This is a genomic window from Mesotoga sp. BH458_6_3_2_1 (assembly GCF_003664995.1).
Lineage (GTDB): Bacteria > Thermotogota > Thermotogae > Petrotogales > Kosmotogaceae > Mesotoga.
This window is the reverse complement of record NZ_JFHL01000018.1, coordinates 1-57,671: the sequence shown is the minus strand read 5'-3', so window position 1 is coordinate 57,671 and position 57,671 is coordinate 1. Positions and strand designations below refer to the sequence as shown.

Below are 57,671 nucleotides of genomic sequence, written 5' to 3'. Positions count from 1 at the left end.
GATTACTGCTGAGACGAAGAATTGAACCGAGAGGATGAAAAAGTGCTATGTCGATATTCTTCTTCTATGAAGGGTGAACGACATCGTCCATAGCTACTGAGTCTCCCTTCTTTTGTCAAATGAATTCATAGCCTCCTCAACTTGTGTTATCGGCTTTTTAAGCTCAGAATCAATAGGTTATGGGTTAACGTAACGTAAAAAACCGAGTCTGTCACGAAAGACAGATAGAAAGATTGCAACAAAGAGGAAAAGGAACGCAGAGGTTGCGTTCCTTTTCAATTCCTTTCGCACATTCAGTAATTTTAGTTGTGAGGCTCCTGAATCAGATGCCTGAAAGACTCATCATTCTTACCGGATCAATCTCCAATTATCGGGGCGAACTGGAAGTCAATCCAGTTGTCGCCGCCGGAGAGGGTTATTGTCTGTGCGTTGGCAAGATTAGGAACGCCTCCGGAATAGTTGTAGTATCCGAGGAGATCTCCGGTATTGATCGTTCCGCTCTCATCCATGTCTCTCCAGGCATATACCTTCACTTGAGAAAGGCTCACATTGCTGAAGTGATACGATCCTGAATCAGAGAGGCTGGTGCTAGCAATGTTGGAGCTTGTAGAGGGATTTCTCAAGTAGACTTTGAACTCCTGCGGCGAGGTTATGGCGTCAAGTGCTGCTTCTGCATCTACAAGCCCCCATCCGTAGTAGTCGTCTCTGCCCGGTGTTCCCAGATCGACCGCGGTGTTGCGCAACACGCTTCTAATATCGTCTGGATCAGTTAAGCCGGATCCCATGAGAAGAGCCACAAGGCCTGTAACATGCGGAGTGGCCATCGAGGTCCCCTGCATGTACATATATGTGTTTTCTGCAGGAGTCCAGCCGGTGCTGTAGATTCCATTTGGGTCAGTACCCGATTGCATGTACCCTCCGGGCGCAACTACATCGAGTTCAGGACCAAAACAGGAGTAACTCGACCTTGTTATCGTGCCTTCATCTTCCCAAACAGCCCCGACCGCTATAGTCTCTGAATAGCGCGCAGGATAAAGTATATCTCCATTTCCGTTGTTTCCCGCCGCAGCAACTATCACTACTCCATTTCTTTCTGCGTATCCCACCGCATCATATACTGCAGGGCTGTCCGAAGCTCCTCCGAGGCTCATGTTTATAATCTTCGCTCCATGATCGACTGCGTAGATAATGCTGTTCATAAGTGCCGCTGCGTCTTTGATTCCCCTGATTGGAATCAAGGTAATTCCGAATCCTCCCCATGTAACTCCCGATACTCCGATACCGTTGTTTGTGAGTGCAGCGATTGTTCCAACGACGTGAGTACCGTGGCTGTCTTCGGAAGTGTTTGGTTCCGAGACATTCGTGTTGTTGTCTATGAAGTTATAACCGGACTCAAAAATCCCCGCGAGATCTGGATGATTGGTGCTGAATCCCGAATCGATCACCGCAACAACTACGCTTCTTGAACCGACAGTGTAATCCCAGGCCTGAGGCATATTCATCAGGGGATAGTTCCATTGAATCGGGTAGAAGGTGTCGTTAGGGGTCGTTTCAAGCGCGTAGAAAGTGCTGTTTCTAGACACCCGGACGACTCCAGGCAATCCTTTCAACTCTTTTTCACTGGCGGTTGTTTTAACATGTAAGTACTTGAGTTCACCGTAGTAGTCTTCTATCCTGCCAATTATCTGGATCTCGGGAAGAGAGGCGGTGGAGAATGATCTCTCTGTTTCCTCGAATGATTCTACCTTCATCAGATATTCATTCTCGATGAATTCCGGTTTGTCATACGTGGTCCTTATTTCTGTATTGGAGAGTATCTCTGTTTCATCAAGACTCGAGGTCTTTATGTTACCGGTATAAGGGGTAACGGTACCGTAGATGTTCTTCGTTGTAGATTCTGCTGTATAGTTTGCAACAATGTTTTTCGGCGAGTTGATATTCACCGATATGGGATTATCATCGCCCAGGTTTGTTCCGTTGATTACCCAGTGAGAGAATGTGTACCCCGTTCTCACCGGCGCAGTGAAATTCTTCACTGTACCTGCCATGTACCAGCCGGCTCCTTCAACGGTTCCTCCTGCAGGATTTGTAGATGTGGTCACCTTGTACTCTACCTTCATCTCTGCTGTGTAAGTCATATCGGAATTGAGGGTTATAGTTCTCGGGTTGCTGGTGACCGTGTCGCTCCAGTGAATAAAAGTGAAACGAGCGTCCGTTCCTGCTACCTGAGCCGACTTCTCCTTTTCTTGAGGAGAGGTGACTCCAATATCACTTGTAGTTCCGCTGTTTAGAGTCACTGTTTTCGGTGAATTGTAGTTAGTACCACCTATACTGATGTTCAATCCGCTTTCCGGAGATGTAGTCACCGTAAGAGTGTATTGTGCCTGCTGCTGTGCAAAGACTGCAGTAACATGATATGGTTTGTCCACATATAACTCTAGTGGACGTGCACTTCCAACATCTTGACCATTCACATACCAATGGCTGAAGTTGTAAGGACCAGTATCACCGCTGAAGTCGAACAGCCATTCAGTGCCCTCTTCTGTCCAAAAATCCGCAACTCCAGAGACTTCTGATGGTGAGGAATCAACAGTGATGCGATACTCAGTATCCATGTTTGCAGTGTATGTGATGTCAGAGTTGACTGTCACATTTCTGGGATTCAGAGTATTGGCATCATTCCAATTACTGAACTCGTATCTCGAATCTATTCCTGTCAGCCATGGAGATATATCCTTTTGCTGAGGAGTTACAACAGAGATCTGCTTTGTGGCACCACTGTTCACTATCATTCCTTTAGGAGACGTGAACAATGTTCCATCAATTCTAATATCCAGCGCAAGATCGGGAGCAGTGGTAACAGTTAAATTGCAGGGAACCTGATTAGCAGTGTAAACGGCGACAATATTCTTGGGCTCGTTAATTGTAACGCCAAGAGTGATCGAGGAACCCGAATCTGTACCGTTTACAAGCCAGTGACTGAAGGTATAACCGGCTCTTACAGGCGCGGTGAAACTCTTAACTGCTCCAGCAGTGTACCAACCGGCCCCAGCAACGGCTCCCCCTGCAGGACTGGTCGATGTGGTCACTTTGTATTCGAGCTTCATATCTGCCGTGTATGTCATATTGGTGGTGAGAGTTATCGTTCTAGGGTTGTTTGTGATTGTGTCGTTCCACTGAATGAAAGTGAAACGAGTATCCGGTCCTGTTACCTGGCCAGATCTATCTTTCTCTTGAAGAGCGGTGACACCAATATCCGTTGAAGTACCTCCATTGAGAGTAACCGTTTTAGGCGAATCATAACTTACGCCGGCTATACTAATGCTCAATCCACTTTCAGGCGTAGTTCTGACTGTCAATGTGAATTTGGTAGGGGTTGGACACCCCGTAAGCATAATTATCAGTGCTGCAAATAAGAGTATAAGAACAAACAGTTTGGTCTTCATAAATACCTCCTCGCGATGAAAGAAAGACATTTCGCATGATCCAGTGAACATGAGGGCTTCGAGTTAAGAAGAACTTTGCCATGTGTTAGCTCTGACAAACAATCGTAGCATGAATCAGGCAATAAGTAGCAGCTAATTCCACTCTTGTTATGAAAGTTAACTATCACTAACTGAAGATCTACAGTGAAAGCGATTAAGAGCTGCGTTTCACTGCTGAGCATCTGACTCACGGTACTTCAAACTATCGTTGCCTTCTTCAGTTTCTTCGAAAGAATCTCTTTATTCTCGTACATCTTTTCATCGGCAACAATCAGCAATTCTCTTATTGATTTACCGTTTTCTGGATAAACTGCTAAACCTACACTGGCAGTCAATTTCACGCGTCTTCCTTTGACAGAGAAGGGTTCACCGAAGGCTTCGTGCACCTTTGCTTCTGCCTCTATTGCCCCTTCTCTTCCAGTAGAAGGCAAAATGAAAACGAATTCATCGCCACCCATTCTTGCAGTCAAATCGCTTCTGCGACAGATCGTAGTTAGACGTTTTGCAATGCTCTTGAGAAGCGCGTCTCCAAAGTCATGGCCTAGAGTGTCATTGACTCCTTTAAAATCATTGAGATCGAGATACAGGATAGCCATTTCTTCCCCGTTCCGTTTTGAGAGCTCAATTTGCCTCATTGCGGAATCGAAGAAGGCCCTGCGATTCGGAAGACCTGTCAGATGATCTTCCATCGACAGTCTTTCCATTAACTCCCTTTGTCTTCTAAGCTCGTTTACCGTGTTAATTCTCCAGAGAAGAACCGATATTGCCTTCCCAAATCCCATAGCGGTATTCATAATTTCCTCATCATCGAAGGCATTTGCAGAACTAAGGCTGTCGAGATTGAAGTACATCTTGACCTCGCCATCTATCTTTATTGGAATAGAGAGTGTGCTCTTGATCTCCAATAACCTTCCTCCCTTGATGATCCTCTTCAATCGCTCACTGTCCATTTTATAGTCGACGCTGTAATCCTTTATGATCACCACCTCATCGCTGCTCTTCTGAATGAGCTCCTCTGGAGCAAAAGAGATCGGCTTAAGTTCTTCAAAATCATAGTTGTAGGTGGCTACGAAGTGGAAGCGGTTGTCATCTTCTCTAAGCAAGAAGGCTGCTGCATCGGCTCTGGGAAAAGAACGAACGCACTTCATTAGGAAGTACTTGTAGGACTCCTCATCGAAATCACTTTCTAGCACTTCCGTAATTAACTCGTTGAGAACTTTCTGGAATCTGTTCTGCTCAACAAGAGCCGATTCGATTCTTCTAATATGCGTTACGTCTTTGAAGGTCAGTATTATCGAATCAGGATCTTCATTTGCATTCCTTCCAATCACCAGACTAATCTCGGCAACGATCGGTGATTCGCCGGACGTAATCAGCTCGACTTCAAATGCTGATAGATTCTGGCCCGCGAATAGAGCAGATCTTGCTTCTCTGAATTTTTTCGCGCCTTCTTCAGAAAGAAAGTCCGAAATCTTCTTCATCTTCAGTTGGCCTTCGTTGAATCCCAGTAGATCACAAGCGGTTTTGTTCGGATAAAGAATATTTTCAGATAGATCCAGCAGAAGAATACCGTCCAACGAGTTACTCAATACTGCGCTGAATTCGGAGATTCTTCTCTTTCGCTCCCTAATATGATAAATTGAACTTGCCAGAAGAATTGGAAAACCCACGACTAAGAGAGCCACGGAAATGAACTCGTAGTAATTCATTCCGGTAAGCGCTTCAAGTAGATCGAAGTATGTCGAAAGTGACAGCAGAATCAGTCCAAGAGGTATTCCCCTATGAAGCTCCCTGTTCCCGAGAAGGTAAGCCGCAACGAGCGAAACCCCAATAATGACCATTTCGCTCAGTACTGCCAGCAGCCTGACTGGCTGAAAAGAGTGCATTGAAAATACTACTGCCGAAACAACTATTATCAAAACTGATGTCAGATATACTTGCAGCTTACCTCCCATAATAGTCAACCAAGGATCACCTCAGTTATATTATACAGCCGCAGAAAAATACCAGGGTTCATTGCACACAGACATTGTAGGCTTTATAATCTACCGCTGATTTCTCACCTTCCCACGATCTAAAATATCTAAAAACAATTGCCGAATTCCCATCATCTGCCGCCTGGAAAGTCCAGGTGACTTTTGAAGGGGCTCCGACTTTTCCACTCTCGTCGGCCAGGACTCTCTTATCGATTTCAATGACAGCCTCTCCAAGAATCTGATACTGCCATGAGTATCCTGTGCTAGCATTCTCTTCCAGAGTAACAGTGAAGGTTGAGCCGGGAGAAACCTCGTTCATCAGAATATTGAAATCAACCTGGCCTTTTTCCTCACCAGCTACATTAACAGTCAATGCCCTGAAGTCTATCGAGTGCTTATCTCCTTCCCACTCCCTGAAGAGTCTTAAGGTGATCAACGCCTTCCCCTCTTTTGCTGCAGTCATTATCCAGCCTTTGACGGAGGGAGCTCCTGGCATCATACTGGGTGTGTTGTGCTCTTCAAGGAAATTTCTCAGCACACCTGTAGGCTCTGCGAAAATATGCCAGAGATAACCCGTGGAAGGATTTTCTTGAACCTCGAGTATGGCAAGATCAGTTACACTCATTGAGTTGGCTGACTCTTTCAGCTCAAATGCAAACCCAGAAGTAATTATCAATGCGATATAACAAATTGCTACTAGTGATTTCTTCATGATACCCACCTCCTATATTAGAAAAAGTTCTTTCTGTCTTCCATCTAAATAGTCAATCTCGCCGTCTCTGAAAGCGACAGTCTCCTCCAAGAATCCATAAACCGACTGGCCACTCCAAGAAGCCACCGGAGTTCTGTTGTTCAACTCCATGGCAAAGCAAGTCGAATCCCTGATTTTAAGATCTCCCGTACCCTTAATCCCTTTCTGATTATTCCACAGTCCTATGATTGGCCCCGCGCCGTGTCCATGATAACCAACAGGATGCGAATAGATCGTCGCATCGAGACCTTTTTCTGCTGCGTCCTTCAATGACATTCTTAACAGCTCGTTACCGCTGATACCCTCTATGAAATTTCGTGCCAGAATGTCCTGAACCTCGTTCGTCCTGAAAATGACATCTTGCAGCTCTTCCAAAACGCTACTTTGACCTTCCCTTTTCAGGTAAAACATTTGCTGTGTATCTGTCGCCAGGCCATTGAAGACAAAACCAAAATCACAGTGTAGAAGATCTCCCTCCTCTATTACTCCTGTACTTCTAGGGTCCTCCACACCGCGCCTTTGAAAGTCAACATCCGGCCCAAACCATGTTTTCAATCCAATATCTACTGCAAGTCGCTTTAGCAGAAACTCAACATCTCGAGTTGTCGTCATACCGGACGATATATTCTCTCTAGAAAAAGCATTCCAGATTATTATGTGCGCAATTCTGTCGAGATGCCTGTATATCTCAATCTCCCTGTCTGTTCTGGTTTGCAGCCAATTGATTGCGATGTTCTCGGCACTCACCAGATTCACTTTACCGCTTAGCTGATTTCTTAGCGACTCGAACAGAGAATGAGTTATTCCGTCGGCCACTGCGAAATCTTCCGAGAAGTCTATTCCAAGACTCTCAATTCTCAGATCTTCAAGCAGCGTTGCAATAGACTTGAGAATATCTCCGTCTTCGACTCTCCATGCGCTTTCGTAGAAGTCTTCCATCTTGCTTCCATAAGGAGATAGCACGAATCTCTTGTCTTCTGTCAAGAGAAACGCTGTTATCCTGCTGGCCCCGTAGAACGAGCCGGGAAGAAGCGTGCTTATTATGGGATCTTCGTTATTTTCCCTTCCGATAACCAACCAGGCGTCGAAATTCTCTTCTTGAAGAAGACCTGGCATGATATTATCCAGTCTATCAAGCAGAACTTCGTTATGTTCACTTATTCTCTCTTCCTCAGAGGGCATATTGGCACCTATCTCTCCGTACTGATCCGCAAATCTATTCATCGGCTCCTCCGTTATCCTTTCCAATGGGGATATCGACTTCCGAGCTTTCGAGAAGCTTCTTCAGATAATCCGCATTCTTCTCCAAAAAGCTCTCTTCAGTCCCCAGATGAACACCTACCGGACCTTTGCTTCTAATTCGCAGTCTCTTGCATGAGCTCTTCTGACGACTAATAAGCCTGTAGGTAATCCCGTCAATCTCAATAAATCCTTTGATTTCCAATTTATCACCTCCTGAGATAATCTATCACGTATATTGTGCAAAACAAAGAACAGTGCAACTCTCTTGCTTTGCCAATGAGATGCAGAGTAAAATTGAGGAACCAAAATCGGAGGAGATAGCGCTGTTGCATAATATGGAACCGAAAAAACTCCAGGGAATTGAGACTATCGCTGAGGAACTCGGCCAGAATCTCATGTCCTTGTCTGTAACAGAACTTTATACAAAGGGAATCGTGTACGTCGATAATCCCGAAGAGCCAAAGATCTATGTAATCTGGAACTGCTGTGATTCGGTTCTGGTTGGAGGCAGGATTGAAGATAATTTGCTCATTCCCTTGCGCGATCTCTTTTCTAAAACTCTTATGATGCTGGCAAGAGGTTTTGGAATTCCTCATCTGAATTTTTATTCAGCTCCAATCATGTATGAAAGACTTGGAAACATCCTAATCGGTTTGGGTCCCAGGCAGGTAAGAAGATCTCTATTTCAGATGCGTTCATCGAAGGACATGAAAAGTGGAAATCGCAACAATGATAATGCTCCTCGAAGAATAACCAGAGAATTGCTTGAGATGGGACTGACTAATACCAAGGCGCTTGAGGGCTGGATATACTCTTTTTGGAAAGACGAGGAGTCCTTCCTAGGTAATAGCGGTGGTTACGCAGTAGTCAAGAAAGGTACGATACTAAGTTGGTGCATCGGCGTGTACAGATCTGCCGATAGAATTGAGGTAGGTCTGGAGACAGTCGAAGAATCCAGAAATCAGGGGTTCGGTATGGCTGTTTCAAAAGAATGTATAAATGAATTCTTATCGAACGGGCTGACAGTTGACTGGCATTGCGACTCGGCGAATAGCCCTTCGCTCTCGATTGCCAGGAAACTCGGGTTCAAAGAAATACTTGAATACAGTATCTATCAGATAGACACTTGAAAGGAGCGAAACAATGAAATCATCAAGACTAATATGCACCGCTTGTGGAAAGGAGTATTCAGACGAGTGTTTTCGCTGCGAATGTGGAGAACCTCTTGAAGTAGTCATTGAGATGAAAAGGACTGTGAAAATACAGTTCCATCGATCAGGTATTTTGGAGAGTTTCTCAGATCTCCTTCCTGGATTGGAAGACAAAAACTTCCTCTCTTTGGGCGAGGGATTCACCCCCCTGACCAGACTCGATGACAAGGACTCTTCAGGGATGGAGCTGTACGCCAAAAACGAATCTATCAATCCAACATGGTCATTCAAGGATAGGGGAAGCTATCTGGCAGTCCTCGATGCGATTCGCAGAGGCTACAACCATATTGGAACTGTATCCACCGGAAACATGGCAGCTTCAGTTGCTGCCTACGGAAAGAGAGCGGGATTGAAAACCACGATCCTTGTTTCCGATTCGATTCCAGATGAGAAGGTCTCTCCAATTTCGATATATGGTTCCAGAATAATCAAGGTTACAGGTGATTATGGCCAGCTCTACTATGATTCTCTAGAAGCCGGAAAGAATAGCGGAATCTACTTTGCAAATTCCGACGTTCCGATGAGGGTTGAAGGATCGAAAACGATTGCTTTCGAGATTTTTATTCAGTTAGGAGAAAGGGTTCCGGACTTTGTAATTGTTCCCACTAGCTCTGGAGGCAATGTAAGGGGAATTGAAAAGGGCTTCCGAGAGTTGAGGGATTCGAAATTGTCAGTCAGTATACCGCGAATGATAGTTGCGCAGGCAGCAGGTTGCTCACCGATTGATCTCGCTTTTTCATCTCGCGCATCCACAATAACCAGATTTCATAATCCAAAAACCATAGCTCATGCAATTGAGAACCCCTTCCCTCCGAGCGGAAATGCGGTCTTGAGAATGCTCAAAAGAAATGGTGGAGCAACTGTAGCAATTGATGAATCAAGTATCTTGAAAGCCCAAAAAAGCCTTGCAAACAACGGGCTCTTCGTGCAGCCTGCAAGCGCCGTTGCTTATGCAGCCATTTCCAAGCTGCGGGAAGAGATCGATGTGAGAAAAGCTTTAGTTGTCGTTGTTCTGACGGGCTCAGGTCTCAAATACCCCGCCATACTTAAGGAACATCCTTCCTTTATTGAATCAACATCTCTTGAATTTCTTGAAGAGATTCTGAAAGGAAACCAAAACTTCATTGACTAAGAATTCCCTTTGAAGTGAAGTTCTTCAATAGAAGGCGCAGTTGAAACAAGCTGCTGGAAAACCCCTGATGGCATCTGGCCAAAAAAGTAATTCCTTTATCAGTCGCGGACTAAGAACGCTATACGATTTATTTGCAGTATTATTTATTTTTTTTAAGGTGGCTATGGTAATGAATTATGCATGTATCAAATTACAAACTCTTCTTGTTGACAGCTCAATTTCTCTTGCCTATAATAGTACTGTAGATGGATAGTTGGTGGTCAAGGAGGGAATTAAATGGCTAGCAAAGAATACACAGTTGGTATCGACCTTGGAACTACAAATTCGGTTATTTCATGGGTTAAGCCTGACGGCAACGTCGAGGTTATTCCAAATGCAGAAGGTAACAGGACTACCCCTTCGATAGTTTCATTCAGCAAGACAGGCGAGATCATTGTTGGCGAACCTGCGAAGAGGCAAACAATATTGAACGCTGATAGAACGGTACGATCAATTAAGAGGAAGATTGGATCTGATTTCACAGTCAAGATTGATGACAAGGAGTACTCTCCTCAGGAAATCAGTGCCTATATTCTGAAGAAGATGAAGACCGACGCTGAGGCCTACCTTGGAGGAAAGATAACGCAGGCAGTTATTACTTGTCCCGCATACTTTAACGATGCTCAGAGACAGGCCACGAAAGAGGCAGGTATTATTGCCGGGCTAGAAGTCCAGAGGATTATCAACGAACCGACGGCAGCTGCCGTAGCTTACGGGATCGACATGAAACGCGGAGATAAGAAGATCATTGTGTACGATTTGGGCGGAGGAACTTTCGATGTTTCCGTTCTAGATATAGGAGACGGTGTGGTCGAGGTTTTGTCAACCTCGGGCAACAACCACCTCGGTGGAGATGACTTCGATCAGAGGTTGATAGATCATATAGCGGAAGACTTCAGAAAGAAGAACAACGTCGATCTTAGAAAAGACAAGCAGGCTTTCCAGAGACTGAAGGATGCCGCAGAAAGAGCTAAGATAGAGCTTTCTTCAAAGTTTGAAACGGAGATTTCTCTGCCTTTCATAACTGCAACTGCTGATGGGCCATTGCATCTCGAGATGAAGATAACCAGATCGACATTGGAGTCTCTTATAAAGGATCTTGTTGAAGGTACCAGAGAACAGATAGAAAGAGCGATGAGCGATGCAAAGCTTACTCCAAAGGAGATTGATGAAGTGCTTCTCGTTGGAGGTTCAACGAGAATACCGATGGTTCAGACTTTCATCAAGTCGATCTTCGGTAAAGATGCAAACAAGAATATAAATCCCGACGAAGCCGTAGCGATTGGGGCGGCATTGCAAAGCGGAATTCTCTCCGGTAGTGTCGAAAGTGATCTGGTACTCGTTGACGTCACACCTTTGACCCTTGGAGTTGAGGTCATGGGCGGTTTGATGGAACCGATAATTGAAAGGAACTCTACCGTACCCGTGAAGAGATCCAAAGTCTTCACAACTGCTGCAGACGGCCAGACAGAAGTCGAAGTGGCGGTCTATCAGGGAGAAAGAACTATGGCGCGAGACAATATGTCACTCGGAAGTTTCAAGTTGACAGGAATAGCGCCCGCTCCAAGGGGAATTCCTCAGATCGAAGTAACCTTCGATATAGACAGCGACGGCATAGTTCATGTTTCCGCAAAAGACCTGGGCACCAATAGAGAACAATCAATGGTTGTCAGTGGAAGACAGAAGATGTCGGAAGACGATATAAAGAGAGTAGTAGAGGAAGCAAAGAAATACGAAGAGCAGGACAAACAAAGGAAACAGGAAATTGAGCTGAAAAATCAGGCTGACCAACTCGCATATAGCATCGACAAACTCCTAAGTGAAAGCGGCGACAAGATTTCATCAGAAGACAGGGGTAAACTTGAAGGCCTCGTGAAAGACCTAAGGGACGCACTAAACGAAGACAACATGCAGAGGGTTAAGCTCCTGTTTGATCAGCTTCAGAAGGAAAGCATGAGAGTTGGACAGAGTGTTTACCAGAAAGCACAGGCTCAAACTCCTGCAGACGGAGTTTCACAGGAAGGTGATAATAATGACAGTGACAGTGGTACCGAGTATATACCGCCGGAAGACAGTAAATAATAGAAATCATAGAGATCCAAAGAATGGAGGTGTTAATATGTTGGCAATCAGAAGAGGGAGCGATCTTTTCAGACCTTTTGAGGAGATTCAAAGAGAGATGGACAGACTCTTTAACGATGCCTTCAAAGGGCTGAACAGCCAGTCGAGAGAATCATCGATGTTTAGTCCTGAAGTTGACATCTACGAAAGGGACAACTCAGTTTTTATCGAAATGGACATCCCTGGAATCAAGAAGGATGAACTCGAAATCAAGGTAGAAGAAGATGTTCTCTCAATCAAAGGCGAGAAGAAGCTTGAAAGAGAGGAAAAGGAAAGAGACTACCACCGCTACGAGAGATATAGCGGAGCATTCCAGAGAATATTTAGGCTTCCTGAGTACGTTAATAGTGATGATGTCAAGGCGAAATACGAAGACGGTGTCCTAAAACTCGAGCTTCCTAAAAAAGAAGAAGTTAAGAAAGAAGCTATTCAAGTGAAGATCGATTAACGTTTGGAGAGAAACTAAGAGGGCGCTTTCGGGCGCCCTTTTTTTGGAGGTGTAATGATGATCAACTATGAAGAGTACACCGAGAAGGCAAAGAAAATCCTCATGGATGTTCAAGACATCCTGATGAGATACAGGCAGAATCAACTTGCATCGGAGCACATTCTTCTTTCCATGCTCGAGGACGGGGATAATATCGCCATCGAAATACTGAACGAGAAGAATATCAGCATAGACTCTCTGAAGAAAGATGTTGAAGAAGTCATCGGTCGTTACGGAAGTAGCCGCGAGTCGACAAACCAGATATATATTACCCCGGAGGCCAGGCACATCCTTGAGAATGCCCGAAGTGAAGCGAGAAGAATGCATGATTCGAAAACTGGAACCGAGCACATACTTCTGGCTATGGTACGGGAGACCTCTGCTGTTGCGAGCAGACTCCTGGCTAAATACGGCATCAATCTGGATAACATATATACGTTGATTCTCAAAGGCCGAACAAAAAGCGGCGCAGAAGAGGATGAGAATCTTTCTTCCTTGAAGAAGTTCACAATCGACCTTACTCAGCTTGCAAAGGAAGGCAAGCTTATGCCCGTTATAGGTAGAGAGGATGAAGTCAGAAGGGTAATACAGATTGTTGGGAGAAAAACCAAGAACAATCCCGCTCTCGTTGGAGAACCAGGAGTTGGGAAAACTGCAATTGTAGAAGGTTTGGCTCAACGTATTGTGAGTGGCGACATCCCCGAATACTTGAATGACAAGAGCGTTCTGGCTCTGGATATGGGTAGATTGGTCGCCGGAACGAAATTCAGAGGAGAATTTGAAGAGAGAATGAAGGACATCATCGATTCAGTGAGAAGGCTCTCTGGTGAAGTGATCCTGTTCATCGATGAGATCCATAGCGTTGTAGGAGCCGGCTCAGCCGAAGGATCAATGGATGCAGCTAATCTCTTGAAGCCGGCTCTTGCCAGAGGCGAACTGCAATGTATCGGTGCAACCACTCTTGATGAATACAGAAAGTATATAGAGAAGGACAGAGCTCTTGAAAGACGTTTCCAGCCAGTAATGGTCGATCAACCGACCCCTGAGGAAACCTATGAAATTCTGGAAGGACTGAAATCCACTTACGAGAAGCATCACGAAATAAAAATCGAAGATGATGCTCTAAGGACAGCCGTCGACCTTAGCGTAAAGTACATAACAGACCGTTATCTTCCAGACAAAGCAATAGATCTTGTTGACGAAGCGGCTTCATTTGTGAGACTTCGAACGGGTTACATGCCTGAAAAGCTAAGACTTCTTGATCGCCAGATCAAGGATCTAGACTCTCAGATAACCTCACTTGCTGAAAAGGGAGAGTATCAGGCTGCTGCAGAGCTGAAGATGGAGGCTGAGAGAAAGAATGAAGACTTTCAGGAAGAGAAAAGGAAATGGGAATCTGATGAGTCGTTTGGAAAGGCCGTGACGCCTGCTGTGGTAGCTTCTATAGTTGAACAGTGGACGGGAATTCCAGCCGGAAAGATGCTTCAATCCGAGCGTGAAAAGCTTCGCGATCTTGAGTCAATAATCCATGAGAGATTCATGGACCAGGAAGAGGCAGTAAAAACTGTCTCTCAAACAATAAGACGCGCTAGAGCTGGATTAAATGCTCCTCACCGACCGTGGGGTTCCTTCTTGTTTGTGGGACCGACCGGAGTCGGAAAAACTGAGCTTGCTAAGAGCCTCGCCTTCATCCTTTTCGGCAGCGAAGATGCGATGATCAGGATCGATATGTCAGAATACATGGAGAAACACGCCGTCTCCAGGCTTATCGGTGCACCTCCCGGCTATGTTGGATACGAAGAAGGAGGTCAACTAACCGAAGCAGTTAGGAGGAGGCCTTACTCAGTCATACTTCTCGATGAGGTTGAAAAGGCACATAAAGAAGTACATAATGTGCTGCTCCAAATAATGGATGATGGACGCCTCACTGATGGAAAGGGAAAGACAGTATCATTTTCAAACACAATTGTAATCATGACCAGCAATGTAGCCTCGGAACAAATAGCTACAATAGCGGATAAGGAGCAAGTTCATGCAGTTGTGGAAGAAGGTCTGCGTAGCGCTTTTAGACCTGAATTCATTAACAGATTGGATTCCGTTGTGCTTTTCCGACCTCTAGATGGCAGAGCTATGGAAGGTATCGTCAAAATGAGGATATCGGAAATGGAGAGAAGGCTTTCAGAACAGAGAATCTCTGTCGAAATCAGCCAGGAAGCACTTGGGTATCTAGCAAAAGAAGGTTATGACAGGGAATACGGTGCCAGACCGGTTCGAAGGTTGATTGAGAAATCCGTAGAGGGTCCGATTGCCGATATGATAATCGACGGATCTCTGGAGGAAGGAATGAAAGTGATAATTGATTCAGATAACTCGGAAATTTTAATAAGAGCCGAAAAAGGATCAGAGAGGTAGCTTCTTCCGATCCTCGTTGTCGGCAATGATGTTATCATTTTCGTAGGAGGTGCTTAATGGACAAAATCTTCTTCACTTACAAGATCCCTGATGAAGGTATGCTTCTACTAAAGAGGTTCGATGTTGAAGTGAACACGGAGGATAGGTTCCTTCAAAAAGAGGAGATTATTCAGAAAGCTAAAGATGCGGCAGGACTTGTGACGTTGCTATCAGATAAGATTGACGCTGAGGTTTTCGAATCACTTCCAAAACTTAAGGTAATAGCAAATTACGCTGTCGGATACAACAACATCGACATCGACGAAGCCCGTAAGAGAGGAATACGAGTAACGAACACACCTGAAGTACTCACCGATGCCACGGCGGACTTGACGTTGTCATTAATGCTGGCCGTCAGCAGAAGAATTGTGGAAGCTGACAGGTTTGTCAGAGAACACAGATTTGTTGGGTGGAAACCGGATTTGTTCACCGGTCCCTCTCTTTCTGGAAAGACTTTGGGAATAATTGGCCTCGGAAGAATCGGAAAGGCGGTTGCAGAAAGAGCAAAGGCATTTGGAATGAATATTGCATATTGCAACAGGAAACCACTGCTGCCGAGTGAGGAAGAGAAGTTTAACGTAAGGTACTTAAGCCTTGAAGAGTTGCTAAGAAGCTCTGATTTCATATCTCTTCATGTCCCACTGACAAGAGAGACATATCACTTGTTAAACGAAAAGAGACTCTCTATGATAAAAACCGGAGCTGTTCTGATAAATACGGCAAGGGGACCTATTGTAAATGAGGCTGCTCTGATAGAGTCTCTCAGGAGTGGCAGATTAGCCGCTGCAGGTCTTGATGTTTACGAAGAGGAACCTGAAGTACCTCAGGAGTTGATTGATCTCGGCAACGTAGTTCTTCTTCCGCATATTGGATCTGCCACGAAGGAAGCAAGAACTGAGATGGCAATAATGGTAGGACGAAATGTGGCCGCTGTTCTCGAAGGAAAGGAACCTCCAAACCCAGTGGTATGATCATCTCGTTTCAAAATACCATATAGGACCATGATATTTATTTCCTGTGCTGTCAATTGCCACGATCTGCCAGTAATAGACTGTGTCAGGTGAGAGCCTATCAATGAAGAAGCTATTTGAACTCGTTGTCCCGTAAAGTTGAGGAGTCGGAGATGTCCCAAGGTAGAGATTGTAGCTGACAGGTTCAATGAACGGAGATGATTTTAGACCGACTCTTGCCCCAGAATCTTTGTTAGAAATCCATATATCAATGTTGCTCAGTGCAACATTGTTATTCCTGACAACGATGTCCCAGCTTAGCATTGCACTATCACCATAGACAAGGGTTCCGTTTTGCATGTTGTTAGTGAAAGTGGCTTGAGGCTGCTGATAAAGCGCGTTTGCAGCGGCTACAATAAACAAGGTGAAAAGAACTGCGAAAAATACTCTTTCCATTGTCTGCACCTCCAAGTGATTTGACTGTGGATTAGACAACAAGGTTTTCATTTCAAAAAAGGAGAGTGGAATCATGAAGGTTAAGAACATTGGTGAGGTTTACAGATGTGAGATATGTGGAAATGTGGTTGAAGTTAAGGAAGCAGGCGGCGGAGAGTTGGTCTGCTGTGGTGAGCCTATGAAGCTCGTACAAAAATAAGAAAAGCCCCCTTAACGGGGCTTTTCCTTTAGAAATACATATCGAATCCAAGAAGTACTGGAATTGGCCAGAAGAACAAGGAAAACTTAAACCTATCTGTCATCCTGGTTACATCAATGAAGCTAATCTCCGGAGAGAGCCTCGTCTTGAATTTCTCGGTTGGCTTGAAGAAAGAGTACATGGCCTGCCCTCTCAACCCAAGCGCAAGCATGAATCTTCTGCCAAACAGGTTAAAGGAGAGATTCTCAACCCCTGTAAGGATTCGAGCATCAAGTCCCGCTTCTAGACCGGAGATCTGTCCGAGCGCACCGGAATATGAGAGAGTAGGACCAACGTATAGCATAGTAGGAGTGAAACTCAAATTCCCGGTTCGAGAAGCATTGAAGACTTCGAAACCCATTCTGTAGTACCCATTCACTGAGAACATTCCGAAAAGGAATGGAAAATAGATTACTGAGCCTCCAACGTTGTTGGCATTGAAGTAACTTCCAAAAGAAGCTGTGGCAACGATCAAGAACGAAATCAGTATTACCGCTATCTTCCTCTTCACTAGACCACCTCCTACATTAATTCTGCACGCTCTATTATACATTTCATTGTACGGCTGTGAAAACCTTAACAAACAAATGTCTCACCGCCACTGTTTCCTGAAGTATCGGAAATGAGATCCCATGTTTTCTTCAGTTTCCAGAACCTTCCAACGTTGGCCACTCTTTTCTGATTGTCAACTGAATATATCTTACACAAAAGGAATTTCATCTTCAAGAAACGGATATAGAAATAGTTGATCATAGTACCATATAGTTGCTGGAGGTTGATCAATGGGTGAACTAATTCTTTCCAGAAAAGAGATTCTCTCCTCCCTCGAAGAAGCCGTTAAGAACAGAGGTACAGTTATGGATAACGGTATACTAAAGGTGGATTCCTTTTTGAATCATCAGATTGACCCTCTGCTTATGAAGAGCGCAGGTGAATTGATTGCCGACTATTTCGGAAGCTGCGGAGTGACAAAGGTTTTGACTGCTGAGAGTTCGGGAATTGCTCCCGCCTTAATGGCTGCCATCAGCCTGGGAGCTCAGCTGGTATTCGCGAGAAAAAGGAGACCGATAACAATGCAAAGATATTTGAGCGAATCCGCCCCTTCACACACTAAAGGCGGGATCGTCGAACTGAACATCTCTCTGGATTATCTGGGAAGTGAGGACAGAGTAATCATTGTTGATGACTTTCTTGCAAGCGGTAAAACAATAGAGGCTCTGGCAAGACTTTCGAACAAGACAGGAGCTTCTCTTGTAGGCTTTGCAGCACTAATTGAAAAGACCTTTGAAGAGGGTCGGTCATTACTTGAAAAGTTCGGCGTTCCGATTCTTGGAATAGTCAAGATCTCTTCACTCGACCCGCTTTCCTTTGTGGAAAATGAAATCTAAAAGCTGGAGCTAAACTGAGCACCAAAATTTACAAAAGAAAGAGACAGTCGATTTTTGTCGAAAGAATTCGTGACAGACCAGTATCTGGAACCAACTCTAATGTAGTAGAACGGACCTACGAAGTGAAGTCCTGCGAAAATATCAACGAATCCATTCCCTTTTCCAAGTCCCGTCGATATCTCCAGACCGACGAAGACCCGATCGTTCATCTTAAGGTTAATATCGGCCGCGGGCCCAAAAGAGAAATCCGTCAGCTTGTGATCGTATTCTCTTGAACCCGAAAGAGTGATCCGCTTAAATGATAGCCTTCCCTGAACACCCAGTTGAAGAGAGAAACGATCCAGGTCAGGCAGAATGTAACGGTAAGTAAGTGAAATAGCATCCTGCCTGAACGCAGATTCATATCTAAAGGGAACTTCCGTGCCTGTTGCTTCAAACGAGCTGTTTACAGTGAAGTGAGATAGGCTGAACTCAATCAAATGTTCTTGAGAAAACCTATATCCCACAGTCGGCACAAAGTATGCACGGAAGCTATTTCTCTCAAGAAGCTCTGTGCTTTCCGAACCTCCTATTTCAAGAGAGCCGTTCCATGGCATTGAAACACCGCTTTCAACCTTGAGCTCAAATTTCGCGGAAGAAAACGCTGTAATTGACAAAAGGAGGAGTATTAGGCATATTCGCCTCAAGCTCATGATCTCAATAACCCTCTCTCTATCATCCAGCCAGTAAGCACTCTCACTTTCTCTATTTCGACTCTATAATGTATACTGGCGAGGAGCTCAACTGCCTCTCTTCCTCCAATTACAGCAGCACCCCCTACAGTGAAGTCTGCGATACTTGCGAAATCTATCCCAAGTTCATCTTTGAGATTCTGAGGAAACGTCTTGATCCATTCAAGACCTAGAGAACTTTCAAAAGCAGGCTCCAGCGGACTCAACGAAGGCAAATTGCCTGAATCGTTGAAGCTCCTTCTCAGTACCTCCCCCTCGTAATTCGAGATTAGAAGATCGAATAAATCGTCACTTCCCTCTCTGCCGGCTACCATTTTCAGAATACGATAAAGCTCACCAATCATCTTTCCCTTAACTTCTAGAAGCAAATCAGGATCCGGCTTGACTAACTGATCCAGAGTATTGAGAGCCGATAGTCCTACCCATTCAAGTTCTGCTTCATCCATCATCTGGGGTGTATCAAAATCGGAGTGATAAAATCTATCAGGAAGATGACCCATGAACGGAGAAGGTATTCCAAGAGTAGTGAAGGCACAGTGATCGGATCCTGCCATGAAGGGGATCTCTCCGAATCTCTTCAGTGGATATCCTGAGTTTGAAGGTAATAGTTTTTTGATATTGAGTTCAAGGATTCGCCCCCATCTCTGCGGAAGATAGGGCGGTACTTCAGAAAGGATAAAAGTCGAACCGGTCTTATCCTGATCGGCACCAACCATGTCGAGATTTATTGTATACATTGGAAGCCTGTTCTCTTCCTTAAGCTGAAGCGCGTAGGGAACACTACCCAGATACTCGGGAACAAGAGCAATCTTCACAGAAAAAGGGAATTTCTCATCATTAAGAATTCTTGCTATTTCCGTGGCAAGAGCCGCGCCACTTGCATTATCATCAGCCCCAGGCGAAGGATGACACAAATGAGCGGTTATCAGCACGTCCGGACCTTCTTTGAAACCGGTAGCATCTATCTGGAGTACCTCAAAATTACCTTCAGTCATCTTAGTTTCGACTCTACATCCTACAGCCGCATTCCCGTTTTTCGCGTGATTAAGGAGTATGTCGAACTTTTCCTTGGTGACGGAAAAGGCTACAGCATTTAGATCGGCAGACTTCCTGTCATAAGGAATTGTCAAGTAATTGGTCATTTGAGGCAAATCGTTCAAACTGCGGCCAATTTCCTCAAAGGCCTTTCTCATATGGCACAACACAAGACATCTCGCTCCGCCCTCGACCACCGCATTTTGAAAGACCTTCACTGGATCATCGTTGGCAAGAACTGCTTTCCCCGAGTAGTTACCCTTGCCATTATATATTGCAAGAGGTAACGTTTCCCAACCATCACTGCTTCCACTTCCAGAAACAAGGGAGACTTTCGTCACCGCCGTGGAAGTTACGAAAACCCTTTCGGGCGCTTCCAGCCAGAGTTCTCCATATACTGGTTCCCAAGCTAGTGTAGAAAGAATGTTTCCCGTTTTGGTAACTCCGTCGGCAGGATACTCGAATACATGAAATCTCTCCTTCGGAAATCCGGCGCGAAGAAGGTAGCCCTTCAGGGAATACATTGATTCGCTGTAGTCCTTACTTCCCCTCATCCTATGATACCCTGAGAGCATTTCAATGAGAGACTTGACCTTTCTTCCATCCAGTCTTTTGCTCAAGCCAATCCACTCCTATTCAGCATAAGTCATCTTTCTGGTCCAGCCATGGCAAAATTCTCACCTGCGACAAAAGAGGCTTAATCACCATTTTGAATGAGATCGATTTCTGCCGCATCTTCCTATCTTGAGCATGCTGATTGTGCACGTTATCCCTTAACCCGGAAAATCTTAATACTGACCTATTGTCATGAAATGAGACATCAATCCAGCAAGGACTCACGGCATCTGACCTTATCCTTGGTCACAAACTAACTGACGATGAATGCTTTAAGACTAAAAGGCCACCCTTTGAAGCCCAATTTGGTTTCGTAAATCATTCTTCGGCTAACACTCTTGTCGGGGCACTGTAAAATATGCTAGAGCGTTCAGAAGCCAAAAGATAAGGAACACAACATCTAATAATCAACTATGAGCGGTAAGATTGACGTCAATTACTTTTTCCCAGTCATCGATACCCTTTCAAGAAGCGTTCGGTCCAACCGATGGCGGCATTGTTAATCAAAATGATGATTGACCTGACTTCCTCACAAAAAGTGCGCAACTTCCCTCACATCAGCCTCAGAAGAAACAGCTCCTCGAATGAGAGTTGCTGGTTCCCATTTGCGCTTATCTACTGCTGTATTGCACCTCACTTTCTTCATACATGTCCATTATAACGACCGGAGCATCCTATGCAGTGAAGACAAAAGATTTGATTCTTCCCATTCCCTTTCTTAACCGTTGAGCACAACTACTCTTTCGGAGAATCTAAAGTCGCCCCCCGAAACATGACGACCGGTAGAGTTACTATTAACCTAAACGCCGGTCAATCTTTCCGCATGTATCATCGCACATTTCTCAATAGCGGTAAGCTTCACCTCTTGCTCTTCGAAAGTCTCTGCAATTGTATGATAGTGATCATATGCCTTTTTCCAGAAGATCGACGCTTTATCGGGATCACTCTCGTTTCTTGCAATCTTCTCCAGAGTCATTCCCTTCACAAGCCAAAGAGATATGTCATCGCTCTTCAACTTCAACCCTTCTTCAAAGACATCAAGCGCTCTGTAGTACTCTTCGAGACGGTCCCTGAACAGAGTTCCCAATTTCCTTATGTAAACGAGCTTCTCTTCGGGTGATTGAAGGGCTTCGATAAGTCTTTCGTAATCTCCTACTAGGATTTGAAGATCCGCCTTGTTTGCATCCTTTGTCTTAGCCTTCAATTCGGACGAGGTACAGTTCTTCTTCAACGCCTCAATATCATTGGCCTCGTCGGAACTATCTGCGTACTTCTCATATCTCTTGTCGGAAACCAGCCGGGCGATATCCCTCATTTTCTTAAGCAGAAGTCTTCTTCCTTCAACCTCTTGAATCTTCGGCAAGATGGCATCCAGTTTGTCCAGCAACAACTCCTCTTTTCCTACAAAAAGAACGATATATCTGTCAATTCTCTCAACCAGATCGCTGACAACTTCGGCTGAATCTCTCTCCACTGAAGAAAGGATTATATACTTGATTGCAAAATCCAGGTACATCATCTCGTCACCGATCGTCGAGCGGGTAAAGTGAATAGCTCTTAGAAGAAGATCCAATTGATCTTCCCTTGAGATCTCACCTGCCTCAGTAATTACCGTCACATAGATCTCTTTCATTTTAGAGAGCGCTTCTCCACTTTCACCTATAAGGGCTTCTTCAATCTTCTCGAGGGCTGCTCGCGCGAAGATCAATCTATGAGACGCTCTGTAGCAGTCTAGAACCAAATCTATAGCCGGGTTAGAATCCTCGCTTGAATACTCCAAAACCATTCTTTTCCAATGGTAATCATCGAATTCTCCTGCAAATCGAGCAATTTCCTTTGAAAAAGCACGCCTTATTGAGTCATCTGCCTTTCCACAAATATCGATTAGTTCTTCAAACGTCTCGTTACTCGTGGAAATCTTGAGTCTCTCTATTATTGCCCTTATGGCACCACCGAAATCCCCGTTTTCTTCTTTTAGGTGACCCAGTTCTTTCAGAAGTCTTTCCTTTTCTTTGTCATTCTGAGATTTCGAAATTCTTCCTTCTGTCTTTGATATCTTCTTTTCCCTTCTTCTTTCACTCACTCTTTTCAATAACATCATTTCCTCCGGCAACAACTGAATGAAATACTTTCAATAAAAGGATACCAGAAAACTCCACATAAAAAACGAGAACTCCTGTTTGAAAAGTGCTCAGAGCGATGACTATCGTCATCAAAGAGATTATATAGCTACAAACGGTTACTCATATCAAAACATCTTCTATGCAGTCAAAAGTCTAACTTGAAAGACTACTACATTTCACACTGATACAGATGAAATATCCATACCGAGAATCAAATCTATCAAAGATCTGCCCCATTCGATCTTGTAACCCCATATTGTTCTCTGTAGAAAGTATATTCGTGCTCCTCTGAACTCGCTAAAAACGCTTTGATCAGACGATTTTGGAATGAATATCACACAGTAACTCTCAGGGTCATCCTGTAGCTCGTACTGTTCAAGATATTCACTGTACTCCGGATCATCTTGAGTATATATCGAACCAGACAGCCCATTTTCAAACCAGTTATTGGAAAGGCGCGCATACTGGATGTAATGGCGCTGCATTACCGACCAATCTCTCCGAAAATCTAGAATTAGGTTCTTCATATCTCCCTCAAGCTCGACAATTGCCATCTCTCTGAGAAGAGCGATTTCGTGACCGCTAAGACCGACCCGTGAACCGGCCTGTTGTTGAAGACGAATCTGAGTAGCATAATCCAGCATCGCCTTCTCATATTGCAGAAAGACTTGATCTGGGCTTCTGAAGAAATTGAATCCCCAAATGTATGATATCGCCAGAAATGCTGTAAGAACAATAAGAAAAGGAAGCCAGAGCTTCAAACTAATGCACCACCCGATTATTTCACATAATCAAAGATAGCACATGTCCACCAAGCGTGATCTCTATCAGAAAGTCCCTTCTTCAAAATAGTCTCAGATGATGTATCATTGTGACTGAATGAGAATGAGAAAGGGAGCTCTATGCTGATAACTTTGAGTAAGGTAGGACATGATTATGGCCAGGACTTTCTGTTCGACGAAGTCTCAACCTCGATCGACAAGAAAGACAAGATAATCCTTCTTGGTAAGAACGGCAGCGGAAAATCAACTCTCATGAGAATAATTTCTGGTGATCTCCTGCCGACTGAAGGAGAGACCTTTCACTCCACAAGTGTGCGGATTGGATATCAGATTCAAAGCAGAATCCCAGATGGACAATTGAGTCTTATGGACTATTATATGCAGGATAAATCCAGCATTCTTCCCGACACGGAGGAATACTATTCCTATGAAAGAAGAGTTAGAAGCATCCTGGTGGGACTTGAATTCTCTGAACAAGACTGGGATAGGCGTCTCGAAACCTTTAGTGGAGGAGAACTAACAAGAATTTCTCTTGGAAAGCTCTTCCTTGTCGACTACGATCTTCTGTTACTGGATGAACCCACAAATCATCTCGATCTTGAATCGACAGAGTGGCTTGTGAATTTCTTGAAAAACTATAAAGGCGCTTTGCTTGTAGTAACTCATGACAGATATCTTATCAGAAACATCGGGAACAGATTCTGGGAGTTGAATGGTGGCTCACTATGGGATTTCACCGGAACCTATGACAAGTACCAGTCAGATAGAGAGATTATGGTCAAAAGTGGCTTAAGAACAAGAGAGAATCTCCTGAAGGAAATCGAAAGACTGGACGCCGTTGCAAAACGCTACAGACTCTGGGGCCAGGAAAAATTCATAAAGCAGGCAATCAACAAAGAAAAGCAAAGAGACAGGCTTAAAGAGCAGTTAGAATCAGTAGATATTCCAGATGAAGAGATGAGACCGACCAAGTTCAGGCTTCCTCAGCCAGATAGGACAGGTTATTCGGTCTTGAAGATCGAAGGACTGTCATTCGGCTTTGGAAATAGGAAACTCTTCAGTAGTTCTTCTGCAGAAATTCACAGACGAACCAAGATCGGCCTTCTGGGTCCTAACGGTAGCGGGAAGACAACCCTGCTGAAGATAATAACAGAGAATCTTGAGGGGTACGTAGGAGAGGTTACATGGGGGCACAACGTTCGTTGGGGTTATCTTTCGCAGCTGACCGAGGATCTTAATTCTTCGAATGATGTGATCACCGAGATTTGGCAAATGATGCGTGGTCAACCCGATTACGAAGTAAGAAAGTATATAGGAAGGTTCGGATTCCCTGGTGATGATGTATTCAAACCGATTTCATCATTAAGCGGGGGAGAAAGAACTAAGCTGGCCCTGGCTAAACTAATTCTCTCTCGACCAAACGTTCTGGTCATGGATGAGCCGACAAACAATCTCGATATCTGGTCGATTGAGAGTCTCGAAGAAGTATTGAAGGAATACGAAGGCTGCATAATCCTTGTTTCCCACGACAGAGAGTTTGTTCAAAACGTGTGTGATCGCTTTTTAATGATAGACAGACAGAAGTTAAGATTTGTATCCTCAGTGGGAGAGTATCTTAGGAGGAACCAAAGAGACGTCGACTCATCGGGCAATGAAGAGGCTAGGCTCAGTTTTCAGGAGAAGCGGAAACTCTCCAACAAAAAGAAAACAATCGTCGAAAAGCTTCAACAACTGATTGACGAGGAGCAGAATTTGTCAAAGGATGTAGAAAGTGCCCAACTTAAGATGGGCCTGTATGCGACTGACTATGAGAAGCTACAACAACTCCAGCGGAACGTAGAGCAGGCAGAAGAAAGACTTCTGGAGATAATTGAAGAAAGAGAGATTTTGCAGAGGGATCTTCAGGAACTCTCAATATTGTTGGAAGAGCAATCATAGTACTAGAAAAGCTGCCGATACTATTGAAAGGCCTATAAAGAGATCGGCGAAGACCAGATATCTTTCGAAATTCCGCTTATCAACTTCAATGATAGATCTGGGATCACTGGCTCCTTTTCTCATAACCCTGTCAGCACCATACCAGAGAAAAGAAGTTATAGCCACAGAAATGAAGAAAATCAGACTCCACATAACCGAAGCCGAATTAATAAATATTATCGAGATCGCGGCGCCTACGACAACCAACGTTATTGCTATCGCAGAAATTCTTATGGTCTCCCAAAAAGTATAGAGATAACCCTGCACCTGAGCTTCCGTTCTGGGGTCACGCATGGGCAACATAAACACTGAAACAAGCAACCCTCCACCCGCCCACAGGACATAAGAAAAGATAAAGATTACCATGGTTGCACCTTCGAAAAATCCCATATAAATCACTCCCAAAAGGGCTGCTAGTCTAATTTCTTTGCAGAAAACAACAAACAACTCTATCCGAAAATGAACACGTTTTTCAAGCACGTTCTACAAAAATCATTATAGCAGATAAGGGAATAACACTAGATCCAGGGTCCCTACCAACAAATTGAGAAATAGGCTGGACAGATTCAAGAGGACCGAGGATAGAGGTATGAAGATCAAGACACCAGCTAGGCGGGACACGATTTGTAAGCCGGCCTGCTGACGTAGGACGGCTCCGCTCCGCGGGGCAACAAAGGATCGGGTTAAAAGAGTGGGTTAGGAAACACGGGTTAACAAGACCGGGTAGAAGGAAACAGAACGGATAATACTTATTTGCTGGTGCAGGGCAATCACCTTCGGTGGCCAGTCTTTGCTTTGCGGGAAAAGAACCGCTTGTCTAGAAAACGCTGAACGGTTTTGAACCCACCTTGATCGTCAGAGGTAGGTCGTTCTCCGGAACGAGGGATTTTTGGAGGAAAGATACTCGTGAAATGATAGCGGCCGCTCAAAAACCCTGTTTGACCAGCATCGTCAGCATGATTCATAATTGAAACGCAAAACTTCTAAGGAAGCCTGATCATAGTACTTTGAGGTTCAGCAACATTAAAGCCGAATCTCTCATATAGTGAGTGCGCATCCTTTGTATTTAGCATTCCCCTAAGTCCTCTCAGTTTTTCGTGGGCCAGAACACATTCTACCAACCATTTTCCAAGACCATTTCCTCTGAATTCTTCCAATACAAACACGTCTGCAAGATAGTATATAGTAGCAAAGTCGCTTATCACTCTCGCAAATCCAATCTGTTCAATATTCATAAGCAGAGAGAAACACAGTGAACTATCGATAGATCTATCAATCTGCTCCTCAGTTCGATTCTTCCCCCAGTATGAACTATCGAGAATATATCGCTTAACTAGATCTCTACTAACCATCTCTTTATTGTCGGTCACTGTATAATCACCGTTTCGAATCTCCATCTGAACCTCCGTTGATATCTGGTAAAGTATTATCATTATATGAGGGAGATTATTGCTAAGACGATCATTTCACCTTTTCGGGAGCGATCCACCAGCTATAAGAGATTCACTTACAATCCGTATCGTGGTTGTCAACACGCATGTATCTACTGCGATTCTCGCAGCCTGTGCTATGGAATAGATGATTTCGAAGACGTCGCCTACAAGTCAAATGCTGTAGAACTCTTGGAGACAGAAATGAAAAGAAAGAGAAAGAAGGGCATAATTTACACGGGATCAATGAGCGATCCCTATTTGCCGGCAGAAGAAGAGCTAGAGATTACGAAAAGATCTCTCGAGGTAATTCGTGACTGTGGGTTCGGGGTGCAAATAACCACAAAGAGCGACCTGATAGCGAGAGATCTGGATTTACTGAAAGACATTTCTGAGCGATACTGCTCGGTGGTATTCACGCTCACTACAACTGATGAAATGTTAGCAAACAAGATTGAAGCAGCGGCACCTTCACCTTCCAGAAGGATTGCAGCTATCCAAGCTCTTGTTGATGGGGGTATCCATGTGGGAATTGCTATGACGCCAATCCTACCGTTTATTGAAGATGATGAGGACAATCTTTCAGCTATACTTACAACTGCAAAAGATGCAGGTGCAAGCTTCGTGTATGCTTCAACTGGAATGACTTTGAGAGATAGACAGAGAGAGTATTACTACAAGAAACTCGATCAGTACTTTCCCGGCCTGACCGAAATATATAGAAAAACATACGGAGACATGTATTCCTGTAGCTCCCCAAAATCCCGTGAGCTAAAGAACTTTATCAAGACTAAAGCTAACTTGCTTGGCATCAGACTTCTTTCATTTGGAGAACCAATTGTTTGCCCTGATCTTGACTCACAACGAACGCTATTTTAGCATACGATCGCTTTCCAAGAAACTCGTAAATCGCTGCAAACTGTATACAACGAAAATACTTTTTTCTGCAAACTAAAAGATGGCTTCTTCAGAAAGGACTTCTCACAATGGCTGAAGAGGTGACTTATGTGGTAAAATATCTTCGAGTTAACCCTTAGACCGCTTCGCTGTCCTTGCAAGGGCAGCGTTTTTCTGGTCTATCGATTGCCGGTCACACTACTTGCCTTTTCTCATTTAAATTCTCTTCTTCATCGAGACTCTCAATATCACAGGTTGCTCCAAGAGAAAAACTCTTCGTCTGACCTCCCTTTAGAGGCCCGAAAATGGCTGTATTTAACATTGCCATGAGCATGACGAAAAAAGGTGCTTGATCGCGCACGTCCCAGGAATCATCCTTAAGTCTCTTTCTACTTCTGAAGAAGCCTTTCAGATTACCGAACTTCCCTTTAAACAGCGTGCTGAAAAACCAGCCAATCTCCATAGCGGTCGTATAGGTTCCGTTCCCGATTTTCAAAGGGGATAGTCGGACAACCTTGTTTCTGATCACCAAATCGATATAGGCGCTTACCATATCTAATCCAGAAGTGTACGCCACCAGTAATCCGGGACTCATTCTGGGATTGACGTCTACAAGATAGTATCCATTGCTATCTCTGTCATGTAGAAAATCCATTGATATAAACCCTGAATAGTTGAGATCACTGACAATCTTCTTTACATTGCCAAGCACCTCTTCACACTCTATCGAGATTCTGCAAGTGCCTATTCCACCTGATTCCGGATACTCTCTCAAATTGTGATAGATGATGTTTCCTATGAGTTGACCATTGTAAGCTAAACCAGTTGTACATATTTGGTAGGGATGCTTCCACTCCTGGACAAGATACTTGTCACCATCAAGGTCCTTCGAATATTTGATGAATTCATCATGTGAGTTGACTTTTGAAACGCCTTCAGCAGAGCGAAGATTTCTAGGTTTTATCACTACCGGGAAGCTGCTGTCAGCAGGTTCAAAGTTCTCCAGAAGCATCGTCCTAGGAACGCTTATCCCGAGAGACCTGGCGTAACTGGTCATGGATAATTTGTCGTGTAGCAGCCTAATATGCTCATAAGAAGGAATCATCATCTTGACTCGCCCCTGCAGCAAATCTGAATGCTTGCTCAATACAAAGCCCTCTTCAAACGTTGGACACAAAACGTCAATTTCCATTTCCTCTATCTTTTCCAAAACGCAACGAACGAAAGCTTCGCCATTCTCACTTACAGAAGGATAGACAAACTTACCTTTGAGGTACCTTGAATAAAGCCCCGCACTTAACTTTCTGCTGTCGGCGGCGAACACTTCATGGCCACCTTTAGCTAGAATCCTTATGGTATTAATTGCGTACCACATTCTTGCACCAGTTACTAGAACCCTCAAACGTATACCTCCCGCCAAGCGAATTGAAGACAAGATTTTCTCAAAACCATATTAAGCTAAGAAGGTAACAGCTATGTTGTCTATCGGATTTCACTGATTCTGCATCTCACAGTCCTTGTGCCTTATAACATAACATTTCGAAATATGAATATAGATCAATGCCAATCATGCCAATCAAGCGTGACTCAATTTGCACATCCATTTACATAACAAATACGATTTGGTTTCTTTGAGAATAAATTGTATAATATCTCTGAAAGGTTGACGGTTAACTTCAGTCACAATGTGTTCATAATGTACTCGATGACATAGTACAGTTAGCCGCAATCCGGACAACTCCTCGTTTCGTAGCAATTCCCCCTTCGATTCCTGACGCCAGTCAGGAATCCTTTTTTTGAAGACCAACCTTTTTTCTTCTTTGATAATAAAAAGACCGCCTAATGGCGGCCTCGATAGCTATTATGACTACTTAAGTTTGTCAATTAGTGATGAAATTGAATCCGCTGCTTCTTGAGGTACTCTGTCGAAACCTCCTCTATCCACTTCTCTTGCGCGAAGGAAGTTCAACCTGTCAACCAGTCTGTCTCTGACAAGCTTCTTGTAATCCTCGTCAGATAAATCGGGCTGAAAACCCTCGATCTCCATTACCTCAAGTTTCTGGAACGGTTCCCAGGGAACGAATTCAGCGCGGTTCTCGACAATTGACTCAAGAATTCGGAGTGTAAGCTCTTTCGGAACCTTAGTTTGACCGAAGTGTCCCGTATTGAATATGTAACATTCAATATTTCTTCTGTCGAACAGTTCAAGATAACGGTTAAAATCGTCAGATAGTGGATATGTTCTGAACGGATTGGCATAAGGCTCAATAACAAGTGCATCGGGATCAACTCCCGGTGCCAACCGCTCGGCAGAGGTTCTCTTTGTTGCTAGAGTAGCACCCATGGCTGATGCTAAAACGGGATCTTTAACCTTTATTACAGGAGGAATTGATGGGTCCTTCATCAACCAGATAATAGCGTCCACAGGCTCGTCAAATTTGTCTACTCTATTTGGAGACCAAAGCTTTGATTTGATTGCCCGTCCATTACCGTTGCGAAGATCTTCAGTCACAATAACAATTTTTCCCTCATCGTCCTGGGTGGCCCCGACATTCTGAACAGACAGAAGGAATTTGTTATCTTCGCTGCTCAAAGGATAATCCGAAGTCTTGTCAAAGTAGGAAGGTTCTAACGCCACGGAGGACCCATCGGAAGAAGATATCACGAACGCATCGTCATGTAAGACCGTTACGTCATACTTTTCTCCATGTTTAGCATGCGTCAGAGTGGATTTTCCTGACCCGGAGAGGCCAAAGAATCCCACAACAAATTTCCTATCCTTCAGATTGTACCTCTTCTGCCCACCATGACAGGCCGCAAAACCCTGTCTGTTAGCGCATCCCCACGCTAGGGTTAGGGTTCCTTTCTTGAATTCACCAAAGTACCTCATCCCAAGAATAGCTGCGCAGTTGTGCTCCGGATCGAAGAATGAAAGACCCAAAGGGTGGTCGGGATGTTGCCAATCTGGATTGGAAAAAACAAAGATGTCTCCTTCATTTTCGCATCTTTCCGAAGACTCATACATTTCATTGTAGCACTCGTTTATAGGCTGGAAATTCAACAACCAATTGTAGATCAGGTTCTCATGAGTTTCGGGAACAAGTAGGTGGGCCTTGACCATGAAATCTCTGTCGAGCCCTATATAAGCCTGCGCATGATACATTTTCTGTCTCCTGGTGTTGTAGATCGCTTCTCTAATCTTAGCTCCATATTCTGCTTCATTTACTCCAGGTTCTCCAATAATTCTTCTCGCGGATGCGCATCTTCCCGTCACGGCACCATCGTTGAAGAGAAGCACTTTTGAGTCGGATTCAAGTCCAATTTTCTCAGGTCTGTAAACTGGAAGATCTGTGACTATGGTACCTGGAGAGCTTTTAGCCAGCTTGTATGCTTCACTTGGCGAAAAGACCGGCACAACATTATTTCCGTAGAAGGCAGTTTCTATTGTTACCCTAGACATTGAGAAGAGGGGATTGCCTCTTCCGATTTTTCCCCTTATGAATCTGGACCCTGTTGACATTCTTCACCTCCAAAAACCAAAAAGATTAGCAAATTCCTCGGTCGAAGATCTCTCTACCTTAAGAACCAAAAAAGTTCGCAAAATCCACATAGATTGTGCGAATTACTATTAATTTTGCATCTTTGACCAAGATACGGGAAATCGCGATAAGACTATTTACAAAAAATACTGTAGAGTTATTATGGGTTAAGGCAACCAATCAGCGCGCCGCCATTCTTGAACTCCCACCACTGCTCTTCATAAGGTTGATTTTCGGCTTCTCCAGTTTTCCTCTCTAGAGAAAAGCTCCGCGATCTTGACAATCACCTTAACTGCCTTGTCCATTGAACTGGTAGGAATGTATTCGTATCTTCCATGAAAATTATGACCCCCAGTGAAGATATTAGGCGTCGGAAGTCCCATAAAAGAAAGACGAGCTCCGTCTGTTCCTCCTCTTACAGGCTCTATTCTTGGCTCTATTGAGAGACTCTCCATGGCCCTCTTGGCAATCTCTACTACGATCATCTCTTCTTCGATCTTCTCTTTCATATTGCAATAGGAATCTTTCATATTGAAAGCTATCGTGTCTTCTCCGTACTTCGAATTCAGGAAAGCCGCTATTTCCACAACCAACTTCTTCTTCTTTTCGAACTTCTCTTTCGAATGATCTCGGATTATGTACTTGAGGACTGTCTCCTCCACTGATCCTTTTATGCTTCCCAGATGAAAGAAACCTTCCCGCTGCTCGGTTACAGCCGGTACCTCGTTTGAAGGCAGCATGCCGTTGAACTCGCATGCAATCAGAAGAGAATTCTTCATCCTACCTTTAGCGCTTCCTGGATGAATATTCAATCCTTTGACAACAACTTCGACACTGGCTGCGTTGAATGTCTCGTACTGAAGTTCTCCAAGAGCCCCTCCATCAACGGTATAAGCGTAATCGGCTCCAAATTTCTCTACATCGAAATGCTCTGTCCCTTTTCCAACCTCCTCATCCGGCGTAAATGCAATTCTTATCTTTCCGTGCTTGATTTCGGGATTTGAGATCAAGTACTCCATAGCGGTTATAATTTCCGCGACTCCTGCTTTGTCATCGGCACCAAGCAGAGTAGTCCCATCCGTTACAATAAGCCTCTCCCCAACGTAGTCACACATCTCAGGATAGAGATCAGGATCAATAAAGATATTCTTCTCTTCGTTGATCGGTATCTTTCCTCCTTGATAGTCAATAATCGAAGGTTTGATGTCCTTCCCGCTCATATCGGGGCTGGTATCCATGTGGGCTATAAATCCAATAACGGGAACGTCTGATTCGATATTTGATGGCAAGGTCCCCATTACGTAGCCATAATCATCCAGAACAACCTCTTTCAATCCTATTGACTCCATCTCTGCTCTAAGAATTTTTGCGAGTTCCAGTTGAGTATTAGTCGAAGGGAATGTCTTAGATTCGAAACTGGAAGTAGTTTCTACAGACACATACTCTAGAAATCTCTTAATCAGTCTTTCCATCATTATTCTCCTTTCTCTGTCTTGACTTGTTCTTATGTATGAGAACTTCTATCAACTCTCTCGGTCTTGCCGCAAATCGATTGGCTAATACGGCTGCAGAATTGAAAACCATTCCGGACACAGATACCACTTTTCTAGTCTTAACTCTTTTTAAGAGTATCAGAGAAATTCCTCTTAGAATGAAGGTAACAAGAAAAAGGATCTGAATTCCAAAGAATTGATGACCGCTGAAAGTCCAGCTATATCTGTTCAAATATGATGCTAGAAATCCGCCCATAAGTGAACCTGCAAGAGCGGAGGTGCCATTCGCGAATGAGAGCAATGCATAATAAGACTGCACATCTACTCCTCTTAGGAGCTCAAGCATGGTAGTAAATAGACACAGGTTTATAGCACTCCACGAAGCAGTCCCAATCAACGTGTCGATGTACAAAAGATATACCGTTCCACTGTCCATAAACAACCACAGTGAGGTTTTCAAAAACGCTCCAAAGACTCCGAACTCTAGAACTGCCTGCCCTCCGATTTTATCAGCCATCTTTCCCCACAATAGATAGAATAACATCGTTAGAAGCGAACTAAAGACGTTAAGTAAACTGAGAAAGGAATAGTCTAGCTTCATATTGACCAGCTCATGATAAGCGAAAAACGGTGAAGTGATTGCTATCGAGAGACTCCAGAAAGAATAGAAGCGCAGATATGGCATAAACTTCTTGTCTCTCACAACAGCCTTGAATAAGCCTCTTCCGTAGCTTATTTCATGTGGAGGATCGTAATGGAAACCCAGCAATAATAAGCTTATTACCGCGCTGATAACTCCAAGAGTAGTGATGGCTAGAAATCCCGTTTTCCCAGGAAATGAATCAAGAATGAACGAGTACAGAAGCGTTATAAGCATATTTGTAATTGTGAATGTCACGTTTCTCATGCTGAAAAACTTGGCAGAGCCTATAGAGGGGACAACATCTCTAATGATTGATACCCAGAAATTGCCTGCAAGACTTGCAGAAAGCGAAAAGAAAGAAAGAATTACTAGCAGAAGAGACTGTCTGTTTATTCCTAAAGCAAGTGTGACCGGAATGAATGCCGTAGATAATCTTCCTGCAGAAGCACAGATCATCATTGCTCGCTTTCTGCTTCCCGCGGCTCTCAGAATTGAAGGAGCAATCAGCTGAACAAATTGTGAGACAGATGGAAGAACTCCGATCAAAGCTATAACCGGTTCAGAGGCTCCAAATTCGAGAGCAAGCCCGGTCCCAAGGAAGCCCTGAGTAATCAAGAAGAAACCATTATAGATAGCACCCTCAAAAACCGACAGGACCCTCGTTTGACTATTTTTATCCAATTAATACATCTCCGGCTATGAATATATTGGAACAGGCATTCTCCATTTGCAAAGTTTCAAATAAAAACGTTCACCAGAAAAGGTTTCATTCGGGGAGAATCAATTCAGGAATCAGCAGGACTTCAAGTTAACTAAATGTTTACAAATAAAAGCCGACAATCCTGCTCCACTATGTTGACAAACCCGACTTCTTTGGGTAGAATTAAATCAAATAGATAAGAAACCCTGAAACCCCAAAAGCTCGAACGGTCATTAAAAAAGACAAAGCACATGAGTACCGATATGCAAGTCCCCCATTACCCCCCAAGTATGGATGAAGGACAGGCATGTTGAAACCCCCTGGAATATCCCGATTTAAGCCGCCACAATGGCGGCTTTTTTTTACTCAAAGATTGCAGCAACACCAATTAAGCCGGGCCCTGTGTGACAAACAAGAGATTGAGAGATCTGTCCAGTAATTATCTCACTTATTCCTGCTGCCTCAATCTCGCCTACAGCCATATTGAAAAATTCTCTAGTCTTCTCACTTTTGTCCGATGTATAAGCGGCAATGTGCAGCAATTTTTTGCCCTCAATGAAATGCAAGAGCTTCTTTACCGAAGCTTTAACGGCTCTCTTCATGCCTCTTTCTTTTGAAACACTGTGATAGATCCCATCTTCGCCAACGGTTATTACAGGCTTCAGATCGAGAAAATCCCCGATTGTTGCGGTAACCTTTCCAATTCGTCCTCCGGCCTTAAGAAACTTTAGAACAGGTATGCAGAAGAAGACCTTGGATTTACTCACAGAATCGCGGATCTCGCTCACTACCTCTTCAAAGGCCAACCCTCGCCGGACCAGATCTATCCCCTTCATAGCAAGCAGCCCTGAACCAATCGAAATGTTCTTCGAGTCTACTACCTCAACGTTTACATCGGAGTGCCTTTCGGAGAAGTCTCTGACAAAAGTCTTCACTTGACCAAGAGTCCCACTTAGGCCACTGGAAATTCCAATATATAGGAACTCCCTGAATCCCTTTTCGTAAAGGCTGTCAAAAGCCTCTCCGATTTCCGATTGTCTTGGAAGTGATGTCTTTGGAAACTTATCTTCCATGTACTGAAGAAGATCTGAAGCAGTGATATCAATGTTGTCTCTATATTCCTTACCATCGAGGATTATCTTCAATGGAATGACTCTTACGTCATTACCTGCTTTCATTGATTCGGGAAGATCACATCCAGAATCGACTATGACTCCAATCATTTGGCAAACCCCCTGTCAAAAAGGTCTCTCTTACGCTTCCATATGACCCCTGTTTTCGCCAATCCGTTCAGAAAGGCTTCCTATGGCCAACAAATTAAACAACTCGACAACGCCCACTATTCATTCGAAATCTGTTTCACATAGTTCTAATGAAATCCCTGAAGTATTCAAAGCTCTTCTTTGGAATACGTCTCAAATCATTATTATAATCCACATACACCAGGCCAAATCTCTTGGAAAAACCACGCGCCCATTCAAAATTATCCATCAAGGTCCAGACAAAATAACCTTTCAAATCCACTCCTCCCTTTATTGCATTAAGAGCAGCGGAGAAATGCTGTCTCAGATACTCAATTCTACGATGATCATCAACGGAGCCATTCAACAACTTATCTTTGCACGCAATGCCGTTCTCGGTAATGTATATTGGTTTCTTGCCGTACTGCTTGTAGGCCTTGAAAAGAAAAGCTTCAAGCCCCTCCGGATAGATCTCCCAGCCCATCTCGCTCTTCGGTAGTTCTCCTTGAACGACTTCGGTGCCTAGTATGCTTGATTCTTCTCTTCTAACTAGGTTTCTTGTGTAATAATTCACTCCCCAGAAGTCGAAGGGTACCGATATGATTTCCATATCTTCGCTTTCGATATTTGGTGTCAGTCCAGCATTTTCGAAGAGCGCAAAGAGTTCAGAGGGATATTCACCAGTCAGTGGAGTTTCAAAGAACCAACCGTTCACGAATTGATCATAGATTTTTGTAGCACGGAGATCTTCTTTAGAATCCGTCACGGGCTCAACAAAAGTGGAGACATTTGTAAGACCGATCAGGCCATCTTTGACGTCTTCTCTGAAACGTCTCACTGCTTCACCGTGAGAAAGCAGGAGATTGTGAGCGACAGAAAGTGACATTTTCAGGTCTCTCTTTCCGGGAGCATGTTCACCCCAAAGATAGCTCACGTGAGAAGAGCAGTAAGGTTCATTCAAAGTGATCCAGTACTTAACTCTGTCACCCAATCTGTAAAACATCAGACTTGAGTAATCGGCAAAGTAATTACTGATATCTCTGCACTCCCATCCACCGAATCTAGCCTGCAAATCTAGAGGAAGATCCCAGTGATACAGAGTGACAATAGGTTGTATTTCTCTTTCCAGAAGTTTGTCGACCAGTTTATCGTAGAAATCAATACCTTTTTGATTTGTCGTGCCACTCCCCTTTGGAAGTACTCTCGGCCAGGATATGGAGAATCGATAAGAATTCAGTCCAAGTTCAGTCATGAGATCAATATCTTCTGTGAATCTGTGATAATGGTCACAAGCAACATCGCCACTTTCCCCGAAATCTATCCTCCCGGGCTTGTGGGAAAAATCCGACCAAATCGACGGACCTTTACCTTCTTCAAGATCGGCTCCTTCAATCTGATAAGCTGCCGTTGCAACACCCCATAGAAAGTCTTCAGGAAAACCTGCTGCCAAAGTATTTCCCTCCTCAGTTCATCTCAACAGACAAATCCTACCATATCATTGGAGCTATCAAGTTTACCTGGGAAGTCTCGAAAGGAAGCGTGAAAACCTTTTCGTTCTGATCAAAAGGGCTACGGGTTGTATTAATATTGAATGTGATGAAGCGGTTCCGAATCCGTAGTGTTTTTCGATTCTTTGCATTCGAGAGATGACTTAAAATCTGGGAGGCAGCAGTGATGAATTTGCTATCGAATTTTTTGGTCCCCGCGGGAAATCTCATTATGTTTGCAATAGGAGGAGTTCTAATATTCCTGGCAATTAAGAAGCAATATGAACCGATGCTGCTCTTGCCGATAGGCTTCGGAGCGATTCTCACGAATATTCCGGGATCATCGGCCATCGGAGAGCACGGTGTCCTTACAATTCTCTATGAAGCCGGAATAGCAAATGAACTATTCCCTGCTCTGATCTTCATTGGAATAGGAGCAATGATAGATTTCGGACCTCTACTTCAAAAGCCCGTGATGTTCTTTTACGGAGCAGCGGCACAGCTAGGAATCTTTCTTACTATAATCGTAGCAGCTTTACTTGGATTCGATATCAGAGAGGCAATATCCATCGGTATCATTGGCACTGCGGATGGCCCCACATCCATATATGTCGCAAGTAGACTTGCCATTCACATGCTCGGACCGATCTCAGTCGCCGCATACTCATACATGGCTCTGGTGCCTGTTGTTCAACCACCTATAATCAAGTTGCTTACTACGAAAGAAGAAAGAAGGATCAGAATGGATAATAGAACCGAGAAAGTTCCCAAGTATGTCAGGATACTGTTTCCAATACTCGTTACACTTCTTGCCGGAATTATTGCTCCAGTAAGCGTTGCATTGATCGGAATGCTCATGTTCGGGAATTTGATAAGAGAATCCGGAGTCCTTAACAAACTTAGTAATGCTGCCCAGAATGAGCTTTCCAACATCATCACTCTCTTTTTGGGGATCGCTATTGGCTCGACGATGACGGCAAGCGCGTTTCTAAATCAAAGGACTCTGTTGATTCTTCTCATGGGACTCGTTGCTTTCATACTCGATACCATGGGCGGGATTCTCTTTGCAAAAACATTCAACCTCTTTAGAAAACAGAAGATAAATCCCATGATAGGCGCAGCTGGAATATCTGCCTTTCCGATGTCCGCCAGGGTTGTTCACAGGATGGGACTTGAAGAAGATCCAAATAACTTCCTGATAATGTATGCAACTGGTGCAAACGTTGCCGGACAGATTGGTTCTGTTCTGGCTGGCAGTATAGTACTCGCACTTTTTCTATAGATGAAAGGAGCTTCAACGATGAGCGAAGCCGTTTCGAAGAGTATCATGATTTTCATTGAAGGTTATCCAACAACATTTCTGGCTACGATCGCTTTCTTCATAATGATAAAATTGCTTATGAAGTCTGCCTCAAGAAGGAATGAGGAGTAGGTTTCTCTATTAAGATGCTCGACTATAAAGACTTCAAAAACTCCATCGAGGAGAATTACAATGATTGAAGGGAAGAGTGGCAGTTATCCGGTCCTTTCCGAAATCCTGAGGGAGTATGATCCTTCTTCTGACAGGGTCGAGAATTTCGTCAATTTGAAGCAAGGCTTCTTCTTCATATTTGGTGCCAAGAAGGTCGAGGGGAACAGGGGCCCTTACTATGATTGTGTAGTTGGAGATTCCAAGAATAGAAAGGAAGCAAAAGCATGGATTAGTGAATCGGGATGCCTGGAACCGGTTGCCGGTAATGTGGCCCTTGCGGACTATCTAGTAGATGATAGATTCGGATTAAGTATCAAAATTAGAAGGCTTTTCTCAATAGACGAGATGGAAAGCTACAGTTCCGATTCGATTTCGCAGTTACTGCCCGTCGTCAAAGACCTCGAAAGAATTAAGTCTGAAGTCTCGGCACTCATAGAGTCAGTAGAAGACTACTATATGAAAACTCTTGCCAAGCGGCTCATTTCAGATGACGGGGTCTGTCCAGGCTTCTTCAAAGCTCCTGCGGCAAAGATGTATCATCATGCCAGAATCGGTGGTCTTGCAGAACATAGCCTCTCTGTGGTGAGATATGCACTTGCATTGACAGAGGTATCAGATTCCGGCGCAAACATCGACAGAGACCTCGTTGTAATTGGTGGACTCTTTCATGACTTTGGAAAGGTAAAAACCTATACCACTGAAGCTTTCGAATTTGATTACTCTGATGACGGTTACTTGGAGGAACATATCTCCATTGGAGCAAGACTGATTGATATGGAGATTTCCAGTATCGAAGGCTTTCCAGAGGAAACCAGGAGGAAGTTGATTCACATAGTGCTCAGTCATCATGGAGAAGTACAGTTCGGTTCACCTGTAACCCCGAAGACCCGTGAATCAATAATAATTTGGCTCTGTGACAATCTTGACTCAAGGCTTGACAATTTTGAAACTCATGCGTTGATGACTTCAAACGAAAGCAAGTGGACGGACTTCTCGAAGATGTTCCAGAGCAGGCTCTACCTGGGTGAACGTAGAAAAAGCGATTAAGGAAGAGCTGGATAATGGCATTAAGGGTATTTGGATCGATTAGATCTTGCCAATGCCTCAAAATTCAGTGTTTACAAATATGAGACGAAGGAAAGGGTGATTTTATGAAAAGCTTTGCCATCATTGTGTTGCTCACTTTAGCATCGACTGTCTTGATGGGCAGCGAACTCAATCTCTACTTTGGAAATCCCCATTCTCACACTTCTTACTCAGACGGCACGGGTTTCCCGGAAGAAGCCTACTCATTCGCCAAAGAAGTACCCAATCTTGACTTTCTTGCAATTACCGATCATGCCTACTATTTTGCTCAGAAGCTCCCGGACGGGAGGGACAAATTGGTTGCAACAATAGAGGCTGCGAAGGAAGCCTCATCTCAGCTCTTTGCTGCATTCGCGGGTTTTGAATGGACAGCAACCGGTACTGGACATATAAACGTGTACGGCACAAGTGACTGGACGGATAGAGTCAAGTCGGATCTCTGGGACCTGTATGACTGGATAATAGAGCACGGTGCGGTCGGCCAGTTCAACCATCCTGTGAGAGATTTCGGAGACAACTTCAAGGAATTCCAGTATTCCCCACAAGCAGATCTCTATATGAATATGATTGAAGTTGGCAATGGAAATTGGTGGGAAAACGACACGATTGTCGATGAGATGTTCTCAGCCTACATTGATGCACTGGGAAAGGGATGGCACATTGGTGCGACTCTCGGTCAGGACAATCACAAACCCAACTGGGGAGGAGCAAACGATTCAAGAACAGCCGTCTATGCTACTGATCTAAGCGAAAAAACCATACTGGAAGCATTTATGAAAAGAAGAACATATGCAACTGAAGATAAGAACATTAAGATTCACTTCTCTACCGAAGAAGCGTTTATGGGAGATGTTGTTTATGACGTCGATCAAGTGGATCTGAGAATTCTAATCGAAGACACTGCTTACGATCCTCTGGAGACAGTGAAGATTTTTTCTCGGGATGGGATATTTGCACAGTTCCTGGTCGACAGCCATGAGTTAGATCTCAGCATCCGAGCGAATATTGAAACCGGGTTCCAGTATTTCTTCATTTACGTTAAGGGAAGCGACGGCGAGGAAGCGGTATCTTCACCCATTTGGTTTCAAAGATCAAACCCTGTGCACCTCTACAATCCTAGCGCTTACCCAGAGAGCGTTAAGCCAGGAGAAGGCCTGACACTCTCTTTCCAAATCTCGAACCTCTCCTCCGAAGAAGCTTCCTCATTGATTCAAATAACCAATCTAAGCGGTGAAATATATAGTGAGACAGTCATGCTGGAGGAATTCGAATCTAAGATTGTGAATACACAGCACACAGTAGAAGCGCACGATGGAGTCATCTCCTTCTTTCTTGATTCCGTCCCATACTCAAGCATCAAACTTAACATAAGGAGCGAGGATTCATTGAATGTTTTACTTGATAAAAGTCACGTCAACTATGCCAGTGATAGTAGAGGCAAATTGGAGGCGGCTCTTGAGGGAAGTGGTCACAAGTATTCGACTGCCGACAGGATTTTTAAGGAAGGTGAACTGAATACAATCGATGTTCTCATAATTCCACTGCCCGGAGCTGGCGGAAGTTTTGAACGACTTAAGATGCTCATGCCCCAACAGGCCGAGATAATTAAGCAGTTTGTTTTGAACGGGGGAACACTCATCATAACTGGGAGCGGCGATGAAATCAGCAGTGATGTTCTAGCTACATACAACAGACTTATCGAAGAAATGGGTATTCCTTACAGGTACGAGGATACAATAACAGGCGAAGAAACTGAACTTGATGGAATTCTATTTGATGGGCTATCAGATCTGCAGGGAGAGTCAATAGATCATGAATACGGGCTGGGCAGTGTTTTCCTATTCCCCGGGGATCCTTTTACTGACGATGTAATTGATCACAACAGCGAACTTGTCTACCGGCTGTTCAAGTAAGGATCTTCCCTTATCCCTTTTCGTTCGCAGTCGTTCTAGAAGGACTGAAGTACCTTTTTGAGTCCACGAAGTTTTCTACCTTTCTATGATTCAAGATTCGTAGCTCCATCTACAATTATTTAGCACATGACAAAATAAGGTTGTCAAAATTAAGATTGACTTTAGAAAATCTTAGACAAAATGCTTTGAATTGCTTGTTCATTGTGCTATAATTTTCCAGCGATAGAGACTTATTTGGAAGGAGGCATAGTTTGATGACCATTAGAACGAGAGTTCCGGCAACCGTTTATCTTAACCGGGTATCCGGTGATGCCGTACTGTGCCACGCCTTCTTCCGTCGTGTGAGGTATAAGATCGTATAACGATAAGGAAGTATGAAGGACCGTGGCGAGTAGAAGCCACGGTCCTTTTTTTTGGCTATTGGGAGGTGAGCAGAATGTTTGAAAGAGTATCTGATGAAAGGAATACGAGAAATCAAAGAGAAGAGTTGGAGACACCGAAAGAGAGGGGAACTGGGCGCAACAACCACTGAAAGCCTCGATCATCATAAGGGGCCATGTTCTCCGGAAGATCAAGGGGGTAAATATGTTTATAGTAATAAGTTCGCCGAGAAAGAAGAGAGAAAACGACATCGCAGCACTTCCACCCTTCATTTACAGACCGGAAAGTTTCATGGACTTCCCGAAGTGAAACAGCTTACAAAAGGAGAATCATAATGAAGAGATTACGAGGTTCAAGAAACGTTTTTATAGACGGACTAGTTGAAAGACAGAAAGTGGAAATTGAAAGCAAATTCAGCAGACCTCATTATCTTTAAGAAGGTGAGAAAATGGCAGACGCTTTGCTTGCCAATAATATTGTGAAGACTTTCAAGAAGAATCGAAAAGAAGTAAGAGCACTAAAAGGAGTCAGTTTGAGAATAAAGGAAGGAGAGATATACGGTCTTCTCGGTCCCAACGGTTCGGGAAAGTCGACCTTCATTAGGATCGCCTCAACACTCTTGATACCCGATAGGGGAAGTATATCCATTTTCGGATTCGATTCGGTCAGCGATTCCGTGGCCATTCAAAGAATGATAAACAGGGTCTCGGTAGAGGCTAGCTTCTTTAGAAAGCTGTCTGCCGTAGAGAACCTCAGTTTTTCTGCGGGCCTTTACGGAATACCGAGACGTGAAGCATTGAAGAAGATAAACTTTCTCTCCGAGAAATTCGGCCTGGATCTGAAGAGGCTCAAGGATCCGCTCGAAGATTTCTCGAGAGGAATGCAACAGAAGGTGGCAATCGTGAGAGCCTTCATGACAGAACCAAGAATGCTCTTGCTCGACGAGCCAACCACAGGTCTCGATCCCAGAGCGAAGAGGGATGTTCAGAATATGATTAGAGATGTCAAACAAACAATGAATACAACTATGCTTCTGACAACACACGATATGGATGAAGCTGAGAAGCTTTGCGATTACGTGGCTATCATTCATCTTGGAAGAATCGTTGCTTCGGGGCGACCGGCCGAATTGAAAAAACAGCTTCTTGGAAAGGTCGATAATCCAAGCTTTGAAGATGTTTTTCTGGAGTTTACAGGTATGAGTATCGAGGAGGCAGAGTATCAGGAGGTAGAATCGGCATGAGTGGAAAGGCGCTGGCCCGAGAGCTTCGCGCCTCCTGGGCCTTTATCGAACGCAATTTCAATTTCACCAAGAGATACTGGAAATGGGAAGTTGTTTTCTTTGTCTACACTATGGCAAACTCGGTGACAATGGGTTTCATCGGAAAGGGAGTCGAGTCGTTTTCTGGAACTAAGCTTAACACGAGCTATTTGATCCTCTATATGTTACTTGGTTCCATACTCTGGGGATATCTCTCTATTCTCTTCGAAATAGTTGCAGAGACCGTCGCCTGGGAAAGATGGGAAGAGACAATCGAGTACACGTTTATGGCACCTGTTAGGAGGGCAACGCATCTACTGAGTACTTGCGGCTACGCCATTCTCTATGGAATCCTGAGAAGTGGACTCATTCTGCTAGTTGTCTCGGTCTTCTTTGATCTGGACCTGAGTAGTGCCAATCTCCTGTCAGCAGCTGGAATTCTTGCAGTATCAAGCTTCTCATTTGTAGGATTGGGAATAGTTGCTGCAGTGTTGCCATTAATTTCTCCGGAAAAGGGAGTGCAGGTTGTGCACATTTTTCAAGCCTTGCTTCTGATGTTCTCGGGAGTCTACTATGAAATCGACGTTCTGCCATTTTGGATGCAACAGGTCGGAAAGCTATCTCCCGCTACTTACGCGTTGAGAGGCATGCGCGCATCGATTCTTGAAGGTAAGAGCATGCCCGAGATGAGTAATGATGTTTGGCCCTTAATCTTTCTTGGTGCTCTTCTCCTCCCGTCAGGTCTTCTTTTCTTCAGAAGAATGGAATCATGGGCGAAGAGAAAGGGTGTGCTGAAGAGAAGTGGCTAATGGCAATCTTGAAAAGTTTTGTAATAAAGACCATCTTAAGAAGGGCATCCTCAATAAAAAGGATGTCCTTCATCTTTGAAGTGGGTCGTATTTTTCGTAGAAAATTTCTGGCATCGACGAAGTCAAATCTTAGTCTGACAATTGTCTTCAAATCAACCAAAATAGATGTTTATTCCTGTAAACTAATCCTTTAGCTTCAGTTTTCCTACAGCTTCCAGTCCAGAATTGGTCCCGGTACCTTCAAAGAGAAGTGTGTTGCCTTCGTATACTTTCAGATGAATCTCGGATGTCAACGACTCGTCGATCTTGCCACTCATACTACCCTGTACCGGCGAAATAAGCTGCGCACCAGAAGTCTTCCTGGCATCCACATGTATCGTAAATTCTCTCTGCTTCAACTCAACTGAAATCCTATCACCGGATGTATCAACTCTGTTGATTCTTGCTCCCTTATAGGTAGTGAATCTGTAAAGCTCTCCTTTACAAAGAAAGGCACACAGACAACCAGTAAAACTTCTCCCTAACCAAGGAATCGTTGCTATGGATAACATAAACGACGTCCTGGCATGATCGAAGTTGTTGCTCTGCATCCAGACCCATGCTTCTGGAAAGGATCTTCCCCAATCCTTCTCTATATAACCCTTTCCGCCATATAGATTTATTACTTCTCCACTCACTTCAACTTCTCCCTCCAGAGAGTGGTCCATGCTGACGACACCGTGATAGCACTCCATGAAAGGAGCAAATGAAAACGGGCCCATAATTCCCGGGGAGTAGAATCTTACGGGCCAGAGGTAAGGGTGTATTATCTTGATCTCTCCAGCGATCTTGACTTTCTCATTCTTCATATTGAGACTCACTCTTTCTGTTGAAAAGTAGTTATCTACGATTTCGACTGCGAATCGCTTTGTGTCCGAATGAAAATCCTTGAAGGGATAAGTGAAATTTCCTGATTCATTTCTGTTACCTGAAAGGAACTGGATAAAAGAATGCGATTCGTTTTTTGAGGAACCTGTTGAGACGCCTGGAATTACTGCAAAGGACTTTTCTTTTCTCTTGTCAACAAACTTGAAATACCACCCCTCAAAGAAGCGCTTCTTCAGAGAATTGCCATGATATAGATATGAATTGAACAGCGCACCGAGACTCATAAGGCACCTCCCTGAGAGTATTTTACCTTTGACTTCCAGCAATGTGCTAGGTTAGCCAGTGTACAATTTCTTCTGGACAGCTGAATGTTAAGATTGATTATCATTAGGCAATTCGCTCGCAGTTTGGTAAGGCCATCTGAAATAGATATAGACTGCAGCTCTTCTGTTTTGGTCTTTTCCAGCTGACGGCTATTTTGGATGATGTTGGTTTACTCAATATAGTGCATCTTAACCAAAGGAGGTACAAAATGGGAAGTAAAGTTCATGTGAAGGTCAAGTTCACAGAAGGCTTCACCGGGACAGGAATAACGGATTTCGACTACAAAGTGAAAATCGGTTCAGACGGTGCGGCACCTTACGACCTGCTGCTAATGAGTTTGGTATCGTGCTTACATGCTACATTCCTTGATATTCTTAACAAAAAGAGAATTGACTTCACTGCTGCAGATATTGAAGTATGGGGAGAAAAGAGAGAACAAGTCCCTACCACTCTCAAGCTATGCGAGATAAAGGTCGGGATAAAGGGAGTAGATCTATCTCACAGAAGTTCAGTTGAGAAGTCTTTTGAGCTTGCAACAAAATACTGTTCAGTATACAAAACCGTTTCCAGCGTGGCAGAAATAGTCTGGGAAGTGAGTTTTGACTGATAAGCGACAATCTTGTCGAGAGGTGGGATCTTATGAAGAAAATGGGTGAGATGCTCTTGTCTCCAAATAGCGGTTCAGAAATTATGATGGGAAACACCGCGGTTGTGAGAGGTATGCTGGAAGCGGGAGTCAGGGCGGTTACATCATACCCCGGCTCTCCCACTCCAGAGATTGCAGCTGCAATAGCTTCGATCCCCGCGGAAAGAAATCCAATGTACTTCGAATTTTCAGTAAACGAGAAGGTTGCCACAGAGGTTGCCTTTGGAGCTTCTATCAATGGTCATCTTTCGTGTGTGTTCTTCAAGAGCGTCGGACTAAACGTGGCAGCCGATACTTTCGTTCAACTTTCTCTGATGGAACTCATCGGAGGCATGGTTGTTGTGCTTGGTGATGATCCCGGGGCAAATTCATCCCAGAATGAACAAGACAATCGTCATATAGCTCATCTTTCCTACGTACCAGTTCTGGAACCCTCAACTCCTTCCGAAGCCTACTCGATGTTTCTCGAAGCATCGAGACTTTCGCAAAATTTGCACATGCCGATTATTGTGAGGCTTTCGACTCACGTGTGTCATGCCAAAGAAAGGGTATCGTTTGGAAAGCTGAATACTCATGACCGAGATAATAAGCCGAAATTCGGAGTTGAAAACGGGCCGTATGTTCCAATTACAGCCGATGCTCTGAAAATGAAACGAAGAGCACTGAAAAAACTCGAAGAATTTAGAAGAATGGCCCAAGCTTCTTGTTTGAACAGAGTCATAGAAGGCACTGACACTTCAAGAGGAATAATAACAGCTGGGGCTCCCTACCTATCACTTCTAGACGTTATCGGCTCGTCGGATACACGACCCGACATCCTTAAATTGGGAATTGTTCACCCACTTCCGGAAAAGGAAATTGTAGATTTTCTCTCTTCTCATGAAGAGGTCAAAATACTTGAAGAGCTTGACAATCTTATTGAGAAAGAAGCCAAAGCCATTGCTTATGACAACGGACTGAAGACTAAAATCATCGGGAAGTTGGACCTTGAAGATTGGATCGGAGAATACACTCCTGATAAGGTTGAAGAAGTCCTGTCAAAGACCTGGCAAGATCTTGTTGAACCTTCCAAACCAAGAATTAAAGGAGTTGAACTGACACCAAGACCGGCACAAATGTGCCCTGGTTGCGGCCACCGATCCGCATTCCATTCAATAAAGAAAGCGCTGAAAGACTCCGACATCACAGTAGCAGATATCGGATGTCACACGCTGGGTTACCTGGAGCCTTACAAAATTGGCCAAGTGCTACTCTGCATGGGTCATTCAAGTGGCACGGCTTCTGGCCTTTCCCTGTTCAACAATTCTAGAAGAGTTGTGGCTTTTCTCGGAGATTCAACTTTCTTCCACGCAGGATTGCCGGGAATAATAAACGCTATTTTCAACAAGCACAATTTCACTCTGATAATTATGGAAAATGGCACAACAGCCATGACGGGTCATCAAGATCACCCGGCTGTCGGCCGTAATTTTAGAGAGGTGACCCAAAAAATCCCTGTAAGACAGGTCCTAGAGGGACTTGGAGTAGAGAATATCCGAGAAGTCGATACTTACAACCAGTCAAAGTTAACTCGATTCGTTGAAGAAGCTCTTGAAGAAGAGGGATTCAAGGTGATCATCGCGAAGCATCCCTGTATGCTGAAATTTTCACGTGAACTTCGGAGAAAGGGCCGACCTCTTCCGAACCCTGTCCGGGTAAGCGAGAAATGCAATCGAAAACTTGTTTGTGTCAGTGACTTCGCATGCCCAAGCTACCAGATAGCCGATGATGGATCAATATGGGTTCAAAAAGATCTCTGCATCGGAGACAGATCGTGTATTCAGACGTGCCCATCAGAAGCAATTGTCCCCGATGACAAGTGAAGGATGTGAGATAATGAAGAAATTTGATATTTACATCACTGGAGTTGGTGGTCAGGGAATAGGATTGCTAAGCGAGGCATTGCTTAGAGCAGTTGATCACTCCGGACAAAGAGCTATTGGTGCCGACACCCATGGATTGGCACAGAGAGGTGGGATGGTTTCTTCTCACCTCAGAATTGGGAGCAGCGTTAACTCCGTTCTGATAATGAAGCATACTGCCGATATGGTAATAGCCCTTGAACGTCATGAGGCTCTTAGGGGTATGGTGGATTACTTGAAAGAAAAGGGAACTCTTGTATACTATGACACCGTCTGGCAGCCACTAGATGTAAGACTGAGAAAGGCGAGAGAGATCAAGAATGAGGATATCGAAAGAGAATCTCGCAAGAGAGATGTAAGGGCGATTCGGGAACTTGAAGAGGATTTGAAGGATGCCCGAATGCAAAATGTAGTGTTAATGGGAAGAATAGCCCGTGACGGTCTTATTCCAGGAGTTTCAGTTGATCATTATGAGCGTTCTCTCTCGGACCTTATGGATGGAGATCTACTGACGAAGAACCTTGAGCTTTTCAGAAGGCTTTCCAGACGAGAGTAATCCAATATGGTTTTCGATGCTGCTGTAATCGGAGCTATTGGAATCGATACAAACGTCTATCTATCGGGAAACGAGGTTGATTTCTCGGTAGAGACCAGTTTCGGAGAGAATCTCGACTGTATTGGGCAAGCCGGAGGATATTCATCCCAGAGTCTCAGAAGACTTGGCCACAGAATCTGTTTCATAGGTTATGTGGGAGAAGACTATTTTGGAGAGCACATTCGAGAGGTGTTCTTAGATCAGGGTATCGATATATCTCTGTTGGGAATCGATCCATTGGGAACAAAGAGAAGCGTAAATCTTATGTACAAGGACGGGGGACGAAAGAATTTCTATGACGGAAAGGGGTCTATGATCCTTGAAGTCGACACAGAAGCTGTTTTATCCTATCTCTCTGGAACAAAGCTGGCTCACATTAACATCGTCAACTGGACTAGAAATCTACTTAGGCCTCTAAAGAAAGCCGGGCTCACTCTGTCGATAGATATTCAAGATGTCATAGATCCAGATGATTCCTACAGAGAAGATTACGTTAGAGAGGCCGATGTACTATTCTTTTCTTCAACAAACTTTAGCGATCCCTCCTTCCTTATCGAAAAATACCTAGAGATCCGAAGCGATAGAGTCGTAATCTGTGGATTGGGAAATAAAGGTTGTGTCGTAGGCAATGATAAAGGGATCGAATATTTCGATCCTGTTGAACTAGCCGAGCCAGTCGTTGACACAAATGGTGCAGGCGACAGTCTCGCAGCAGGATTCCTGTCCAGTTATTTTTTCGATGGGTATTCAATAAGAGAATCTGTTCTGAGAGGTCAGATAGCGGCCCGGTATTGTTGCTCAAAGAAAGGGGTGTCTTCGGAACTGATAACTAAGGATCATCTTGATCTACTCTTCAAAGAAAAGAGTGAAGCTTCGGAGCAATTATCGTGAGTACATGCAAGATCTGTATCACATAACAAGCGAAAATGCCGGCTCTACGCCGGCATTTTCGATTCTATTCAGGTCTTACATCTGGAAAAATCAAAACATCCCTGCTGGGAGAGCTCTCGAAGAGAACCTCATTTGTTGTGTAATCAAGTACGACTATCCGGTGCAGACCTTCAAGATCTGTCTCGGTGAAGTAAAGGAGACTTCCTTCTATCTTTAAAGAAGGCACCGGAGCATCCATGAATAAAGCCCTGTCAGAGACAATTTTGTCTTCGCCTGTATTTAGATCAAAAACGTGGAGTGAATCATAGGAGAAATCCATGTATTCTTCGGGGTATTCAAAGTAGATTATCTTGTCATTATCTCCGAATCCGGCCCATAAGGCCGGGGAATTTGTATCCAAAGTAGACTCGTCTTCAAGTCTTACGATATCTCCATCATAATCAATTGCGTACACTTCTTCATCAGACAAGAAAACAAGATCATAGTAGCTCTCGAGCGCTTCGATAACCTCTCCCGATTCCACATCTATTATTGAGTAGATATCCCAGCCAGTAGATATTGCAATTCTGGATCCATCAGGGGACCAGGCAACCGGAATCATTGAATACTCCGCAGGTATTGACCACAGAATACTCATATCGTTATTTACCATAGAGATAGTCTCTCCCCAGGTATCCATAATCAAAAACCTGCTCCTATCAGGTGAGAGCGAGTAGACGTCAAATCCATCAAATCTTGCCTTTCTTTCTCCTTCTACAAAAACTCCTTCCATGTTTTCGGAGATATAAACATAGGTTCTAGCATCCAAAAACTGCCCATAAATTGCGTTGGCTACATTACCCTGAAGTACTCCCGCAACATCGTAGAACCCTATACTAATCTTTTCCATATCGAAATTTACTGAGTTGTATGAAATTACTGCCTCTTCCTCGGAAAGTATCTCTACCAATTTCTTAGGTTCCGGCACTCTCGAAATCCAGGATAAGATCCAGGGAAGTTCTTCATAGTTGACCATAAACTCCTGGATGTTTGAGGTTAGCGACGCTTCATCATCAGCAAGAACGATGGCGCTGAATAATGCGCTTACATGCTCCGGAATATAAACATAGTAGATCAAGGACAACGCCTCATGAATATCCGATCCATCATCAAAAGCTTTGCCCTGTAGAAACCAATCGACGGCATCTTCGTAGTAGCCGCCCTCCAGATCTAGAATTCCATTGAGGTAATAAAACATGGGCTCTGAATGAAGCAGTTCTGAGTTCTCGTCCAAAAGGCTTCTCGCCGTTGAAAAATCGTAGTCATCCAACAATCCAACAATATAAGGTATAAGATAATCTGTTTCTCCAAAATCCTCTACCAGAATTCTTGATACTATTAACTGCAGTTCAGCTGGATAAAGCTCGACAGACTCATCGTGCAGAAAGACATAGGCTTCGACTTGATTTTCTCCAAGTCTACCTACGGCTTCTCTAACTATCTCTTCCGACAGGCTCCAGTTGCTGTTCATTGTTTTCAAGTAGAGTAATAGTGAATCTCGTTTTGGTTCAAGATCATACAGCCTTTCCGATATCTCCTCGGCATAGTCTGAGTAGTAGTTGTCGATAAGTTTCTCTATTCCTTCTTTGATCACTTGATACATGGTTTCGGGTATTTCATCTACCGACGAAACTACCTCTTTCAAGATTGTTCCATAGCTCTCTAAGTCATAATCTTCATCATAGATTTTCAAGAGGGCCTGCAGGCTCTCGAAATCCAGAGGATTCTCTGCCAGCTTGGCCTTCAATTCTTCAACTTGTGCCATTCCAACTAAGGGAATAATTAGCAGCAAAATCACAAAGATCAATCTCTTCATAGAAACACCTCCTCGGCCAATTTTAACGCGGTCGTTGATGGCCGAGCTACCAGAGGCAAGTGTCTATTATTGCAAAAGCACAGAACCATTTACTGAGAGACTAGCTCGCTCCCGACAAAATGAATGAGTTCCGACAGGTGTTTCTCCGAGAAATCAAATTCTATTCCGGCGCTTTTGAATAACTCATCGAGGGGCCTTGAGTAACCCATGGAAAGAAACCTCTTATACTCTTCGATGGCTTTAGGACCCCGCTCCCGGTAGTTCTTGTAGATCGCAAGTGCTCCTAGTTGAGCTATGCCGTACTCAATATAGTAGAATGGGTTCGTAAATATGTGAGGCTGAAGGAGCCATCGAATTTCCTTCAAATCTTCCAGATCTGTCCACTCAACACCGGTGTTGAAACGATCAAAAATCTCCGCAAATTTCCTATCCCTTTCTTTAGAAGAGTGATCTGGATTCGTATATATCCACTGCTGGAAAGAGTCGACAACCATACACCAAGGCAGGAAACTCAAAGTGCCAGTTAACTCCTCCAGTCTGGCAATCCTAACCTCATCGGCCGAGTAATATTCATCCCAGTAATCCATCGTCAGAAGCTCCATCGACATTGAAGCAAGTTCAGCAGCTTCATGTGTTGCATGTCTGTAGGCAATCAACTTCTCATTAACGGTTGCAAATGAATGCATTGCGTGGCCCGATTCATGAAGTATAGTCCGTACATTTGCCGGCGTTCCCGTTGCATTCATAAAAATGAAGGGGGCACCGGTTTCGTCAAGCGGGTAATTGTAACCACCGGGAGCCTTCCCCTTTCGGTTTTCAAGATCAAGCAAACCATTTTCCTTCATCTTGAATAGATTTCTGCCGAACTCGGGGTCAACTTTCTCAAGAATTCTTATTGCCTTTTGAACAAATTCCTCCATCGTTCTGAAGGGTTTTAGTACTTTTCCAGAGGGCTCAACACTCAAGTCCCAGGGTCTCAACTTCTGCAGTCCAAGCTGTTTCCTTCTTTTTTCGTTGAGTTCAGCAACGAATGGTACAACAATTTTTTCCACCGATTCATGAAACCTAATGACATCGTCAACCGAGTAGACGAACCTGTTCTTCTTCAGGTGCATATAGTCCCTGTAACTTCTAAATCCCGCATTTTCGGCTTGTGGTACTCTGACCGCCAGAAGTCTGTCAAAGAGTTCTTCCAGATTCTTGTGCACTTCTTTCAACTTGCTCATGGAAAGCCGCCACGCTTCTTCCCTAACTGAACGGTCAGGCTCAAGTTGAAACTTAGAGAGCTGCGATAGAGTATACTCGTGATCTCTATAATTAACCGTTAGAGAACCAATAATGGCCGCATATTCAGAAGCCATCTTCTTCTCCTGAATCTCCAGGGCGAGATTCTCTTCTCTGAAGAGCTCCACGGTATTCGACACTATGGCATCGAAGTTTTCATATCTGTGGCTGTCGAGATCATTTCTGAAGGGGCTGGAATGATACTTATTCATTAATTTGATCTTGTAAGGCTCAGATCTTGAGTAGACCTCTGCGTAGAACCTTGAGTACTCGAGTCTCTTATCTTCGTTGTCCGCAAATCTAGTCATGTCTATGTATTTCCACGCGAGTTGCTCTTGAAGGATCATGAAGAGCTCACTCCAATAGTTGAGAAAATCCTCGAGCGAATCCCCGTCAGCAATTTCGAATTCTTCCAGTTTCTTCAACTCGCCCTCCAAATTCTCCCATACAGACAGATCAAGATCTTCAGCAATATATCTCCTTTTATGCTTTTCAATGGTGGATTCGGACATTTACTAACCTCCCGTCTCAAATATGTGTATTAAGTGTTAATTTAATTATACTATACACTGCTTAGCCGGCTGAGGAACAACCTCTATAAGTCAACTCCCTGGCAGTTTATGAAGCAGTTACTCGAAATTTCATTTGTGATGATAGACTTATGATTGAAGGAGGCATTGAATTGTCAAGAGTCGCAGTCGTAGGCGAACTGCTTATCGACCTTATATCTAGCAGCGTCGTGAAGGATCTTGGCGAAGCATCTTCTTTTGGAAGATTCTTCGCGGGTTCTCCGGGAAACCTTGTCTTGAATCTTAACGATCTTGGTGTAGATACAGCTCTTCTCTCAAGATTGGGTGACGATTTCTTTGGAAGAGCGTATTTGACACATCTGCGCTCCAGAGGCATCTACACCTCATTTGTCCAGCTGGACCCTCACGCTCATACTTCGGTTGTGTTTGTTTCGAAGTCACAATCGACTCCTCAGTTCATGGCAATTAGAGGGGCTGACTGTTTTCTCGAAGAACCTGAAGACATTCATAATTTTCTGAACAGTGTCGAATTCATTTATTTTACATCATGGCCGCTCTCAAGGAAGAGAACAAGAGCCGTCTGCATGAAATTGATCGCTCTTGCTTTGAAAATGGGAATTAAGATTGCATTCGATCCTAATTACAGAGAAGTGCTGTGGGAGACAAACCAAGACGGCAAATCCTTCATTAAAGAGTTTATGAGGTACTGCTTTATCGTCAAGCCTTCCGAAGATGACTCATATCACATTTTCGGCCCCGGGAAACCTTTGGATTACATTGGCAGATTCCATGAGGCCGGAGCAAGGAACGTTGTTCTGACTCTCGGCCACAAAGGCACGATTATATCTGACGGAAGAAGAATTGAAACACTTCCGCCTTGCGCTAGAAGAGTCGTAGACATCACAGGGGCAGGAGACGCTTTTTGGTCGGGTCTTCTCTTCGGATTGCTTAATGGAAAGGACGTATTCGAATCAGCTGTTTATGGGAACTACTGTGCGGCTTTCAGAATCGAACATGAGGGAAAAGATGTAATATTGCCTTCTGTGGAAGCGCTGAAGGCAATTTTCGAGGCGGGTGATAATTGATGAGAGTTGCGTTTATAAATCCCCAGGGGAATTTCGACAGGAACGACAGTTACTGGACAACACATCCCGACTTTGGAGGTCAATTAGTCTATGTGAAGGAGATCGCGTCGGCCATGTCGGAAATGGGAATCAATTGTGACATTGTTACAAGGAGGATAGTCGATGATAGATGGCCGGAGTTTTCCGATGAATTCGATTCTTACCCGGGAAGAAACAACCTGAGAATCGTTCGAATCCCCTTCGGCCCCGAAGGCTTTTTGAGGAAAGAAGAACTCTGGCCCCATCTGGGTGAGTTCGCAAAAAGAATAAAAGAGTTCTACCATGCAGAACGCACACTACCGAATTTCGTAACAACTCATTACGGAGATGGTGGGCTGACTGGAGCAATGCTATTTAGGGAGACTGGAATTCCTTACTCCTTCACGGCTCACTCTCTTGGTGCTCAAAAACTTGATAAACTACTCCAAACTGGAGCAGACAGACTCCAGATCGAAAGAGAGTTCAACTTCTCCTTCAGAATCGCGGCCGAAAGAATTGCAATGAAGTATTCAGCAATCAACTTCGTTTCTACATCTATGGAGAGGTTTCAGCAGTACAGTCATAGACTCTACAGGGACTTCTCTGACGTTGGAAACGACTCAAGGTACTCTGTTGTTCCTCCAGGAGTCAATACAGATATATTTACTACGAACTCAACCGAACTAGATGGAATGATCGAAAGAAAATTCAGGAAAGCCGTCGAAAGGTTTTCAGATCTGTCCCGACTTCAACTTCCCATGATTATTGTGGCAAGCAGGCTTGAGCAAAAAAAGAATCACATTGGATTGGTAAGGGCATTCGCAAAAGACAGAGAATTGAACAGCACAAGCAACCTGGTAATTGTAACTCGCGGTCTGCACGATCCATACGAGGAATACAGTTCACTTGAAGAACCGGATCGCTCAGTGCTTAGAGAAATCATAGATCAGATATCGAGAAACGAAATAATGGACAGAGTCATCTTCATGGATATTGAGAACCAGCTTCAACTGGCCGCTCTATACAGAATTGGATCGAAGAGAAGATCGGTATTCGCTCTAACTTCTCTCTATGAACCTTTTGGCCTCGCCCCGATTGAAGCGATGGCCTGTGGTCTGCCAGCAGTGGCAACGTCTAGCGGAGGCCCCGTAGAAACTCTGAGAGAAAACAACATAGAATACGGAATACTTGTCGATCCGCTTGAAACAGAAGACATTGCTCGTGGGATTAAGAGAGCTATCTTTAGCGGCAGCGATTTCTGGGAAGAGATGAGTTCCAGGGGCGTTGATCGCGTCACTGAAAAATATACGTGGAAATCAGCTGCCGAAGGCTATCTTAATCAGATTAAGGAAAAGATTAGGCACGAACATCCCGAGCCGGAGATCCCAGAGTGTTTTTTTACCGGAATCGACATTCCTTTCATTGAGTAATTGTGATATCTCATGATTCTTCGTTCTTCGGGCGCTCTTTTGAGGTTAAATTTTCTTATGGGTTATGCCCACAACTTTGAAGATGGAGGAAAGCAGTGAAGTACAACTTTGATAAAATTATCGAAAGAAGAGGAACGGATTGTATCAAATGGGACCATGCAGATCTCTTTTTTGGGAAAAATGACCTCCTGCCGATGTGGGTAGCCGATATGGATTTTGAATCACCACCTGAAGTCGTAGAAGCGATTGTAACCAGGGCCAAACACGGTATCTACGGATATACCGCACGATCGGACAGCTACTACGAATCTATTGTGAGCTGGCTCTCTAGAAGGCATGGATGGGAAGTAGAAAAAGAGTGGATTTCACATGCACCCGGAGTAGTCCCGGCAGTTCATATTGCCATCATGGCACTCACTCATCCGGGAGACAAGGTCATTGTGCAGACACCAGTATATTATCCTTTCTTCAAAGCAGTTGAAGAAACGGGCCGTCAGTTGATTCTGAACCCTTTGATTGAGTCCGGCGGAAGATACACAATGGATTTCGAAGATCTGGAAAGGAAGATTGATTCGAGAACAAAGATTATCATCCTCTGCAGTCCCCACAATCCGGTAGGGAGAGTTTGGACAAGAGATGAACTTTCAAAGCTCGGAGAGATCTGCTTGAGCAGTAACATCAAGATTATTTCTGATGAGATTCATTCGGACCTTGTGCTTGGTAACAACAGACATATACCGATCGCCACGATATCTGAAGAGGTTTCTTCTATCACACTTACATGTGTAGCTCCAAGCAAGACCTTCAATCTCGCGGGACTTTCTTCGGCGGCGGTGATTTCATCTTCTAGCACACTTCTAAGTGAGTACTCGAACATGTTGAGTTCTGTCGGAGCCGGAATGTCTAATGTTTTTGGCACAATCGCACTTCAAACAGCTTATAACAAGGGAGAACACTGGCTTGAAGAATTGCTTGAATACATCAGTGGAAACTTCGAGTACATGAGAGATTTCTTGAAAGCAAACTTCCCGGAAGTAAAGGTCACCGAGCTTGAAGGAACGTATCTTGCATGGATTGATTTTAGGGGTACAGGCATGAGTGTGGAAGAGCTCAAGAATTTGCTGTATGAAAAGGCAAAGGTTGGTTTTGAAGACGGCTCTATATTTGGCATCGAAGGTGAAGGATTCATGAGAGTAAATCTTGCATGTCCTAGAGCCATCGTTGAAGAGGCCATGAAGAGGTTAATCAATGTCTGGAAATCCTGCTGATTGTTTAATCGGCTACGACCATTTAGCTTGTGGTTTTACATGCAGAAAAGAAGTACACAGATGCTTAATAAATGGTCACGCTGAGTTAATTGACATACATCTTGGATAGACTAGAATTGGTCGAGGAACATCGATACTGGTATGCAAAATCACATTCTTTTGAGACATTTCTCTTATTTGACTTGATTATACAAAGACAAATTTCCTAGACCCCACCCCTGTTCGGAAATTCCTAAACTGAAAAGCGGGCCCTCAAATAGAGGGTCTGTTTTCACTTATGACTTGATGCCCAAGAATTGATGTTATCTCTTCAGCCTGAACGAGGTATATCTCCTATTATCCGTAAACACTAAGTCAAGTCCAGAAATTTCTGAAATGACCTTCATAGTGTTGCTGGTAAAGAATGATATATGACTCATATCTCTAATATAATACCAGTCAAGAAATTCTTCATCATCCAAAGGGTGAAAAAGAGTCATTATTGAAAGCAGTCCATCGTCTTTGAGACAGCCTGCTAGCAGTTTGAAATACTCCAAAGGATCACCAAGGTGTTCGAATACTTCTGTTGAGGTAATTAGATGATACTTCTTTCCCGAGAAGACCATGTTTGGCGCGAAGAACAGATCATAACTATCCATATCAAAACCATAATCTCTATCGAGAATCGTTGCCAATACAGGTGAGGGACCACTTCCAAAATCAAGCCCGCTTCTTCCACAAGAAACGAAATCAATCACGGCAGAATCGATGAAATCCTTGAAATAGGCAACATATCGGGGATCGTCTATGCTGTTATTGTGTTTCCTATATATCTTCAACTCATCTTCCTGAGAGATTCGATTCTCCGCATCCTTTGAAATGAAGCCACACATGTCGCAGTAGTGATATTCAAGTTGAAATTTCTTGTGAAGAATCTCTCGAGTGGCGGAACCACATATTATGCACTTACTCGTCATAAATCGATCATTCCATATACCACCCGCCTTCTTTCTTGATTATACATTTGAAAGTGAAATGATTTCCATACTTTGGAGTTTAATTGGATTACTGGACCACCTTCTGCTTTCATTGAATATCAACTCCATATTCTCAAAGCAAAATCACAGTATTTCGATTCAAATAGCGGTACATTCAGACAATATTTTGATCGACTTCTACAGTTTATTCCCAGAAGAACTTCCTGATTCCGTCAAAATCACTATTTGATTGATCTATAAAACAAATACTTATTTTTATAGAAGAAATAATTATAGTGATCGAAGATATTTTTATTTATGTGCTTGACTTTTCATTATTTTATGTGATATATTATGAATGTAGAACTAGAGTTTAATAAAAGGAGGTGCGGAAATGAGAAAAGTTAAGGACCCAGCTTCCATCGAAAGAGCCCTTCAGAAGTTCAAAGAGAAAGTAGCAAGAGAGTCCTTCCCACATTA

At 43.9% G+C, this 57,671-nt stretch carries 48 protein-coding genes; 24 read left to right on the top strand and 24 right to left on the bottom strand.

Going from position 1 to position 57,671, the window contains the following annotated elements; translation table 11 throughout:
• Positions 1-356: 356 nt before the first annotated feature.
• The 5 genes from Y697_RS09145 to Y697_RS09125 all read right to left on the bottom strand — a co-directional run bounded on the left by Y697_RS09145 (position 357) and on the right by Y697_RS09125 (position 7,656).
• A complete protein-coding gene (locus Y697_RS09145; protein WP_121551326.1) occupies positions 357-3,446 on the bottom strand; it encodes a S8 family peptidase in 3,090 nt (1,029 codons plus the stop codon).
• A 236-nt stretch (positions 3,447-3,682) separates the two neighbouring features.
• Positions 3,683-5,440, bottom strand: coding sequence for a diguanylate cyclase (locus Y697_RS09140; protein WP_259462480.1), 1,758 nt, complete (start codon positions 5,438-5,440; stop codon positions 3,683-3,685).
• Positions 5,441-5,498: 58 nt separating this feature from the next.
• A complete protein-coding gene (locus Y697_RS09135; RefSeq protein WP_121551324.1) occupies positions 5,499-6,173 on the bottom strand; it encodes a protease inhibitor I42 family protein in 675 nt (224 codons plus the stop codon).
• A 12-nt stretch (positions 6,174-6,185) separates the two neighbouring features.
• The gene (locus Y697_RS09130; protein ID WP_121551323.1) at positions 6,186-7,436 is read right to left on the bottom strand and encodes a M24 family metallopeptidase; all 1,251 of its coding nucleotides are present in this window, start codon (positions 7,434-7,436) and stop codon (positions 6,186-6,188) included.
• Positions 7,429-7,656 carry a hypothetical protein gene (locus Y697_RS09125; protein WP_121551322.1) on the bottom strand — a complete coding sequence of 76 codons (228 nt, stop codon included), beginning with the start codon at positions 7,654-7,656 and terminating at the stop codon, positions 7,429-7,431. The genes Y697_RS09130 and Y697_RS09125 overlap by 8 nt, the downstream gene beginning before the upstream one ends.
• A 79-nt stretch (positions 7,657-7,735) precedes the next feature.
• Here Y697_RS09125 and Y697_RS09120 point away from each other — a divergent pair, with 79 nt between their 5' ends.
• From Y697_RS09120 to Y697_RS09090, 6 genes are all read left to right on the top strand, one after another.
• Positions 7,736-8,584: a GNAT family N-acetyltransferase gene (locus tag Y697_RS09120; protein ID WP_147433195.1), complete on the top strand. Its 849-nt coding sequence runs from the start codon at positions 7,736-7,738 to the stop codon at positions 8,582-8,584.
• A 13-nt stretch (positions 8,585-8,597) separates the two neighbouring features.
• Positions 8,598-9,797, top strand: coding sequence for a threonine synthase (locus Y697_RS09115; RefSeq protein ID WP_121551320.1), 1,200 nt, complete (start codon positions 8,598-8,600; stop codon positions 9,795-9,797).
• A 276-nt stretch (positions 9,798-10,073) separates the two neighbouring features.
• Positions 10,074-11,918 carry a molecular chaperone DnaK gene (gene dnaK / locus Y697_RS09105; protein WP_121551318.1) on the top strand — a complete coding sequence of 615 codons (1,845 nt, stop codon included), beginning with the start codon at positions 10,074-10,076 and terminating at the stop codon, positions 11,916-11,918.
• A gap of 37 nt (positions 11,919-11,955) precedes the next feature.
• A complete protein-coding gene (locus Y697_RS09100) occupies positions 11,956-12,405 on the top strand; it encodes an Hsp20/alpha crystallin family protein (RefSeq protein ID WP_121551317.1) in 450 nt (149 codons plus the stop codon).
• A 57-nt stretch (positions 12,406-12,462) separates the two neighbouring features.
• Complete coding sequence (locus tag Y697_RS09095) at positions 12,463-14,856, top strand: ATP-dependent Clp protease ATP-binding subunit (RefSeq protein ID WP_121551316.1); 2,394 nt, start codon at positions 12,463-12,465, stop codon at positions 14,854-14,856.
• Between the two features lie 56 nt (positions 14,857-14,912).
• Entirely contained in the window at positions 14,913-15,866 is a 954-nt protein-coding gene (locus Y697_RS09090) for a D-glycerate dehydrogenase (protein WP_121551315.1), read from the top strand.
• Here Y697_RS09090 and Y697_RS09085 read toward each other — a convergent pair whose 3' ends face one another.
• Complete coding sequence (locus tag Y697_RS09085) at positions 15,867-16,301, bottom strand: hypothetical protein (RefSeq protein WP_121551314.1); 435 nt, start codon at positions 16,299-16,301, stop codon at positions 15,867-15,869. It lies immediately after the preceding gene.
• 73 nt (positions 16,302-16,374) lie between these two features.
• Here Y697_RS09085 and Y697_RS09080 point away from each other — a divergent pair, with 73 nt between their 5' ends.
• The gene (locus tag Y697_RS09080) at positions 16,375-16,500 is read left to right on the top strand and encodes a desulfoferrodoxin FeS4 iron-binding domain-containing protein (RefSeq protein WP_121551313.1); all 126 of its coding nucleotides are present in this window, start codon (positions 16,375-16,377) and stop codon (positions 16,498-16,500) included.
• Positions 16,501-16,528: 28 nt separating this feature from the next.
• Here the strand turns inward: Y697_RS09080 and Y697_RS09075 are convergent, their stop codons facing one another.
• Together Y697_RS09075 and Y697_RS14715 are read right to left on the bottom strand one after the other, a co-directional pair.
• The gene (locus Y697_RS09075; RefSeq protein WP_121551312.1) at positions 16,529-17,050 is read right to left on the bottom strand and encodes a hypothetical protein; all 522 of its coding nucleotides are present in this window, start codon (positions 17,048-17,050) and stop codon (positions 16,529-16,531) included.
• 65 nt (positions 17,051-17,115) lie between these two features.
• Positions 17,116-17,259: a hypothetical protein gene (locus tag Y697_RS14715; RefSeq protein WP_183083769.1), complete on the bottom strand. Its 144-nt coding sequence runs from the start codon at positions 17,257-17,259 to the stop codon at positions 17,116-17,118.
• A gap of 62 nt (positions 17,260-17,321) precedes the next feature.
• Between Y697_RS14715 and xpt the strand changes: the two genes are divergently transcribed.
• Positions 17,322-17,927, top strand: coding sequence for a xanthine phosphoribosyltransferase (gene xpt, locus Y697_RS09065; RefSeq protein ID WP_121551310.1), 606 nt, complete (start codon positions 17,322-17,324; stop codon positions 17,925-17,927).
• Here xpt and Y697_RS09060 read toward each other — a convergent pair.
• The 4 genes from Y697_RS09060 to Y697_RS09045 all read right to left on the bottom strand — a co-directional run bounded on the left by Y697_RS09060 (position 17,924) and on the right by Y697_RS09045 (position 23,192).
• Positions 17,924-18,583, bottom strand: a complete 660-nt coding sequence (locus Y697_RS09060; protein ID WP_259462418.1) for a hypothetical protein — start codon at positions 18,581-18,583, stop codon at positions 17,924-17,926. The genes xpt and Y697_RS09060 overlap by 4 nt on opposite strands.
• Before the next feature lie 32 nt (positions 18,584-18,615).
• Entirely contained in the window at positions 18,616-20,313 is a 1,698-nt protein-coding gene (locus Y697_RS09055) for a DUF4910 domain-containing protein (RefSeq protein ID WP_121551308.1), read from the bottom strand.
• Between the two features lie 794 nt (positions 20,314-21,107).
• Positions 21,108-22,406 (bottom strand): hypothetical protein, encoded by a 1,299-nt coding sequence (locus tag Y697_RS09050; protein WP_121551307.1) that lies wholly within the window; start codon positions 22,404-22,406, stop codon positions 21,108-21,110.
• A gap of 201 nt (positions 22,407-22,607) precedes the next feature.
• A complete protein-coding gene (locus Y697_RS09045; protein ID WP_121551306.1) occupies positions 22,608-23,192 on the bottom strand; it encodes a hypothetical protein in 585 nt (194 codons plus the stop codon).
• A gap of 141 nt (positions 23,193-23,333) precedes the next feature.
• On the opposite strand from Y697_RS09045, the gene abc-f reads away from it, so the two are divergent.
• Positions 23,334-25,151: a ribosomal protection-like ABC-F family protein gene (gene abc-f, locus Y697_RS09040; protein WP_121551305.1), complete on the top strand. Its 1,818-nt coding sequence runs from the start codon at positions 23,334-23,336 to the stop codon at positions 25,149-25,151.
• Here abc-f and Y697_RS09035 read toward each other — a convergent pair.
• Both Y697_RS09035 and Y697_RS09030 read right to left on the bottom strand, forming a co-directional pair.
• Positions 25,146-25,580 carry a hypothetical protein gene (locus Y697_RS09035; RefSeq protein ID WP_121551304.1) on the bottom strand — a complete coding sequence of 145 codons (435 nt, stop codon included), beginning with the start codon at positions 25,578-25,580 and terminating at the stop codon, positions 25,146-25,148. The two genes, abc-f and Y697_RS09035, sit on opposite strands and share 6 nt — an antisense overlap.
• Positions 25,581-26,173: 593 nt before the next feature.
• On the bottom strand, positions 26,174-26,623 hold the full coding sequence (locus tag Y697_RS09030; RefSeq protein ID WP_220665739.1) for a GNAT family N-acetyltransferase: 450 nt from the start codon (positions 26,621-26,623) through the stop codon (positions 26,174-26,176).
• Between the two features lie 3 nt (positions 26,624-26,626).
• On the opposite strand from Y697_RS09030, the gene Y697_RS09025 reads away from it, so the two are divergent.
• Positions 26,627-27,499 carry a radical SAM protein gene (locus tag Y697_RS09025; RefSeq protein WP_121551302.1) on the top strand — a complete coding sequence of 291 codons (873 nt, stop codon included), beginning with the start codon at positions 26,627-26,629 and terminating at the stop codon, positions 27,497-27,499.
• A gap of 211 nt (positions 27,500-27,710) precedes the next feature.
• On the opposite strand, the gene Y697_RS09020 is transcribed toward Y697_RS09025, so the two are convergent.
• The 6 genes from Y697_RS09020 to Y697_RS08995 all read right to left on the bottom strand — a co-directional run bounded on the left by Y697_RS09020 (position 27,711) and on the right by Y697_RS08995 (position 36,583).
• A complete protein-coding gene (locus tag Y697_RS09020) occupies positions 27,711-28,919 on the bottom strand; it encodes an ATP-grasp domain-containing protein (RefSeq protein WP_121551301.1) in 1,209 nt (402 codons plus the stop codon).
• A gap of 465 nt (positions 28,920-29,384) precedes the next feature.
• Positions 29,385-31,037, bottom strand: coding sequence for a phosphoenolpyruvate carboxykinase (ATP) (locus Y697_RS09015; protein WP_121551300.1), 1,653 nt, complete (start codon positions 31,035-31,037; stop codon positions 29,385-29,387).
• A 237-nt stretch (positions 31,038-31,274) separates the two neighbouring features.
• The gene (gene pepT, locus Y697_RS09010) at positions 31,275-32,528 is read right to left on the bottom strand and encodes a peptidase T (protein ID WP_121551299.1); all 1,254 of its coding nucleotides are present in this window, start codon (positions 32,526-32,528) and stop codon (positions 31,275-31,277) included.
• Entirely contained in the window at positions 32,512-33,873 is a 1,362-nt protein-coding gene (locus Y697_RS09005) for an MFS transporter (protein ID WP_121551298.1), read from the bottom strand. Before Y697_RS09005 ends, pepT begins: the two co-directional genes overlap by 17 nt.
• A 381-nt stretch (positions 33,874-34,254) precedes the next feature.
• Positions 34,255-35,115, bottom strand: a complete 861-nt coding sequence (locus tag Y697_RS09000; RefSeq protein ID WP_121551297.1) for a DegV family protein — start codon at positions 35,113-35,115, stop codon at positions 34,255-34,257.
• Between the two features lie 136 nt (positions 35,116-35,251).
• The gene (locus Y697_RS08995) at positions 35,252-36,583 is read right to left on the bottom strand and encodes a GH1 family beta-glucosidase (protein WP_121551296.1); all 1,332 of its coding nucleotides are present in this window, start codon (positions 36,581-36,583) and stop codon (positions 35,252-35,254) included.
• A gap of 224 nt (positions 36,584-36,807) precedes the next feature.
• Here Y697_RS08995 and Y697_RS08990 point away from each other — a divergent pair, with 224 nt between their 5' ends.
• From Y697_RS08990 to Y697_RS08970, 6 genes are all read left to right on the top strand, one after another.
• Positions 36,808-37,902: a sodium ion-translocating decarboxylase subunit beta gene (locus Y697_RS08990; protein ID WP_121551295.1), complete on the top strand. Its 1,095-nt coding sequence runs from the start codon at positions 36,808-36,810 to the stop codon at positions 37,900-37,902.
• An 18-nt stretch (positions 37,903-37,920) separates the two neighbouring features.
• On the top strand, positions 37,921-38,052 hold the full coding sequence (locus Y697_RS14990; protein ID WP_259462416.1) for a hypothetical protein: 132 nt from the start codon (positions 37,921-37,923) through the stop codon (positions 38,050-38,052).
• Positions 38,053-38,112: 60 nt separating this feature from the next.
• A complete protein-coding gene (locus tag Y697_RS08985; RefSeq protein ID WP_121551294.1) occupies positions 38,113-39,138 on the top strand; it encodes a 3'-5' exoribonuclease YhaM family protein in 1,026 nt (341 codons plus the stop codon).
• Between the two features lie 104 nt (positions 39,139-39,242).
• The gene (locus tag Y697_RS08980) at positions 39,243-41,090 is read left to right on the top strand and encodes a CehA/McbA family metallohydrolase (protein ID WP_121551293.1); all 1,848 of its coding nucleotides are present in this window, start codon (positions 39,243-39,245) and stop codon (positions 41,088-41,090) included.
• Positions 41,091-41,919: 829 nt separating this feature from the next.
• The gene (locus Y697_RS08975) at positions 41,920-42,714 is read left to right on the top strand and encodes an ABC transporter ATP-binding protein (RefSeq protein WP_121551292.1); all 795 of its coding nucleotides are present in this window, start codon (positions 41,920-41,922) and stop codon (positions 42,712-42,714) included.
• Complete coding sequence (locus Y697_RS08970; protein ID WP_121551291.1) at positions 42,711-43,541, top strand: ABC transporter permease; 831 nt, start codon at positions 42,711-42,713, stop codon at positions 43,539-43,541. Before Y697_RS08975 ends, Y697_RS08970 begins: the two co-directional genes overlap by 4 nt.
• Before the next feature lie 182 nt (positions 43,542-43,723).
• On the opposite strand, the gene Y697_RS08960 is transcribed toward Y697_RS08970, so the two are convergent.
• A complete protein-coding gene (locus Y697_RS08960; RefSeq protein WP_121551289.1) occupies positions 43,724-44,692 on the bottom strand; it encodes a tocopherol cyclase family protein in 969 nt (322 codons plus the stop codon).
• 248 nt (positions 44,693-44,940) lie between these two features.
• Between Y697_RS08960 and Y697_RS08955 the strand changes: the two genes are divergently transcribed.
• From Y697_RS08955 to Y697_RS08940, 4 genes are read left to right on the top strand one after another with little or no spacing between them, the layout of a single operon-like run.
• Positions 44,941-45,339: an OsmC family protein gene (locus Y697_RS08955; RefSeq protein WP_121551288.1), complete on the top strand. Its 399-nt coding sequence runs from the start codon at positions 44,941-44,943 to the stop codon at positions 45,337-45,339.
• 32 nt (positions 45,340-45,371) lie between these two features.
• Positions 45,372-47,240, top strand: coding sequence for a thiamine pyrophosphate-dependent enzyme (locus Y697_RS08950; protein WP_121551287.1), 1,869 nt, complete (start codon positions 45,372-45,374; stop codon positions 47,238-47,240).
• A 13-nt stretch (positions 47,241-47,253) separates the two neighbouring features.
• Positions 47,254-47,835 (top strand): 2-oxoacid:acceptor oxidoreductase family protein, encoded by a 582-nt coding sequence (locus Y697_RS08945; protein WP_121551286.1) that lies wholly within the window; start codon positions 47,254-47,256, stop codon positions 47,833-47,835.
• A gap of 6 nt (positions 47,836-47,841) precedes the next feature.
• On the top strand, positions 47,842-48,765 hold the full coding sequence (locus Y697_RS08940) for a carbohydrate kinase family protein (RefSeq protein ID WP_121551285.1): 924 nt from the start codon (positions 47,842-47,844) through the stop codon (positions 48,763-48,765).
• Between the two features lie 64 nt (positions 48,766-48,829).
• Here the strand turns inward: Y697_RS08940 and Y697_RS08935 are convergent, their stop codons facing one another.
• Both Y697_RS08935 and Y697_RS08930 read right to left on the bottom strand, forming a co-directional pair.
• Positions 48,830-50,620 carry a hypothetical protein gene (locus Y697_RS08935; protein ID WP_121551284.1) on the bottom strand — a complete coding sequence of 597 codons (1,791 nt, stop codon included), beginning with the start codon at positions 50,618-50,620 and terminating at the stop codon, positions 48,830-48,832.
• Positions 50,621-50,709: 89 nt separating this feature from the next.
• Positions 50,710-52,416, bottom strand: coding sequence for a M3 family oligoendopeptidase (locus tag Y697_RS08930; protein WP_121551283.1), 1,707 nt, complete (start codon positions 52,414-52,416; stop codon positions 50,710-50,712).
• Positions 52,417-52,586: 170 nt separating this feature from the next.
• On the opposite strand from Y697_RS08930, the gene Y697_RS08925 reads away from it, so the two are divergent.
• The 3 genes from Y697_RS08925 to Y697_RS08915 all read left to right on the top strand — a co-directional run bounded on the left by Y697_RS08925 (position 52,587) and on the right by Y697_RS08915 (position 56,235).
• Positions 52,587-53,519 (top strand): carbohydrate kinase family protein, encoded by a 933-nt coding sequence (locus Y697_RS08925; protein WP_121551282.1) that lies wholly within the window; start codon positions 52,587-52,589, stop codon positions 53,517-53,519.
• A complete protein-coding gene (locus Y697_RS08920; RefSeq protein ID WP_121551478.1) occupies positions 53,519-54,967 on the top strand; it encodes a glycosyltransferase in 1,449 nt (482 codons plus the stop codon). Before Y697_RS08925 ends, Y697_RS08920 begins: the two co-directional genes overlap by 1 nt.
• 95 nt (positions 54,968-55,062) lie before the next feature.
• Positions 55,063-56,235: a MalY/PatB family protein gene (locus tag Y697_RS08915; protein WP_121551281.1), complete on the top strand. Its 1,173-nt coding sequence runs from the start codon at positions 55,063-55,065 to the stop codon at positions 56,233-56,235.
• Positions 56,236-56,537: 302 nt separating this feature from the next.
• Here the strand turns inward: Y697_RS08915 and Y697_RS08910 are convergent, their stop codons facing one another.
• Positions 56,538-57,053, bottom strand: coding sequence for a class I SAM-dependent methyltransferase (locus Y697_RS08910; protein ID WP_259462415.1), 516 nt, complete (start codon positions 57,051-57,053; stop codon positions 56,538-56,540).
• 121 nt (positions 57,054-57,174) lie between these two features.
• On the opposite strand from Y697_RS08910, the gene Y697_RS14710 reads away from it, so the two are divergent.
• Positions 57,175-57,441: a hypothetical protein gene (locus tag Y697_RS14710; RefSeq protein ID WP_183083783.1), complete on the top strand. Its 267-nt coding sequence runs from the start codon at positions 57,175-57,177 to the stop codon at positions 57,439-57,441.
• The last annotated feature ends 230 nt before the right edge of the window (positions 57,442-57,671 follow it).

What these genes read in the sequence shown, in the direction of transcription:
- Y697_RS09145 (WP_121551326.1), bottom strand. Translation starts at nt 3,446, where the DNA reads ATGAAGACCAAACTGTTTGTTCTTATACTCTTATTTGCAGCACTGATA.
- Y697_RS09140 (WP_259462480.1), bottom strand. Translation starts at nt 5,440, where the DNA reads ATGGGAGGTAAGCTGCAAGTATATCTGACATCAGTTTTGATAATAGTT.
- Y697_RS09135 (WP_121551324.1), bottom strand. Translation starts at nt 6,173, where the DNA reads ATGAAGAAATCACTAGTAGCAATTTGTTATATCGCATTGATAATTACT.
- Y697_RS09130 (WP_121551323.1), bottom strand. Translation starts at nt 7,436, where the DNA reads ATGAATAGATTTGCGGATCAGTACGGAGAGATAGGTGCCAATATGCCC.
- Y697_RS09120 (WP_147433195.1), top strand. Translation starts at nt 7,736, where the DNA reads ATGCAGAGTAAAATTGAGGAACCAAAATCGGAGGAGATAGCGCTGTTG.
- Y697_RS09115 (WP_121551320.1), top strand. Translation starts at nt 8,598, where the DNA reads ATGAAATCATCAAGACTAATATGCACCGCTTGTGGAAAGGAGTATTCA.
- dnaK (WP_121551318.1), top strand. Translation starts at nt 10,074, where the DNA reads ATGGCTAGCAAAGAATACACAGTTGGTATCGACCTTGGAACTACAAAT.
- Y697_RS09100 (WP_121551317.1), top strand. Translation starts at nt 11,956, where the DNA reads ATGTTGGCAATCAGAAGAGGGAGCGATCTTTTCAGACCTTTTGAGGAG.
- Y697_RS09095 (WP_121551316.1), top strand. Translation starts at nt 12,463, where the DNA reads ATGATCAACTATGAAGAGTACACCGAGAAGGCAAAGAAAATCCTCATG.
- Y697_RS09090 (WP_121551315.1), top strand. Translation starts at nt 14,913, where the DNA reads ATGGACAAAATCTTCTTCACTTACAAGATCCCTGATGAAGGTATGCTT.
- Y697_RS09085 (WP_121551314.1), bottom strand. Translation starts at nt 16,301, where the DNA reads ATGGAAAGAGTATTTTTCGCAGTTCTTTTCACCTTGTTTATTGTAGCC.
- Y697_RS09080 (WP_121551313.1), top strand. Translation starts at nt 16,375, where the DNA reads ATGAAGGTTAAGAACATTGGTGAGGTTTACAGATGTGAGATATGTGGA.
- Y697_RS14715 (WP_183083769.1), bottom strand. Translation starts at nt 17,259, where the DNA reads ATGAAATTCCTTTTGTGTAAGATATATTCAGTTGACAATCAGAAAAGA.
- xpt (WP_121551310.1), top strand. Translation starts at nt 17,322, where the DNA reads ATGGGTGAACTAATTCTTTCCAGAAAAGAGATTCTCTCCTCCCTCGAA.
- Y697_RS09050 (WP_121551307.1), bottom strand. Translation starts at nt 22,406, where the DNA reads ATGTTATTGAAAAGAGTGAGTGAAAGAAGAAGGGAAAAGAAGATATCA.
- abc-f (WP_121551305.1), top strand. Translation starts at nt 23,334, where the DNA reads ATGCTGATAACTTTGAGTAAGGTAGGACATGATTATGGCCAGGACTTT.
- Y697_RS09035 (WP_121551304.1), bottom strand. Translation starts at nt 25,580, where the DNA reads ATGGGATTTTTCGAAGGTGCAACCATGGTAATCTTTATCTTTTCTTAT.
- Y697_RS09030 (WP_220665739.1), bottom strand. Translation starts at nt 26,623, where the DNA reads ATGATAATACTTTACCAGATATCAACGGAGGTTCAGATGGAGATTCGA.
- Y697_RS09025 (WP_121551302.1), top strand. Translation starts at nt 26,627, where the DNA reads ATGAGGGAGATTATTGCTAAGACGATCATTTCACCTTTTCGGGAGCGA.
- Y697_RS09015 (WP_121551300.1), bottom strand. Translation starts at nt 31,037, where the DNA reads ATGTCAACAGGGTCCAGATTCATAAGGGGAAAAATCGGAAGAGGCAAT.
- pepT (WP_121551299.1), bottom strand. Translation starts at nt 32,528, where the DNA reads ATGGAAAGACTGATTAAGAGATTTCTAGAGTATGTGTCTGTAGAAACT.
- Y697_RS09000 (WP_121551297.1), bottom strand. Translation starts at nt 35,115, where the DNA reads ATGATTGGAGTCATAGTCGATTCTGGATGTGATCTTCCCGAATCAATG.
- Y697_RS08990 (WP_121551295.1), top strand. Translation starts at nt 36,808, where the DNA reads ATGAATTTGCTATCGAATTTTTTGGTCCCCGCGGGAAATCTCATTATG.
- Y697_RS14990 (WP_259462416.1), top strand. Translation starts at nt 37,921, where the DNA reads ATGAGCGAAGCCGTTTCGAAGAGTATCATGATTTTCATTGAAGGTTAT.
- Y697_RS08985 (WP_121551294.1), top strand. Translation starts at nt 38,113, where the DNA reads ATGATTGAAGGGAAGAGTGGCAGTTATCCGGTCCTTTCCGAAATCCTG.
- Y697_RS08980 (WP_121551293.1), top strand. Translation starts at nt 39,243, where the DNA reads ATGAAAAGCTTTGCCATCATTGTGTTGCTCACTTTAGCATCGACTGTC.
- Y697_RS08975 (WP_121551292.1), top strand. Translation starts at nt 41,920, where the DNA reads ATGGCAGACGCTTTGCTTGCCAATAATATTGTGAAGACTTTCAAGAAG.
- Y697_RS08970 (WP_121551291.1), top strand. Translation starts at nt 42,711, where the DNA reads ATGAGTGGAAAGGCGCTGGCCCGAGAGCTTCGCGCCTCCTGGGCCTTT.
- Y697_RS08960 (WP_121551289.1), bottom strand. Translation starts at nt 44,692, where the DNA reads ATGAGTCTCGGTGCGCTGTTCAATTCATATCTATATCATGGCAATTCT.
- Y697_RS08955 (WP_121551288.1), top strand. Translation starts at nt 44,941, where the DNA reads ATGGGAAGTAAAGTTCATGTGAAGGTCAAGTTCACAGAAGGCTTCACC.
- Y697_RS08950 (WP_121551287.1), top strand. Translation starts at nt 45,372, where the DNA reads ATGAAGAAAATGGGTGAGATGCTCTTGTCTCCAAATAGCGGTTCAGAA.
- Y697_RS08945 (WP_121551286.1), top strand. Translation starts at nt 47,254, where the DNA reads ATGAAGAAATTTGATATTTACATCACTGGAGTTGGTGGTCAGGGAATA.
- Y697_RS08940 (WP_121551285.1), top strand. Translation starts at nt 47,842, where the DNA reads ATGGTTTTCGATGCTGCTGTAATCGGAGCTATTGGAATCGATACAAAC.
- Y697_RS08935 (WP_121551284.1), bottom strand. Translation starts at nt 50,620, where the DNA reads ATGAAGAGATTGATCTTTGTGATTTTGCTGCTAATTATTCCCTTAGTT.
- Y697_RS08930 (WP_121551283.1), bottom strand. Translation starts at nt 52,416, where the DNA reads ATGTCCGAATCCACCATTGAAAAGCATAAAAGGAGATATATTGCTGAA.
- Y697_RS08920 (WP_121551478.1), top strand. Translation starts at nt 53,519, where the DNA reads ATGAGAGTTGCGTTTATAAATCCCCAGGGGAATTTCGACAGGAACGAC.
- Y697_RS14710 (WP_183083783.1), top strand. Translation starts at nt 57,175, where the DNA reads ATGCACTTACTCGTCATAAATCGATCATTCCATATACCACCCGCCTTC.